The following is a 57,671-nucleotide window of genomic DNA, read 5'->3' as shown; positions in this document are numbered from 1 at the left end:
AAGATTTATTCACCATATTGGTGGTCTTCCTGATTTCTCTGCACTTAAATTCACAAAATATAATCAGTATGAATCATTAATTCTTCCTATGCTAAAATATCTTGAAAGTCATGGGGTTAGCCTCCAATATGATACAAAGGTAACAAATGTTATTTTTGACATTCAGGAAGATAAAAAAGTTGCTACAAAAATTATTTGTGAGCATAACGGAAAAGAAGAATCTATAGGTCTTACAGAAAATGATTTAGTATTTGTTACAAACGGAAGCTGTACAGAAAATTCAACTCTTGGTGATGACAATCATGCTCCAGTATTTAACGATTCTGTAGGCGGCTGCTGGGAGCTTTGGAGAAATATCGCAAAGCAGGATCCATCTTTTGGTCATCCTGATAAGTTCTGCACAGATAAGAAAGCAACAACTTGGGAATCTGCTACAGTTACTACCCTTGATGGCAGAATCCCTCCATATATAGAGAAAGTATGCAAGAGAGATCCATTCAGCGGCAATGTAGTAACAGGTGGTATCATTACCGTTAAGGATTCAAATTGGCTTATGAGTTATACATTAAATCGTCAGCCTCATTTTAAGAGTCAGCCTAAGGATCAGCTTGTAGTTTGGGTATACGGTTTATTTTCAGATGTTCCAGGAAACTATATTAAGAAGCCAATGAAAGAATGTACAGGAATTGAGATTACTGAAGAATGGCTTTACCATTTAGGAGTGCCTGAAGCAGAAATACATGATATGGCAACTAAATCAGCTCACTGCATCCCATGTATGATGCCTTATATAACTGCATTCTTTATGCCAAGAGCAAAAGGAGACAGGCCTAGCGTGGTTCCAGATGGAAGTGTAAACTTTGCATTTATCGGACAGTTTGCTGATACCGTACGTGACACAGTATTTACAACAGAGTATTCAGTTAGAACAGCAATGGAAGCAGTTTATACTTTACTTAACGTAGACCGTGGTGTACCGGAAGTATTTAATTCCTGCTATGACGTAAGAGTATTATTAGATTCAACTGCAAAAATGCTTGATGGCAAGAAACTTACAGATTTGAAGCTTCCGCTGTCTGCAAAAATATTTGAAAGCAAAGCTCTTAAAATGGCTTCTGATACTGTTATTCTAGATTTATTAAAACGTTACAATTTAATTTAGTCAAACTTATAATTGTAATTTAACAATTAAAACAAAGCCAGTCCATTGATTTTAACAATCTATGGGCTGGCTTTTGCATTGTATATATATAATATTTAAATTTAAAAGAAACTAGTCCTAGTCCACCCTTTTATCACCTACGAAGAAAAGTGCAACTGTTCCCTGCCCTGTATGTGATCCAACCACAGTTCCAACACTATTTATCATAACAGGGGCACTTAATAAAGGAAATTTTTCTTCAATAAGATCGGCAACCTTACGTGCATCCTCGTAACATGCAGAGTTTGAGATAAAACACTTTCCTGAATAATTAACTCCATCTTTCGCATGCATTTCCATCATATTCACAATTTGAGCAATAACCTGTTTCTTACCGCGAATCTTCCTTCTAGGAATAAGTTTTCCATCATAACTCATATTTAAAAGCGGACACATGTTAAGTAAAGTTCCCACTGCCGCAGCTGTTGCAGATATGCGACCGCCGCGTTTATAATGTGTAAGATCTGTAGAGAAAAACCAATGATGTATGTTTAGTTTATTTTCCTCTACCCATGCCTGCAGCTCTTCAATTGTTGCACCATTATCTCTCATATCAGCTGCCATATCCATAAGCAGGCCATATCCTGAGGATGCTCCTAAGGAATCAATAACAATGATTTTTCTATCCGGATATCTCGATAAAAGCTCTTCTCTGGCAATCAAAGCAGAGTTGTAAGCTCCTGATAAACCAGAAGAAAAAGAAATGTGCAGAATATCCTTTCCCTCTTTTAAAAAAGGTTCAAAGAATTCTATAAACTGCCCAACATTAACCTGTGAGGTTGTAGGCATTGAGCCAGCTGCAACTCTACGATAAAACTCTTCAAAAGTCATGCTTTGTCCCAAATCATCCGGATATTCTTTCCCATCCAAAACATAATGAAAGCAAACGTATGGAATATTTCTTTGCTTAAAATAGTCATATGGCATATCTGCTGTAGAGCAGCAAGTTAAAACATAATTACACATAATATAAGACTCCTTTATAACATGTATTTCACTGGATTGTCTAGAATTTCTTGAATGTTATTAAAAAACTGACCAATATGTACTCCATCAACCAAAGAATGATGTGCCTGGACAGAAATTGGAAGCTTCATTTTTTCATTTTCCTCAAAAAACTTCCCCCAGGATATTCTCGGTATGCTGTCTATAGGATTCATCTGAATCGGATGAGTAATATTAGTAAATGAAACCCAAGGAATACTTGTTACATATAAGAGATCATCACGCCCTGGTTCATCTTCTATACTAACATTATTTTTTGTTTCCTCTATTTGCTTAAGTGTATTAGATTTAAAAGTATTATAGTTATCAATGAAATCTACAGCGCAAAAACTAAATACTTCATCATTAGTCATTACAGTAAAGGAAGGACTCACAATTTCATGTTCAACTACCTTATCTTCTCTTATTCTAAATCTAAATTCTTTTATGCTATTTGTTGCTTTGGTAGAAGCATATAACATAGATGCAAAAAAGGGTAATTCATTTTCTTTAATATATCTATAAAAATTTGTAATATCAAGATTTCCGCAAATATTAAAATGCGGGTAATTAAACTGCTTAAAATAATTATAATGATCTTTTCTGTTCCAATTTTCTATGTCTATAAATTTCACATTATCCTCCTGATTATTTTGAATAATTTTGCAATCCCTGTAGTTTATAAAACAAATAATTTTAATATTCTCTTACTCTAATTATACCATATAATCCTTTTACTCACACAAATTTCACATATTGATTTGATAGTATTACCACATTTACATTATATAATTCTATTATAGAAGACAGGAGTGATTTAAATGAAAAAAATATTAACAATAATAATCTCATTACTACTAACTTTTTCACTAACAGCCTGCGGTTCACAAAACACTTCAACAAAAAGCAATACTGATACAACTGCAAGTGCAACGCAGCATAAATAATTAATTAGCCTACAAGATTTTATATAGAAATCATTGCTCATAATTTTAAATGATGTATACGCCCCCCTTGTCTATATCATTTAAAATTAATTGCAGTTATAATGTATTATAGTAGAAAACAGCCAGGACTAAGTAGAATAGATCCCGGCTGTTTTTATTTCTTTAATATTTAAGTGCTTTGAAAGCAAGATTTCAGATATACTTTATGGGAATATAGCAGTAGGATTCTTACATTCACAAGGTACTTTAGTCTGGCATAAACCACAGCCTGACCCTACTGCTGAATTTCCTCCATAGGCTTCAGCCAGTTTTCTTGACTCGTCTCCATAAACATATTTCCAGCATTTAATCTTGTCATGACCATCTTTTGATATAGCATTAACAGGACATCTTTTAATGCAAGCTCCACAAATACCATTTCTAAATAGCAAACAATTTTCTGTATGGCTTTCAGCTTTTCTAATATCCGGTATAAGCGTTAAGTTTGTTACAACGGAGGTTAACCTTATGGCAATTCCTTTTTCAGTAATAAAGCCATCATTTATTCCAAAAGTTCCAAGACCAGCAGCAAATGCTATATGCCGTTCTGACCAGTTAGAGCTTGGCCCTGAAAGCGTGCTATAGATCTTAAATTCTTCAAGATCTGCAGGTGCAACAGCTTTATAACCCTTTTGCTCTAAAAAATTCACCAAATGCTTGTTAAGTCCTATCCGAAATCCATCTGTAAATGCACGCAGCAGAGCCCATTCTTTAGATGCATTATCCTTTTTGGCGGCATTACTTTTTATAATCTTTTCATTTATAGGCAAAACTATACTTATAACAGTTCCACCTTCATAGCTATCTTTACCAAAAAAGCTTTCAAAGGCTTCCTTGGGAGTTAAGTGATCAATGTCAATTATCTTTTTATACTCTTCAAATAACGGGTCCTCTGAAGATGCAAATTTTACAATAGGTTCATCGAAGTAGCGGTCTTGGATTTCTTCCAACCAGTTTTCCTTGCTTTCCAATACATACTCTTTAATTTCATTTCTTATTAAGTCTCTCATTATTGTACCCCCATTATATTTATAGGCTAATTTGTCCTTTTATGTCAGTCAAGCCGGCCAGAATAGCTGCATTTACTAAGAAAGGTTATAACTGTTACTCACTGTAATATCAGCTTACTACAGACTTAGATAACATCTTTACACAATTCGTGTATATACACGTTTGTTATAAAAATATTAAGGCACAAGTGCCTCAATTTTAGAAAGTAATACAGTCAACGTCTCCATATAATCCTTGCCCAAATAATGCTCAATATAATCTTGAGCCTCACTCCAACGCTGTTCTGCCTTTTCAAAAGTTTCAAGCCCAGCATCCGTCAATTTTAGCTGGCGATTGCGTGCACCATTTGCCGAAATATCTATGATAAATCCTCTTTCCTCCATTGACTTAAGATTTCTAACAAGAGTAGTCCTGTCCAGTCTGATTTTCAAAGCTAAATCACTTACACTTACAGGTCCCATATACTTTATATGCTTAAGCAATGAATATTGGCTTATTTTAAGTCCACTAGGCTCAAGGAATTCATCGTATACCTGCGTAATTGACTGTGATGCCCGGCGTAGGTTGAGACAATTACATGCAGACGGCTTTTTCTTATAAATTTTTCTATCCATACTATCACCTTATTAATTTTTCGTGTACATACACTATTTTAAATAATATATTACAAGTATTTTTTTGTCAATATCTTATAAATATACTTTGTAATTATTCAACATGAAGAAAACCTTTAGTCATTTCTGCATTCTAACCTCTTCTAAAGTTTCTGTTCATTTTGATAATTTAATCCCCAATTATACATAGCTTGAATTATCGGAGTCATTGATATACCGAGTGGGGTTAACTCGTATTCAACACGAGGAGGAACCTCAGCATATACTGTTCGTTTTACAACTTTGTCTCTCTCAAGTTCACGTAATTGCAGTGTCAATGTTCGATGTGTAACAGTAGAAATCATTCTTTGTAATTCATTGAATCTTTTTTTGCCGCCTAATAATCTATATAAAATAATCCCTTTCCACTTACCACTAATTATATTTAAAGTTGTTTCTACTGGACACGGGCGGTTATCACAATCAGGATACATGGTTTGCTCTTTCATAATTCTACTCCTTTAGTATAAAAAAGATACTTAGGTACATTTATTTATATTATATATAAAAATTGTGCGTACTTCAATATAATATCTCATTATGATAGACTTATCCTATACTAAATTAAAAGGTGGTTTTAAGAATGAATAAAAAAAATCAAGAAATAATTGAGGCATTTCAATTTCGTCATGCCTGCAAAAAATTTGATTCTACAAAAGTTGTATCAGAGGAGGATTTTAATACAATATTAGAAGCTGGGCGTCTTTCTCCAAGTTCTTTTGGTTTTGAACCATGGAAATTTCTTGTGGTTCAAGATAAAAAGCTTAGAGAAAAGTTATTTCATGTATCATGGGGAGCACAAAATAGTTTCAATGGAGCTAGCCATTTTGTAATTATTCTTGCACGTAAAAAGATCGATACAGTTTATAATTCTGAATATATCACAAGAATTATGTCTGAGGTGCAAAATCTTCCTGCGGATGTATCAGATGGAAAGAGAGCTGCATATGAAAACTTTCAAAAAAATGACTTTAATTTACTCGAAAGTGATAGGACTCTTTTTGATTGGGCAAGCAAGCAAACTTACATTGCTCTAGGAAACATGCTGACTGCAGCAGCATTTTTGCAAATTGACTCTTGCCCAATTGAAGGCTTCAATATTGAAAAGGCAGAAGAGATTCTTAAAGAGGAAGGTATTCTAAATTCTGAACACTTTGGAGTTTCAGTTATGGCAAGCTTTGGATATCGCGCAAGTGAACCACATGAGAAAACAAGACAAAATTTAAATGATATCGTACAATGGATTTAGCAGTTTACATTCAAAGAAATAAATAAGATAAAAATGGCTTATGCCAGATAAATAGATATCCAAAACAAAAGTTAGATATATTTAAAAGTATGTATCTAGCTCTTGATTTAGATATCTATAATTACGTAAAACTAGACATTTGCATCTATGCCATTAGATGGTACATAGCAACAGGCATAATACTGATCTATTTGTATAACTTTAAGTTCTCGCCTTGACTTTCAATCCACATATCTAAAAGTTCTTTTAAATCTTCAACCTTTTCTTTATCAGTAGAGCCTTCAATAATTTTGAGTTTATCTACAACTTTGAACACAAAAGCACTTTCGCCATGAGTCTTCCAGTCCTCTTGCAGCTTCTTAATCTTAAACTTGCCTAAGTTTAATTGAAACTTGATTGATTCAAAGGGCTTCTATAAATTTGTACATATATCCACAAAAAAATATCCATTAGCAGTATTAAGTATTTGAATTATACCCATCTCTATTTCCTTCTGCTTATACATATTTTTAATTTCTTTTTTATTAATATTGCTCATCTTATTCTCCTTGCTATTTTTATAATATTGACTTCCATCATTATTTCTGCTTAAGTATCCATAGTCTACCAGGTATCGGCGTATTGTTTCATCATCTTCATAAATTGTTTTAATAATTTTTTTGACTTCGGCTTCCGTATAAGTCTTATCAGGCTCAAACAAATCAGCAAACCTTGGTAGTAGTGCTTTTCTTTTTTCTTCCCTGATAGGAAAAACATGAAGCCTTGGGTTTCTTATTTTTGGCATCTTTTCCTCTGCTAATTCCATAACCGCCAAAAAAGCCCTTGCCTGCCTTGCTCGTTCTCTTAATGCAAATCTCATATTTCTTACTGTTGATTCTGCACATGCAAGCTTTGCTGCTATTTCCTTATCATTATATTTATTTGATACCATATATAAAAACTCTTTTTGAATTTCGGTCAAGCCAGTATGCTTTTTATCCAGCGTTAGAAGCCTTTCAATAGGTGTTCCATGCTCAGCCATATGAATATTTACACTGTCATCATTTTCACCAATATATATTCCACATATCAAACAAATAAACTCAGCTTTTTGTCCATCCCATACATACCCTCTCTTAAAATCTTCTATAGATGCATTACGAATAAACTCATTCATATTTTTCTCCCGTCTATTGACTTCATAGACAGAGTGACATTTTTCTACTTCTATGTCAAATTCACTTTATTGTAAATACAATAAAAGAATCCTTATTGCAAAAGGATTCTCCTTGCTTATTGTTTATTAATTTTTAAAAAATGCAAACATTAATATGGAATACTAGTTTAAGATAAAGGAGTTATTACTTTGAAAAAACTATTGTACATTACCGTTAATTCAAAACCAGAAAACTTATCTGCAGCAAAACTGTTGGAAGAGCCCTTGTAAATAGATTTATGGAAAAGTATCCGGATTTTAAAGTAGAAGAACTCGACTTGTATAAAGAACATATACCTAGATTAGAATATCAATATTTTTGAAGCAGAAATTGCGTTGTAAATGAAGAAGCAGCAAATAGACTAGCAAAAAAGGACCAAGAGGAAGTTCATAAAATTGTAGAGTTGTGTAATCAATTTATAGAAGCAGATGTTTACGTAATAGCTGCACCTATGTGGAGTTTATCTTTCCCTGCACCATTAAAGGAATATATAGACTGTATAGTACAAGCTGATAAAACAATAACCTTTCCTAAGAAAGGCGAAAAACCTGAAGGGCTTCTTAATGATAAGCCAAGGACAGTAGTTTACATCCAATCCTCTGGGGAAAACATCCCATGGATGACGAGGCCAATGTTTAACAAAGGTCTGGATTACATTGAAGATATTATGAAGTTTATGGGAATAAGTAAATTTGAAAGACTGCTAGTAGATAGTACAGGCACTACTGAGCAAGAGAGGAAAGAGGCTATAGAAAGCGCTAAAGAAAAGATAGATACAATTATTGAGAAGGTAGATATAAGAGAAGCTGTGCTAACTTAGTTAGTCTATTTTGAATAATTGGGGACGGTTAACAATTTTACGTTATAATTTTTAGCCAAATAACTATTTGTTGATAACCGTCCCGGATACATTCATTAATAATAATTCATGTATAATTAAAGCATTCTTAGAATTCTTGATTTTTGGATTTTATTTATTTAAAAAATCAAGAGCAAATTGTACATGCAATGCAGTACCATATTTCATGTAATCTTCATCAATCTTGAATTTCTCATGATGCGGGAAGTATAAAGATTCCTTTTCTTCGTTTCTATATCCCATAAAGGCATAAACTCCTTTAGCATGCTGGAAATAGTATGGCATATCCTCTGAACCCATATATCTAGGTAAGGTTTTATTTTTACCCTCGCCAAGGACCTTTGTGATAGAATTGTCAGCTAATGCTGCTAGTTCATCATCGTTGTAAAGACTAAGTGCACTTTCTTCTATTCTTACATCTACCTTAAGTTCATAAGCATCTGCAATAGCCTTTGCATGTCTCTTTATTGCTTCGTGAGCTATTTCTCTAACCTGTGGATTAAAGTACCTCATAGAAATATCAATCTCTGTATATTTCGCAACAACATTTGCCTTTGTACCGCCATCAAACTTTCCTACTGAAATTACTATTGGATCCTGGGCATTTATATTTTTTGTAACTATCCCCTGAAGGTCTGTAACAAAAGTACATGCCGGATGAATTGTATCCTTAGCAAGGTGTGGAACTGAACCATGTCCTGATACTCCTTCAAACTTTACATAAATAGTATCACAGCCTGCCATTCTGTAACCTGGCTGAATATTCACGTATCCTGTTTCAAGTTCTGGCATTCCATGCATACCAAGGCAAGCATCAACTCCGTCCATTCCGCCTGCTTCTATTATTTTTTTTGCGCCTGTGAAGGTTTCTTCTCCTTCTTGGAAGAAAAATCTAACTTCACCTGCTATCTCATCCTTCATTTCAGATAAGATTTTTGCGGCACCAAGAAGCATAGATGCATGAGCATCGTGCCCGCAGGCATGCATTACTCCACTGTTTTTAGATGCGAATTCCACCCCTGACTGCTCTATTATAGGAAGTGCATCTATATCTCCTCTTAAGGCTACAGTTTTTCCTGGCTTATTTCCCCTTAATACACCTATCAAAGAAGCATTACCTGCCTTCTTATAGGATATTCCAAGCTTATCCAGCTCTTTCATAATCTTTTCCTGAGTCTTAAATTCCTGGCCGCTAAGTTCAGGATTTTCATGTAAATCTCTTCTAAAATTAATAATGTATTCTTCAATTTCTTTAGCTTTATCCAATATATTTGACATAAAAAACCTTCCTTTCTGAATTTTAATTATTATGCAGCCTTCTTCTTATTTTCTGCATTTTTATTTATTTTAGACACTAGTGCCAACACAGCCATTAATGATATAGTTCCTGCAATTACGCTGACTCCAAGTCCCCAGCCGGCAGCTAGATTCTGAGCTGATTTATTGCCTATAAGAATACCTGTTGATACAGCTCCGGAAATAGCAACTCCAAAGCTTCCTCCTAGAGAACTTGCCATTTTATAAATACCTGATGCAGAACCTGCTTTTTCCTAAGGAACATTTCCAACTGCAGTATTTGTAGATGGGGTAGCATAAAAACCAAAGCCGGTTCCCATAATTCCAAGACCAATTACAACAGCTGTAAAATATAAAATATTTGGCAGAAAAGTTAGTGTCATTGAGAAAATTCCCACTGCAGCCATTAGTGTTCCTATAGCCATAGGTATACGAGAACCTGTCTTTAGCATTACCTTTTCTCCAACACGAATTGTTGATACTATGGCAACAAGATAACTAATTGTTAATAATCCGCTTTGGAATGAGGTTAATCCTCGTGTTGTTTGAACATAAGGCATAAGAATAAATAAGCATCCTGCACACATATTAAGTAAGAAATTAGAAACTACCGCTGCATTGTAGCCTTTGCTTTTAAATAATGATAAATCAACTAATGGAGCATCTTTCTTGCGTTCTGCTGCTAAAAATACAGAAAATAGAACAATAAAACCTGCAATCAATGAAAGAATAGTAACACTTAACCATCCATACTGTCTGCCTCGGGTAACAACTAAATTTAAGGAAAGTAATGCTAAAGTTAAAGTAACAATTCCAAAATAATCAATACTTTGTTTCTTTTCACTTGTAATTTTGCTTTCTGGAGTACCCTTAACTAAATACATGCCAATCAATGCTGCCGGAACAGTAAGCCAGAATAACCAGCGCCAGCTTAAAGCTGATACTACAGCTCCGCCGAAAAAGTTAGCAACACTGCTGCTTCCCCAGGAAGCTAAAGACCAGAAGCTTAGAGCACGTGGTCGAGCCTCTCCTGGATAATAAGCATTAATAAGAGCTAAAGTAGCCGGCATAATTAATGCACCTGATAACCCTTGAATAGCACGTCCCACAATAAGAAGTGCCTGACCTTGTGTTATTGCACAAAGTATAGAACCAATAATACTTAATATAAATCCAACTTGCGTAATTTTAACTCTTCCTACTCTATCAGCAATACTTCCTGCAGCTACAATACTAACTCCGCAAATTAGCGCAGTAATACTTACTGCAGTACCAACAACAGAACTTGATATTCCCAAATCCTTAGTAAGTGGCAGTACACCTGCTGTTATAGAACTGGCAAATAACTAGTAAGTTGCAACGCCAATAATCATTCCCACTAACAAACGGTCATTACCTTTATAATTTGCCATATAATTTTCCCCCTAAAAACTAATGTTGAAATCTTTTCGCTTTCACAGGCTCAATATTATACCCATCATCAAAAAAATAAAATATTATTTCTTTGAACGACTTTACCTGCTCCCTGAATTCAAAATTTCGTTACGTTAGGGGATTATTTTTTGTTCCAAACGCAAACCTATAATACAGTGTCTTGATTTTCTATAACTTTGCTATTATTAGAAGAAAAATGTATATCTTGAACAAACATTCCTTCGCTTATAAAAGTATTTAAAACCATATTGTAATTTCTATCAGCTATAGATCTAAGATTATAAAGCCCCAGCCCCCTGCTTTCGCCCTTGCTGGAATACCCTTTTTCATAAATCTCATCCAGATTAATTTTTCTTTGCCTAAAAGTATTTGCCACAGTGATATTTAAATCATCATTAATTACCTCAACATAAATCTCCACTTTCTTATCATCATTTACCGAGGCCTCCTCTATGGCATTTTCCAGTATTATTCCCATAACTCTTGAAAAATCCACTTCAGATATATAAGATTCTTTTACCTTTCCTATAGTTATTAAACTTACTTCTATTTTTTCTTTAATACTTAACATAATGTAATAAGAAAGAATAGACTTTAATGGAATATAGCTTATATCCTTTAAATTCAAAAATGCATTATAGCTTTTATCTCCCACTATTTCATTGTTTAATTTATCTAACAAATTGCTCTCATTTAGGCCGCCTGCTCCAGCACCCAAAACTATGTTTTTATAGTCGTGCTTAAACTCTCTATATTTTTCAACTAATTCTTCTATAGTTCCAATGTAGAGGGTCAGCTCTTTAATTCTATTTTCTTTTTCCTTTATTTCTATCTCATCTTTCACTCTTTTAATATACAATTTATCATTTATAATATAAAAAATCAGAATAAAGAAATTTATGGAAACAAATGCTATTAACTTAATTCCGTAGTTCACCTTCAAATCATTTATTAATTTTATTAATATATTAATAGCCATAACAATATATATCCCATTAAAGTTTCTGTATCTTGAATCTTCATCTGAAAAGCTCATTGGAATATACTTTCTAAGCAGCCCGAAAGCAATCATGCCGCCCAAATAAATCAGTATAAAATATCCATTAACATTATAAAACAAAATGTTAAAGTTAAATATATCCTTTATGTTTATGCTGTAGCCTAAAATAAGCACAATGCCCGCACTCATGTAATAAGCCATAAGGGTTATAAGTTCAACAAAAAAGGAAAGTTCCAAATTACGTTTAAAGTTCTTCCCTATAGAAAAATAAGCTATGACATAATTGCAAAACCACACAAAAATAAAAGACAAAAAGTTGTCTTTTAAAAATGTCATAACAGGAGGTTTAACAATTATAACTAATATTACTGCAAAAATACTTTTAAAATTAATCTTTACTTTTTTATAAGCAAAAGCATATATAAGATAAGTTTGTACTAATGTAGTAGCTATAGTGTAATACATGCCTTTATCTCCTTTTCCCTTCTCTTTGACACAATCTCTTTTATCCCTCCAGTAAGGACAACATATAAATCTTCGTTAACATTTTCCATCTTTTTAATGTGCTCTTTGTTGACGATTATACTTCTATGAATTTGTATAAATTGGTTTGTAAGCTTTTCCTGAATTTCTTTCAAAGTAAGATTTACACTTATTTGTTCTTTAGTTGTATAAATAATAATCTTCTTTTTAGTCTTATCAGTTTCTATGCAGACAATATCTGAAGGCCTTATCATAAACACGTTCCCGCCAATTTTAAATACTAAGGATTTATTACGAACCTTATCCTGATAAATTTTAAGATATACCTTAAATGACTCCTTAAGATCATTTTCCATATTGTAACCTTTGTCTATAAAATCCAGTATTTTGAGCTTGTACTTAAATACACTGTGCATTTGATGAGTATAAGCAGTAACATATATCATTTCTCCTTTATATTCATCCATATTTCTTATCTCTCTCCCAAGCATTAATCCATTCTTATCCTGCTTCAAATCTATATCAAGAATATATAGGCAATCCTCATAGGAATGTAAAGATTTGATATAGTTTATTGTTTTCTCGAAATTATTAAACGCATTAATACTGTACTCAAAGCCTTTATCCTCAAAAAAGTCTTTTGCTATTCTTGAAATTTCTTTTATATTCTCTTGTTTATCCTCGCATATAATTATATTCAAATAAATCACCACTTTAAATTTTTATAACTTATATATAATTTTTACAGTAACATATTATAAAGCTAATATAAATAGTTTGCCATTTTTCAGTCATAATAATCAATATTATTTTATAAATTATACTTATCCATCCAAAAAATAAAAACAGGTCACATTTTTCAAACTTTTGATTTGACAAATGTGACTTGAAGTACTACACTAACCAAAAATCCATTTCCATCCATTAGTACGACTTTTCATAGTATATACAATGCAAATAAAATATCTATATTATTTCCTTAATTGCATTTTGCTTAATAAAGTTTTCATAGTTTCTTCCTCTAATGTCGCTATATCCATGAGTATATCAGATGCCCTTTGCAGGTCTTGTTTACTGCTGTTTTGCCCTGCACTGCAAATCATCTTTGATACCTCTGTCCACATATGGGCAATAGTACAAAAATTCTTATAGGAACTATTAAGCTCTAAGTCTTTATATAATTCATCACATTCCTTAAGAAAATTTCTGTACATATTCCTAAATAAGGCCCCTCCTGTACCTGCCTTTTCCATTAACACTCCTGTTTGCGTAATTAATTCCGGAGTAATCCCAGGTTTTTCAAACCAATTTACAATAACCTTTGCTGTTTTTCTTATGCCTTTAAAAGATATGTTCTGAATTGGAGGATTTAAATATTCATATGCATTGTTATAAATAGCAGATATAATAATCTCCCTTAAATTAGGCAGCTCATTTTTCCCTGTAATTATAAATGACCTATTAGGAGAAGACATTGGTCCCTTTGCACTTCTAGCATCTGATAAACTTGATAAACTTGTCTTGACACTTGATCCCTGCTGAGCAGTATCTATTAAATAAGCAAACTTATCATCATATCCATAAATTGTTACATAATGTCCAGCAAAATGTATCTTATGTGTAAAATATTCAAGATAGTAACTATCCAGTTTTAATCCTACCGGAATTCCAGCATCAATCTTAGATTTTACATTTTCCCACGCCTTTGATTTTGAAGTTGTCTGGCACACTTCAATATTTAAATTAAGATTTTTAACTATTTTTTCTGTTAAAACATCTTGCTTACATCTTCCCCCTAGGAATGGAAACCCCATTTGCTTACTATCCCAATAAATAAAACTAATTCCCTCACCAATTCCAAAAAGCATTGGTTCAGATAATACTATACCATTATATTTTAATAGATTGCCAACAGCAGTCGTTTCACAATTTTCACCTTCATAAGGTTTAAAATTATTAATTATCACTTCGAATATTCTCCTCTCTCTAAAACAGCACGACTATTTTACCGCTCAAGTTAATATAACTATATCATTTATAATATGACAACTGTATGTCATATTATAAATACAAATTAGTAAAATCTATTAGCAATTTATTATTCAATAGTTTAGTATTTCTTTATAATTTTAAAGATATCATGTATCAGAATTATAATTTTTGTTTGGTTAAGGCAAGAGGAGCATTCTCCCTATCAACATAAACAATTTCACAGATCCTATAAGTTAACGCAAATAACCTTAGTTCTGCGTAAAGATACGACCCCATAAAGATAAATTCCCTCAAACTTATTAGTCTGAGGGAACATAAGACACACTATTAAATTTACCTAAAAATCTGTAAAGACTTTGATATCGGCCTATTTCCTCTCTATCATAACGACTGTCTCCACGTGCACCGTTTAAGGAAACATCTACGTCTTTAATCGATAACAACTTTTATTATGTTTTGTCATATGCCTTCTGAATTTACAATGCTGCCTCTTAAATTGCAAGAATTGTCTTCTGAAATAGAAATTTATCCTTAATCTTCAGCAAAACTATAATTACAATTTGCAATATTATATACAAACTCAAAAAACTTCTCTTTTGCCTCTTGATTAAATGTTTGAAAAAACATTACGTTTCTCCTATAAAAAGAAGTCATCTAAGTCTTTATTATCTTTCATTATCTTTGAATCATCAACACCGCAGGCTTTGGCAAGTGCCATAGAATGTTCAGCCTGCACCGCAGTGGAATTTTTGCTTGAAAAGGTTTCTTCAATCTCATGATATATAAGCTGATATTCCTGCTCAACTTGAATTGTAAACTCCCTTAATAATATTTCATGAGATACATCCAATTGCTGCAATCTATCATAAAACTGCTGTATATTGGCCCTTTCCTTCGGTGTTACTATGTAGAGTATTTCTTCTTCAAATTTCCTAAAAGCATCAGATATAACAGGACCAAATCTTATACGTAATTCTCTCAAAACTAACATAATTAGTCTTACCCATGCCACATAGTTCAGATGCAGGATAAATACCATAACATTACCGTCCTCAACTACACCACGCACTGCGGCATCCGTAACATCAATAAGGCATAATGTGCTGTTTCCTACAATTAACATAATGCGTAAATCCGCGTGTTGTTTTGTTGGAATGCACTCAGACCAGTTCTTATTTTCAAAGAATCTTTGACGAATAACCCATATTGCTTTAATCATCAATTCTTCAATCAATACTGGTATTGCCATAACGGCACCAAATCTTAAATCATATCCTTCTTGAAATACTCGTGTCATTACTTCCGCAAGTGTTTGCCTGTCCTTTCCGACCTGCAGTTTGCCAAAATCGGATAACTGAAATAATTCCATAAATGGAATAGAAACACCCGTTCCACGTCCGGTACTGCCGGGACCTCTATTACCAGAGCTTCCTGCCATATCCGACATAATGTGTCCCAGCCAGTTACAAAATCCAGAGAACAATTTTGCCGGCAAATTACTACCTTTTAATGGTGATTCCTTATCTGAGGAATCAATTCGAATCAATTGACCATCACTCAAAAAACTTGAAGTGTTCATAAACTGGTCTAATATTGAAAAAAATAATCCAATTATATCCGGAGAATGGGATAAAGACTTATAATGGTGATTCTTTGCTGCTATATTGAACAAACCGCCAACTTCGCTAGTACTCTTTTGATCATATATTTTCATTACTTTCTTCTACCCTTTTCAAAATTCTATACCATACTTTATTTGCTTCTTTCATTGTTGTTTGAGGAAAAACTACTAAAAATTCGTCTCCTCCCATTCTAATTACAAAATCAGTTTTTCTAATACTCTCTTTCAAAATTAAAGCTGTATTTATTAACAGTTTGTCTCCCTCTTCATGTCCAAAAGCATCATTTATATATTTCAATTTATCTACATCAACAAAGCAAACAACTATATTTGTATTATTAATTTTTGAAAATTTCAACTCTCTTTCTAACAATTCTAATCCTGATTTTCTGTTTAGTACTCTTGTCATTGCATCAATACTTGCCAGGTAATTTAATTTTTTATTTTTTAGCCGTAATTCTCGCAGTATTTTATCTTTCTCCATCAAAATCTGAATAAGTTTTTCTTTGTTCATCTCATTGTAATTCACTTATTGTCCCCATCCTTTATAAATAATCAAGAAACTTTAAGATTATTATAAATATCAAATATGACATAGACTGTCAGTTTAAAATACAAAAGCACTTATTTTAAAAAATAATTAGAATAAAAAAATACCCCACATAACCAGCTCGTCCTAAGCTAACTCAGTGGGTGTTATCTCTCAAGTTATATATTCCATTGATTTCAGGCTACTGTCTTTTCCTACCTCTACGCTTTTTAAAGTCACTTTCAATGCGGTCTTTCCTGTCTTCTGATATGATTAGTCACTTCCAAGTGTTCTCTAAGATCTTTACCATTACCTATTATCAAACCGTCTTTTAAATTGTATAGGAAGCACCAGATAACTAGTTAAATAGTTATCTAGTTATCTTGATTTCTAGTTGTTTTTTAAATACATAACTTGTCTTGTCAAATTCCATTTTTGACTCATAAAACTTATGCGCCTCTACTCGTTGTAATCATGATGATAATGCAACAACTTTATCCTCTGCATAAAGTGCAAACATTTTATAGCCTTCTTTTTTCATATCTTCAATTAAACTCAAATATGTTTCCTCATTTAAATGCGTTCGTAACTGTTTCATTATAGGAAACGCTGACAACAACTCTTCTTTACTTAATAATTCTCTAATATATGTAGCTTCTTCGACCAAACATGTTCCTCCCTGTTCATAATAATATTAATTAATGATAAAATTTTCAAAAACACAATGCTAGTTGCAGCTGGAGAAGCCTGGGATGTGTTATTTTGAGACACTCCTATCTTCTTTGTAAAATATTAGTGAGGATGCCTGTGGTGTATATCCGGAGCATGTGGATGCTCATGCTGCAGTTCTTCATGTTCATGTACATGAGAATGGTAACCATTAGGAGGCACTTGTCCAGGTAAGTGTGTATGATTGTGATGGCTATCATTATGGCTGTGCCTATGCTCATGTATCAGATGTTCATGCCTATGACTATGGCCATGATCTTCTTTTAACAGAAAAAACGTGCCTAACAGCATTACAGGTAATGCGGCAATAAGCATAGGACTTGAGATATCTTGATTTAATATAAATGCCAAGATTGCTCCTATAAACGGCGATGTCCCAAAAAATGCGCTTGTTCTGGCACTTCCTAGATTCCTCATAGCAAGAACAAATAGCACTATACTCAAACCGTAACTGAAGAATCCAAGTATCATAGCTGATAAAACCACTTTTATGTCAGGAATCTGCTGCTTTAATATTAGTGCTAAAATTAATGAAAATGTACCGGCAGCAAAACCTTTAATAATTACAATGGTATATGGGTTTTTTGCAGAAATGTTTCTTGTAAAATTATTATCAATTCCCCAGCAAACACAGGCACCTACTACACCTAGTGCTCCTAAAGAAACCCCCCATTGATTACTAAAATCCCATGAAAGCAAAACACTTGCAATTGTGATGCATGAAATTGCAATCCAAACCCTTTTACCTAAACTTTCTTTGAAAAAAAGCAAGGCAATCAGAGTTGTTGATACTCCCTCAAAATTAAGCAGTAATGCTGCTGTAGACGCAGGTGTAATCTTTAGACTTGACATCAAGATAATCGGTGCAATGACTCCACCAAATACTACAGCACCAAAAAGCCATGGAAAATCCTTCTTTGAAAGTGGTGCTTCTCCTTTTCCTTCCTTGCTAGTGAAATTGATTATAATCTGATATACCATGAGTCCAATGCCACTTCCTAGGTAAAGAAAAGAAGCAAGAGGAACGGGTTCTATATGACCCAGAAGCATTTTTGCCAGCGGTGCACTTGCACCAAACAGAAGTGCAGCAAGCACTGCCTGCATTATAGGAAAGATCTTTACTTTATTCATAATTTCCCTTCACCATCCTATTTAAAATACTTGTCTATAGTGTCATCATTATTGCTAATTGCATCTTTCACACAATGATTTATATGATCCTTTTATTTAATTATACACCATACTTTCATTTTCTTTTAGTGCTTCGTATACTGCTGGGCTCCCATTGCATAACCCATAATTTCGCTGTATTATTAACTATATATAATGCAGCAAAGTTCTTCATTAATGATGTCCCAAAATATCCAATCTTCAAGGATTTTTGGGACATCGTTAATGTATTAGAACTTTTGCATTGTATATATTACTTAGTCAAGAATGGAAAATTTATATAAGACAATGAGGAGAGCAGGAAATGTATCATAATCTAGAAGAATGTATCCTTGACCTAGAAAAGTCCGGCCAATTAGTCAGGATATTTGAGGAAGTAGATCCGTACCTTGAGATGGCTGCTATACATCTGAGAGTTAACTCAGCAAACGGACCTGCGTTATTGTTTGAAAATGTAAAAGGCTCAAAATTTAGAGCAGTATCAAATTTATTTGGGAATTTGGAGAGAAGCAGGTTTATCTTCAGGAATACTTTGCAAGCAACAAAAAATGTTATTGACCTGCGAAAAGACCCAATGAGTATATTAAAAAATCCCTTTAAGCACTTCGGCACCGGCCTTGCTGCTTCAAGAGCGCTCCCTATTAAAAAAGCAGGCAGTAAATTGGCTGACTTTGAGGAAGTACAAATTTCTGATCTTCCTTTAATTCATCACTGGCCTGACGATGGAGGGGCATTTATCACTTTGCCTCAGGTTTATACAGAAGACCCTGAAAAGCCCGGTGTTATGCACAGCAATTTAGGAATGTACCGTGTTCAGTTAACTGGTAATGATTATGCGATTAACAAGGAAGTTGGTTTGCACTATCAAATTCACAGGAGTATTGGCGTTCATCAATATAAAGCTAATAAAGCTGGTCTTCCCTTGAAAGTTAGTATTTTTATAGGTGGTCCTCCCAGTCATACTCTAGCTGCTATTATGCCGCTGCCGGAAGGAATGAGTGAACTCACAGTTGCCGGAATGCTTTCGGGACGCAATTTCCGCTATACTTATGTTGATGGTTATTGTATTAGCCTTGATGCTGACTTTGTTATTACAGGTGAAATTTATCCGGGTGAAACTAAGCCTGAAGGTCCTTTTGGTGATCATATAGGTTATTACAGTCAACTTCATGATTTTCCCCTAATGAGAGTCCACAAAGTATTTGCTAAGAGAAACGGAATCTGGCCTTTTACAGTTGTTGGTCGCCCTCCTCAGGAAGATACTGCTTTTGGAGAGCTAATACATGAGCTTACAGGAAAAGCCATAAGTCAAGAAATTCCCGGAGTGAAAGAAGTGCATGCCGTAGATGCAGCTGGAGTACACCCATTGTTATTTGCAATAGGAAGTGAACGGTATACACCTTATCAGAAAGCCAAACTGCCGGCTGAAATACTTACCCTTGCAAACAGAATTTTAGGAACAGGCCAGCTGAGCCTTGCTAAGTATTTATTTATTACTGCTGAAGACGGAGCACCTCTTGATACCCATAAGGAGATAGAATTCTTAACTTACATACTTGAGCGAATGGACCTACATCGTGATATTCACTTTCAAACTAATACTACTATTGATACCCTTGATTATTCGGGAACAGGTTTAAATACTGGCAGCAAGGTAGTATTTGCCGCATATGGCGATAAAAAAAGAAGCTTGTGTCAAGAAGTACCTGAACAATTAAAAAACTTCAGCAATTTTAGGAATCCATGCTTAGTTATGCCTGGGATTGTTGCTATAGAAGGGCCTGAGTTTTTAGATTATCAAGGGGCTCAATTGCAGTTAGAGGAGCTATTCACTGTTATTAAGGAGAGAGGAACTATATCCTCCTGCCCAATGATTATTCTTTGCGATGACAGTTCATTTATAGGCAGCTCCCTTCAAAACTTTTTATGGGCTGCATTTACGAGAAGCAACCCTTCTCACGATATTTACGGTGTTAACAGTAATTATGAAAACAAGCACTGGGCTTGCGACAATATGATTATCGATGCCCGCACTAAACCGCATCATGCGCCGCAGCTAATTCCTGATAAAGCTGTTGAAAAAAACATTGAGCGTTTGTTTTCAAAAGGCGGTAGTCTATATAATATTTATTAATATAAAAACAGACCTTAGTAGCGATACGGTTCACCGTAACCTTACTAAGGTCTGTTTTATAATTACCTTTGCTTAAGCTTTCCACTTACAAATAGTTTCTTCCAGCAAGTCTATTAAAACAAACAAGATAAAGCCTAGAAGGCTTAGTATAATTATTCCTTCATACATTCTTATGTAATCAATACTGCTCCAGGCATCCAGAATATAATAACCTATGCCGTACTGAGTTCCATAAGCTTCAGAGAAAAATAAAATAGATAATGCAGTTCCAATGGATAATCTTAAGGTAGTTAAGAGTTCAGGCAAAATAGCCGGAATTGTTATGTGCCTAAAAATTTGAAGCCTCGAAGCTCCAAGGCTTCTTATGTGATTATAGGTTTCCTGTGAAATATTAAGCACTGAATCTCTAACTGCAACAATAATCTGAAATACCAATATTAAAACCAGTATTATAATCTTTGAAGTATCTCCAAGTCCAAACAGCAGCATAACAATAGGCAGCATTGCAGTTTTGGGTATAGGATATGTAAAGTAAACTAATGGATTTAATATTTTGTTCCAGGTTTTCGAGTAGGCCATCAAAATTCCTGCAGTAATTCCTAATATAAGTGAGATGCCAAGTCCGGCAGCTACTCTGTATAAGCTTATTAAAACATGTATATATAGCTTATCGTCATAGAAATTGCTCATATGTAAGTAAACAGCTGCAGGTTTTGGAAGCACTTTTGTATTAAGCAGAACTGCAAAAAGATACCATAATATATTAAATGTAATAAACCCTTGTACAAACAGCGTGATTTTTCTTTTTACCTTCATATTTTCCATCCTCTTTTTATGATGCTCCTAATGCTTTCAGAAAGCTTAAGGTAATCCTCGTTCTGTCTTAAATTCTCAGTATTAAATAAAGGATTATCAATTATTTTAACTATGGTACCTGGACAGTGTGATAATATTACTATTTTCTTTCCCATATAAATAGCTTCTTCAATATTGTGGGTCACTAGTATTGTAGTAGTCTTGTACTGATTCCAAATATCTATGAAAAGCTCCTGGGCTTCTTCCCTTGTAAGAGCATCAAGAGCTGAAAAAGGCTCGTCCATTAACAGCAAATCGGGATTCATTATAAAAGTTCTTGCTATGGCAGCCCTTTGTTTTTGACCGCCGCTTAATTCCCTTGGATATCTGTTTTTCAGATCTCCGATGTTTAATTTATTTAAAATATACTCAGCTCTTTCCTTAACTGCACTATCGATAGGTTGTTCCTTTATCTTTAGAGGCAGCATACAGTTTTTATAAACATTTTTCCAAGGAAGCAGACCAAAGTTTTGCGGTATGAATCCAATGTTGTGCTTCTTTGGACTTAGGTCTTCGCCTTTAAGCAGCACCTTTCCCTCAAAATCTTTAATAATCCCGCATAATACATTAAGCAAAGTGGACTTGCCGCATCCTGAAGGACCAATTACGGCATAAATATCTCCTGATGAAATTTGCATGTTCAAAGGCCCTAGAGCATGAACTGACTTTTTTTCAGAATTATAACTTACAGAAAGGTTATCTATTTCAAGCATATAGTGCCTCCTGCAGCTTATTTAACACCTACATCACTCATTACGTCCTTAGGAGTTAATGTCTTTTTAACAATACCATTCTTTACAGTCCAATCTATAGCTGACTTAACTTCATCTTCTGATGGAAGAGCATTTTTCTTAAATTCAGGCAATTTAATTTTACCTTTCATGTCATCAGGGTATCCAACAGTTTTTATTATTGTAGCTTCATACTCAGAAATTGAAGTACTGTTAATATATTCTACAGCATCATTATAAGCCTTATAAAATGCCTTGATTTCGCTCGTTTTGCTGTCTATTGCCTTTTGTGAAAAAGCTGTTACTGAAGGATAGTGTGCCATTTTGGTTGCCGTTCCAAGAAGTATTCCTCCATCTTTTATAGCAGCTGTAGAAAATGGTTCAGGAAGCAGTGCCGCATCAACCTTATTGTTCCTTAACATTTCAAGTCTTGTTGGTACAGCAGGAACTATAGATTTTTTAACATCTGCAGGCTGCATTGAACTTTTCTCCAGCATTTTGTCTAAAACATATTCAATAGAAGTTTTTTGTGATATAGCCACACTTTTACCTTTGATATCATTTATGGACTTTATTCCTGACTGTGGGTTTGCAATAAGCATAAAGTCTCCATTTGTAATTCCTGTTATCTTTACATCAAAATCTGAATTTTGATAAAGAGCTATTGCTATTTCATCACAAATAACCCCGTCCAGATTACCTGCCTGAAAAGCTGTATCTCTGTCTTGAGAACTTTTAAAAGGCTGAAATTTAACATCAATGCCTTCTTTTTTGAAAAATCCTTTTTCATTGGCAATTACTATTGGAACTACGTCCACAGAATTTATTGCTCCTATATTTAAGGTAGCCTTAGCAGCTGAATCTGATGAGGTCGTCTTTGAAGAATTATTTGCTTGTGAACAAGCAGTTAAGGATACTGCAATAAAAGAAGCAGTAACAGTAGTTAATAATTTTTTTAGTCTAGTCATTTTTAGTCCCCCTATGTATATAAAATTTTTTATATTAATGCATCAATAACACCAAAGATCAGAAAAGCAATGCTTATTATCTGATTTACACCATATGAAGCTATTTTTACATTATTTAAATTATCAGGTGAAACCATCCTGTGCTCTATAAGAAATAAAATTGAAATTATAAAAAGTCCAATAAAATAAAGAATTCCCAGCTCGCTGCTTAATAGGCCTACTGCTATTAAGAAGATAATTGTCATAAAGTGAAAAAGTGAAGAAATGCGCAGAGCATTTTTTACGCCAAATCTTTGAGGTATTGAGTGTATTCCATTTGCAGTATCAAAGTCATAGTCCTGTGAGCCATAGATAATATCAAATCCTGCAACCCAAAGAGTATTAGCCGCACCCATAAAGAGAGGCAGCCAAGAAATTTTTCCGGTTACTGCTATCCAAGCTCCAACTGGAGCAGCAGCGGAGGTTATGCCTAAAACCAGGTGGCAGGCCCAGGTAAAGCGCTTTGTATATGAATAAATAATCATTAAAAATAATGCTATAGGTGAAAGCAGCACACATAATGGATTAAGCATTGCTGCTGCAACAAGCATTACTAAAAAACACAAAATAGAAAACACTATAACTTCCTTTTTCTTTAAGAGGCCTTGAGGAAGCTGTCTCACAGCAGTTCTTGGATTTTTACCGTCAATCTCGGCATCTATCGCTCTGTTTATAGCATTTGCTCCTGTTCTTGCGCCCATAAAGGCAATAAGTATCCAAAACAGCTTATAAAAAGACGGGGCTCCATTGCTTGCTAAAAGCATTGAAATAAGCGCAAAGGATAGAGAAAAGATTGTATGTGAAAACATAACAAGTACTCCATAGTCATGGACTTTTTTTACAGCTTTAGTTAATAGCATATTCATTTAATCGCTCCTATTGGTATAATATTGTAAGTATACATGCTACAAATAATAATACTACAGAGTAGGAACATATTTCAACAAAGCAGGTAATATTTCTAAAAATCAGCCAAGGCTATCCATATAAGCTTTATATGCTATAATTAAACTATATTTAAATAAGCTAAGTGAGGATAGATACATGGAAGATATGATAGAAATTAAACGAACAAAAGGAAGAGTAAGTTTAAAGCTTAATGCCATACATCTAGGTGAAGATATGTGCATTATTATTACAGGTGGGGATAAGCCTCATTTGGGAGCTGTCACTGTAGGCTCAAAAGACGTGGAATCATCGACCTTTTGCTTTCCTAATCATAAAGAAGACCACATTACAAGAGTACTTTACGATCTTTTTACCGCTTCCTTTGACAAAAACGTCGTGCTGTGCTGCGGTATCCATGTAGACAAGATTACCAAATCTGAAATAGATACCATTAGTGCCCTGTGTATTGAAATGATAGAGGAACTTAAGAGTAAAATTAATGTATAACTTACTACAAGGAGATTACAAAATGGAAATAATAGTTGGAATTACTGGGGCTACAGGTACAATATATGCTGTAAGATTACTTGAAGCCATTAAAAAATTTGAGCATGTAAATGTTCATTTAATAATGAGTAAGTGGGCTCAGCAGACCCTTATTACGGAAACAAAATATGATTTAGAATACATAAATTCTTTGTCATATGCAGTATATGATAATTTTAATATGGGAGCCAAGATATCAAGTGGGTCATTCCTAACCGATGCAATGCTTATTGTGCCCTGCAGCATGAAAACACTAAGTTCTATAGCAAATGGCTACTGTGACAATCTTATTGCACGTGCTGCAGATGTAACACTTAAAGAAGGCAGAAAACTTATTTTATCTCCTAGAGAAACTCCATTAAGCGCTATACACCTGCAGAATATGCTAAAGCTATCACAGTTAGGAGTTAAAATTGTTCCGCCAATGCCCGCTTTCTATAATAAACCAGAAACTGTTGAAGATATTGTGAATCATCAAGTAATGAAACTTTTAGATCAACTAGGCTTAAGTTTCCCTGAGGGAAAAAGGTGGCATGGTTAATGGGTGATTACATATGTTTTGGCAAGAGAAACTTCAGTTCCTGATAAATCAGCCCGTGAGAGTATCTCTCGTCAATGGTCAAGGTGTTTCAGGTATACTTTGTGCCGTTTCAAGCGGCGAAATATACTTGTTTGAGTATCTATACCATTCTCAATTTGTATCGAAACATTACTCCTTTAACCAAATCCAGGAATTATTGTATCCAGCATATTTCCACAAATACCAGCTATTCATACAAAAAAGAACGTAAGTAGATTTGAATCTACTCAAATCTATTTACGTTCCATGTACCTAGCTGTAACAATTATTTAGTTACCATCCACTTCCTACAGCATTATGGACAAAAGCAGCAATTCTATCTACTGGTATATCAACTATTGCACCAAGTGTTCTGCCGTTACAGTCAAATCTGTCTCTGTCTCTGTTTCTATTTCTGTCTCTATCCATTTCGAATTCAATTCCCATTTCTCTTCCACTATTTCTGTCACAATCACAATGATCATGTCTATCATCACAGCAGCTTCCTAGTGCGCATCCAGGTGCGGAACCAATTTGAACTATTAATCTTACAAATCTGTTATTAACAGATGCAAGAATGCCAGTAAAACCTCTTCCAGATTCTCCACCGCTAGTTGTAAATATGGTAACAGTTTGTCCAATATGGCGTGCTAAATCATTTACAATACCAAATCCATCAGGCATATTAATTATCTCCTTTTTGGTATATATTTTTGTCGGATATCTTGTCCTGCTACATACTATGACATTGGACTTATTTTGCTACTACTTTAATTAATATATCTAATGTTTTTGAAAATTTAATTGAACATGTTAAGTTCGAGTAAAATAATCAGTACCAGAAAATTATACTCAAATTTAAACACACTTTTTAAACAAGGGAATAATCTGATGCTCTCAGACAATTATATTTTATGAGTGACTTATATAACTGAAGAGCATTATCATTTTATGAAAGATAGAACCAATGTTGCCTGACTATTTTAATAAGATGTTCTTCATAATCCTATAAGAATAGCGGGTCCCATACAACTTATGAGACCCATCCCGCTAAAATATATTGGGATCTTTTTTATTTGGACCTTCACCTACATGCTTTAATGGGTTAAATGCAGGGCCCTCAATATTTTCACCATCATAGCTAAATCTAGATCCATGACAAGGACAATCCCACGTTGTTTCTGCCTCGTTCCAAACTAGTTCACAACCTAAATGGGTACAAGTTATATCAACCATATGTAAAATACCTTTTTCATCTCGATAAGCTCCAATCTTTTCACCATTCACATTAATTACCTTAGCCTCGCCATTATTAATATTTACGTCCTTAGGCGCCGGAGTTATTTTACCGCCTATTAGTGTTTCTGCTACATTTAAATTTTCCGATGCTAGTTTAGCTCCTGAAGCTATTATATCGAATCTAGATGGGTTATAAATGGGTGCCCATGGACTGTCTCCATCTGTAATCAAATCAGTCAATATCTTTGCAGCTGCTGTACTATTGGTCATCCCCCACTTCCCAAAGCCTGTAGCTACTAATATACTAGAGGTTCTAGAATTAACATAACCTACATAAGGAACACCATCTACAGTCATACAGTCCTGCGTAGACCACCTATATAATATTTGTTGCAAGTTAAATGTTTCTTTTGCAAAGTTGCTTATGTTTTCATAATGTATATTAGTATGCTTTTCACTTCCTGTCTTATGATGTTCTCCACCAACTATGACAATTTCACCATCCTCATATTTTTGAGAGCGAAGTGTACGACCTGGATCTTCAGCGGTTATGAACATACCTTCTGGAAATTTTTCTTTAATTTTAACTCCAAGTAAATATGACTTTTCCGCATACATCCTTGCGAAATACATTCCGAGTCCATCATAACAAGGAAAATGAGATGCAATAATGACTTTAGATGCGGTAACTTTGTTTCCATTACTGGTTATTACTGAACTAGATTCTCCATCTTCAATATCCACTACCTTAGTAAATTCAAAAATATTACTTCCATCTCCTGGTATTTCCTTAGCTATTGAAAGCAGATATTTTAATGGATGAAATTGGGCCTGATTTTCAAATTTCACAGCAGCCTTTATATGAAAAGGAAGTTGAATATTATCTTCAAAGGATGCCTTTATACCTAATTTTGAAGCTGCCTTCACCTCTTTTTCAATCTTTTCTATATAATCATCAGATTGGGTATATACATAGGCAGGACGAAAGCAAAAATCACAATCAATGTTTTTTTCCTCCACTAAATTTGCAATAAAATGAATAGCTGATTCATTAGCCTCTGCATACTGCTTTGCCTTTTCTTCTCCGAATTTAGATATAATCTTGTTATAAATTAAACCATGCTGTGAAGTTATCTTGGCAGTTGTATGGCCTGTGGTTCCATGAGCAATCCTATTGGCTTCTAACACAGCTACTTTTAACCCTTTATCTTTTAAAAGCAATGCGGAAGTTATTCCTACCATCCCTCCACCCACTATAGCAACATCAACACTTATATCCTCTTTTAAAGCAGTATAATCTGTTTTATTTGCAGATGCTATCCAATATGGCTCACGAATACTAGTAAAAACATCTAAGTTATATGACTTTGAATCTTCCATCTTTATGCCTCCAAATTTATATTATATTAATTACAATATTAATAAGTACATTTTATGTTTTACCACTTTCATGAAAGTATGTATAAGTTCTTTTTATTTTCACAGAAAACATCAATGTTGAATATGATAATAATGAGGTAACTAATAAACTTAGGAGTATAAAATGATCTCAAAACAAAAAAATATTAAAAGGATTATATGACTTATTTGTTAATCACATAATCCTTTTTCTTCATAAATTGTTAATTAAACTTTATCTATTATTAAATTTCAGCCATACTGAGAATGTTTTATCAAAAGTTAAAACTATTTCAGTTTTTCAACTTCAGAAAGTGTGTTATCTAATGAATCTATTGCTGAAGTTAAAGTTTTTGTGTCAAGTGGCTTAATCTTTATTGCAGTATTTATTATTCCAAGAGGAGTCTCTACTTTCTCGTAAAGGTCTTTATTCTTTTCTTTTACACTATCTTCAATTGGTTTCCAATTTTCTTCTAACTTAGATGATTCTTTGATTGCACCATCTTCATTTTTTGCAGCAAGCATATCTTTCATATTTTTTAATGCACTACGCATATTTTTTGCTCCATCTTCAATAGTAAGTGCTTTCTTACTTTCAGAGGATTGAGGCTGGTCAAGCTTTAATACCTGTTCAAGCTGCTCTTTTAATTCATCAATTTGCTTAGTAAGTGCTTTAGCATCCAAAGGCTTAATTTTAATTGCTGCATTTACAGCATCTAATGGCTCTTCTACCTTACTGTATATCTCTTTGTTTTTATCTTTTACGGCATCCTCAATTGGTTTCCAATTTTCTTCCAACTTTGATCCTTCTGCGATTACTGTAACCTCATCTTTAGCTCCAAGACTTTCTTTCATTTTATTTAATGCATCTATCATATTTTGAGTTCCTTGACTTATGGTAAGAGTTTTTTGAGTCTCTTCAACCTTAGGTTGCTCCTTTACTGGTGTACTTTGCTGCTCAGCTTTCTTAGAAGCACACCCTGTAAGCGAAAGTATTGTTACTAATGCTGTTACTGCAATGAAACCTCTTAATTTTATCATTATTTTTCCTCCAATTTCTTTGAATTAATATTATTTTTAACCACCATAACTATAGCTCCCAAAACTAAAACTATCTGTGGCACAACACTTTGCCATGATGGATAAACTGCTAGCCATGCTATAGTAGGTAAATTGTCACTAGAAGTTGCTGGAAGAACGCCTGCATTTTGTAAGCCGTTAATTCCCATTCCTGTAAACTTTAATCCCAAGTAGAAAACAAGAAGGCTTGAGATTAGGAAAAAAGGCCTCATTGGAATACGCAATCCTACCTTTAGCATTAGGAAAGCTACGATAACTAATATTGCAACTCCTATGGCTATTCCTGATAACAATACAGGTAAACCAACTGAAGATGCCATTCCTATATAGAATAATACGGTTTCTGTTCCTTCTCTAAACACTGCTAAAAAAGCTAGAAATCCTAATGATAACAAACTCCCTGTAGCTATTGCTTTTGAGCTTTTTTCACTTATATAATTCTGCCACTCATTTGCACTTGATTTACTGTGAAGCCAATAGCTTACATATATTAGCATTACAGCTGCAAAAACGCCAGTCCATCCAGAAATTAAAAAATTGTTATTTCCAAAGGTTCCTGAGCTGAATAAAACCTTAACTAGAATTGCAATGATAAAACTTACAGCTAGCCCTATACCTACACCACCAAAGATCCATCCTTTCTTATCCTCATTCCCGGATTTCTTTAAAAATCCAAGAAGCGCCACAACCACTAATAGAGCTTCTAAGCCTTCACGAAGGATTATTGTGATAACATCTACGATACTGTATGTATTGTCACCTGAAACCTGAGACATATAACCAATCATTCTTTCTATAACCTTCAGAGCTTTATCTGGTTGTTTTGGATCAACAGACAAGTATGCCTTAGAAGCAACCATATCTTTTTCAGCATCATTATATATTTTTTGAGATTTTGTTAAAATAACGCCTTCCACATCCAGCCACTTAGAAGTGAAATCTTGCATAGATTTTAAGGCAGCGTTATTATCTCCATTTTTAATTTGATTCTTTGCATTTTCTAAAATTATAATTAAATCTTTAACTTGAACTTTATTATTATTCTTTTCAGTAGTTGAAGCATTATATTTTCCTTGAATAAAACTTTCATTAGTTTGCATTAGTTCTTTTAGTGCATCCTGCAATTTATCCTTTTGAACTGGTTCCTGAGAAAAAAGAAACTGTACCATACCCATTTTTTCTTCAATATCTCCATAAGCCTCTTTTGATTGTGTTTTAATCTCGTCTTCATAATCTACCCAAGACTTGTTATATGTAGAGTAAGTTTCTTTTGCAGCATTTACCTCTCCAGATTCAACAAAATTATATACTTTCTGTAGTATCTTATTTGCATCCGTTAGAGAAGCATTTGCATCTGAAGCCAGTACTGGTGTTGTTAGAATCAACATAGAAAGCATTGAAAATAATAAGAAGTAAGCAACGTTTTTTAACATAATTTATAGACCCCTTACGATTTTATTTTTAGTATTTCATTATTCTCCTTATAAATATGTACTCTTTTCGCTAATAGTTATTCACAATAGTTAATGATATTCATTATCAGTACATATTGATAATATGATATCCGACTAAAGTTGTCAAGTAGAATATTATTACCAAGAACTCGAGCCCTTAACCCTATTAACTCCTGAAATCTTATTTATGCTTTGAGTTAAATTATGAAAACCACGATTCCTACAAAACTTTCTATAGGTTTTGTATTATTTATTATTCCAATAAACTTCTTTGCCTTAAATTTCTGAAGCAAGTTATCAGTTTTTAAATGCTGCTCTCATACCATTTTGCTTTTCATTTACAACAAGGTTCCCTTCTTCATCTTTATTGTAACCCATAAATTTAGTATGATTAACCGCCACCTTGCCTTGCTCGAATCTTCTTCGAATACCCCATGTTCTGTTTTCGGGTATCGCTCTACTTTCGTCCTGTCTAGTATGAGGAAGCATAAATATCTACTAAAAGTCTATTGGTTTTCAGTTGAAGCAAGTTTAGAAATATAATCGAATGCAATTTAAGGACTTCAAGCTAGAAAAGCTAGAAGTCCTTTTTGAACATAAAAATATACTTAACGCCGTAGGACATTAATTTGCCCACAATTAGTTACTAACTATAAACTCCACAGCCTTCAAAGTTTTTTCAGCTAAATCTTTAGGATACTCATGGCCAATACCTTTATTGATATAGTATTCATGGGCAAGTCCACCTTCCTTAAATATCTTTAAAAGATGCTGTACAACTGGGTCAGTGTCCTGATCTCCTTCAAGGATAACTATTCTTGTTTTTCTTTCTGCTAATTTCGTTGTTTCTTTAAGTTCTAAGTTACCTAAGTAATCACCAGGGCATAATGCAATAACTCCTTTTATTGGAATAGTGCTATGAAAAGCCATATCAATAGAAGTAGTTGCACCACCAGAGAAACCTCCAATTATTACACAAGTTTCATCAATGGAATAGTCAAATAGTAATTGTTCATAGCAATCTTTCAGTTCTTTTCTTGATAGAACTGGATCACTAAGCCAGCCAAAGCTGTTATTAAAATAGATTTGTGATGATTGAGTATATACAACTATGTATCCTTTTTCTAAAAGCACATCAGCCTTCCAATTCCAGCTAGTATTTTTTATGTTGCAGCCAAATCCATCACCATGCAAACAAAAGAATAACGGATGTTTTTTTGCTCTATCATAAGATTTTGGAAGGTGAACTTCATATTTGAACTTAGAATTTTCTTTAGCCTGCTGAAGATGTTTTCTATTCAAATTACTAAGTGCCTCATATTCAGGGTGTTCCCTTAAGAGATTAAAGCTTGCCCAGTGTAATGGAAGTGAATAACCTTTTTCAAGTGATTTTTTTATAACCGAAATGCATCCTTCACAATTATTTGTCTGAGCATATATCATAGCTTCATAAAGCATAAGTTCAAATAGACTTTTCTCATATTCATACTTTGGTAAAAGTTCATTTGCATGATGGAGTAGATTTAAAACCTCATCATACTTTTTTTCAGAGTAAGGTTGAGAGTTAAAATTGGCTCATAAGTTAAGTGCTAGCTATAAGCTAAATCATAGCAAGTCTTAATTTATGAACCTCAATATTGGAATCAATTACTAGTAGATTACCATTGCGAATCAACATAATAAAAATGTGAAATAATTAGTTATAAATAATATCTTCACCTTTTTCCATCAATATTTATTTCAGTCACTAATTCTTGCAGAAGCCTTGCTCTATCTATTCCTATACTCCCTTGGAGTCCCGCCAGTAACCTTCTTAAAGGCCTTACAAAAATGACTGGAATCATGAAAGCCTAGGAGTTCAGAAACTTCCATGATGCTTTGGGTGGTAGTTGCCAAAAGAGTTTTTGCTCTGTTAATCTTTAAGTTTGTTATATAATCCATCACCGTTACACCCATGTGTTCTTTAAACACTAAACTTATGTAAGGTCTAGATAAGTTTAGTTCTTCACTGATGGTCTGTAGAGAAATATAGCTTTCAATATTAATGTGGATATGTTTTAAAATTCTGTTCAGAGTATAATTATCCGTAACCTCAGAATAGTAGATGACAAAATCCGAGTACACCGAGAATATTTCCTTTTCCAAGGCCTGCAGTTCCTTTAGGTTTCTGCAGGCTTTGATCCTCTGGTAAAATTTATTGTAGGTTTCATGCATTATAGTGTTCATAACCATATTTTTAGCCTGTGATATTTTGCGCACCAGTATCCCCTGCCATATAAATAAATCTATCTTTTTATCTTCGACATTCTTTTCAACCTCCTGCTCATACTTATGTTTATTCTCTATGAGCCGGTTTATTTCCTCTATATCATTCATATCGAGAAGTGCATCAAATTCAGGTATAAAGATAGAGTAGTCTGTAATAAATCCTTCTATCATATTCATTCTCCTAAAACTACATTAATATAGTACAATTTAATATAATTATATACCATTTTTCTTTTCAATATAATTCTATAATTATCATATGACAATATGAATGGAGGAAGGAAAATGAAGAAAGGAACAATTCATGTTATAGAGAACTTTTATATGCCAGAGCTGAATAGATACAGAACCATAAGAATTTATTTACCGCCGGATTACAATGAAGCAGACAGGCACTATCCGGTAATATACATGCATGATGCTCAGAACCTTTTCACCGTAGAGACCTCTGCTTTCGGCACCATTTGGGATATAGCCGCAACCCTTGATAGCATATACAATGAGAACCATGAGAAGGCTTATATCGTTATTGGAATTGATAATGGCTGCAATTACAGATATTCAGAGTACTGTCCCTGGTACAGCGAGGTCGGAGGTGAATACTTGCCCCACGCCAGGACTACCGGATTTCTTGGCGGAGAAGGTTTTAAATATATTGATTTTATAGTAAACACCTTGAAACCCTTTATTGATACTACCTATAAAACCTTAAAGGACAGGGAGAACACTGCTGTCTGCGGAAGCTCCATGGGCGGGCTTATATCTATGTGTGCAGGATTAAAGTATCAGGATGTATTTTCAAAAATAGCTGCCTTTTCCTCTGCTATGTATTTTGCAGAAGAAGAAGTTAAAAGCTTTATTATAAGTGAAGGTAAAAGAGAAGCCATGAGAATATATATGGATGTTGGTACAGACGAAACAAGCAATCCGAATAATCCAGATTTTCCGCAAATATATTTGAGTTGTAACAGAAATGTTTATTTGACCTTAAAGGACGTTGGCTTTGCCTTTGAGGATGTAAAATATGAAATCGCCGAAGGAGATATTCACAATGAAGCCTGCTGGCGTAAAAGATTTCCCGGCATGATGAATTGGCTCTTCAGCTTATAAATTGGGAGGTGTTGAAATGGAAAAGTATATTCAATATTTAAAAGAAAATTTCTTAACTCCGGAGCAGTATATCATAAGCAAATTTGCGGAACATCAGATTATATTATTAGGGGAAGATCATGCTGTAAAAAGTAACCTTAACCTGGCTATTAACCTTATTCCCCTATTATATCAGGAGGGCATATACAACTTCGGAATGGAGTTTGGCGCCAGCGAAGACCAGGCGGACTTAGACAGGCTTATTACCGGTGAGGAATATGACGAGGTGGAAGAAAGACGCCTGATGTTTAACTACAACGTTAAATGGGCTTATAAGGAATACACCGACATATATAAAGCTGCTTGGAAATTTAACAGGTCCCTGCCAAAGGACGCAAATAAGTTCAGGATTTTGAACCTTAGCTATATTTATAACTGGGAAGGTTTTTCTGGTATGAGAACCCCCTTAAACTTTAAAAAAATATTTCACAAAGGAAATATCGAGGCCTTCAGAGCAAAGCTTGTTGAAAGAGAAATTTTGTCCAAAGGTGAAAAGCTCCTTATATTAACTGGGACTCCCCATGCCTTCACCAAATTCAAAAATCCAATCTTTGAGGGTAATGCAGACCAGTTCTTCATTCTCCAGGGTGGCTGGCTCGGCAACAGATTATACGAAAAATTCGGTTCAAAGATATTTAACATTATACTACATCAACCTGCAATGAACATAAACACTTTGCTTCCTGATACCACAATGGGAATAAAAAATATCGAAACTGTTATGGAGAGCTTGAACAACAAACCTGTTGGCTTTGATTTAGTGAACACGGTAATGGGCGACATCCCCGATGACAGCTACAACTCCATCCCCTATAAAAACTTCACCCTCAAAGAAATGTTTGACGGCTACATCTTTATAAAGCCAATAAGAGAACAGCAGGGCTGCACAGTAGATTATGAATACTTAAATGGTAAAGACTTCGAGAAGGTCCAAAACAATTGGCCGGATAAAGATTGGACTCCTATTCCTAAAAATGAAGAGGAGTATTGGAATGAAATTGAAGGGTATGTAGATTTGAGGAAGAGGTACCTGATTTAGCAACCATCTCTAAGTGAACGATATTTAAATTTATTACCACCAAAGTAGCACGTATTAACTTGGTTTTTACCTTGATCTTTCTTGCCCTGTCGGTCTTTTCTTATAGCCATATGCTCGGCAGGGCAAACAAAAATTCCAGCATCTTTGTTAAATTGGAATTCATCCTCTTTCTTACGAGTTCCACACGAAACCATTGGATTAAGTTTTGAAGTATATAATAGTCCGTTCTTAAGATTACAGCATTCACAGCTATTTAACACCTGCGAGTCAATTAGACTGCTGGAAGCACCTTCAAAGCCCATTCCAAAAATAGTAGACGCAATTACAAACTTATCGTACTTTTCTCTACCCTAATTTTTGACTCGCCTATCTATGACATCACATACAATATTTTCTGCATAGCCTATAATATAATAAACATCCGCCTAAAATTGTATATTTATATAATATAGAAAAAATATTTTAAATTTCTATTAGGAGATGACAAGTATATAAAAAAGAAAAGCCATGATAAAGAGGAATCATGCCAGCTGTAGATGGAGAGTTCTATGCAATTAAACGATGTTACAAATTCAGGGCTTCAAGTATAAGAAAACTTAACGAATTAAAGGCTAACCACTCTGATTAAAAGCTTATATTAATACATTTATGATGAAGTCATTTCTTATAACTACGACTATGTTTTTAAAAAAAGTCCAACTAGTTAACTTGATTTCTAGTTGTCTATATTTATTGATAACTAGTCAGCCGCCTTCAAGTCGCCCCTTATTTTAACATCAATAAACTGTTAAAAGGAGGTGATTACATATGTTTAGGCAAGAAAAACTTCAGTTCTTGATATACCAGTCCGTGGGGGTATCTCTCATCAATGGTCAATGTGTTTCAGGTATACTTTGTGCCGTTTCCAACGGCGAAATGTACTTACTTGAGTATCTATATCATACTCCAAAAGTCATGCCATTAAGGTACAAATAATTAAAGCCTTTTTCATACGTTCCCCTCATTAAGAATATTGTTTGATATACCATATTTTACAGAAGCGACACTGCATGCTACTAAAAAGAAGTAAACAAATTTCTGCTTAAATATTAAGGCATTCAATCAATTTTTAAGAAAACTGTGTCTTAATTAAGATTTTACATATTATCTTGTGCACTTTTAATATCCTATTTCCTCTGCAATTTTAGCAAGTACTTTGCAATTGTTCTTATCATTTGGATTTAGACTTATATAATTCAGGCACTTATATATATCGATTTCTTTTTCGTTAAAGGCCCTCAATCTGTTAGTAGATTGAGGCGTACTATGTAGTGAAATGGATAAATAAAGTCTAGACAGTGCGTCTTCCAAATCTTGATTTTTGTTATTAACATTTTTATAAGAAGTAAATGGTAATATATACATAGCAGTATGTAGATTGGAAGCTGCTTTCATATAGTAATATATTTTATCTTCCTCATCAAATTTAGAATAATCTACAGCAAAGCAAGAAGCTGCTTCACTTAAACTCTGCTTAAATGCTTCATTTGCAGTTTGTTTTTTCCCATTTTGAATTAAAAAGTTATAAGTTCCAAATATAATTATTAGAGATATAATTAGAACATAACATTTTTTCAATATTGTTCCCCCACTTTCATGCAAATTTTATTCTTATCATAGTTCATGATATTTTACAATGATTCCCCAATCTATGTATTGAACTAGCGAATCAAATAAGAAAATTTCGAACTAATTACTTTGCCAACCTCCACCAGTAACATTCATCATCTTCCATATATTTAACCATCCCAATCTTTTGCAATACTCTATGTGAAGGTATGTTGTTTTTTAGTGTATCCGCAAGTATAATTTTAACTTCTGGATTTGAAAACATCCATTTTGTTAAGCTTTTTAATGCTTCAGTCATAAAGTCATTACACCTATAATCGCTTTCTATCGAGTAACCAATAACAACTTCACCGTTTTCACTAGGAAAGTTTTTTATCATGATCGATCCAATGAACCTATTTTCTTTTTTCAATGCTATTATCCAGACCGTATACCACATATAGTTGATAGGATTATCCTCTACATTCTTTAGCCTTATTTCGTAAACATTCTTTTCCCTGTCACTAAGCTCTTTATCAGTAATAGTTAAACCTAACGCTCTCTCCAACTTATTAAAATTGGAAATACAAAGTTCAAGATGAGATTGGTTTAAAGGCAATATATTTAGTCTTTCGGTATCGATTACTAGCATTATAGATAATCTCTCCTATCATACATTTGTAGCTTATTGCACCATAATCTACTATTGCGTCTTAATAAAAGAAGCTAAAACCTTTTAAACTATCACTCGGTTAATCTAAAATTGCATCTAACGTTTCGCATTTCCGACGCCGAGACACTTAGCAAGACTTGGCTTGGTGTCACAGGTGTAGCTTGGCTGTTTTCTGAAGCTAAGCCGGACGGAAATTTTTTGTTATACTCTGCTTTAGCCTCTAAACTTTAAGATGAATCCATTCAAAAAATTAAACTTGCTTCATAAAATAAGAATTAAGTGAATGAACTTAACACATTACTAGGCTCATTTTCTACAAACACAATGAAGTATCGGACCATCTTCCTCTTTATAAACTATACCTCTTTTGCACTCTACAACTGAGAAGCCTGTCATTTGTGCCAAATCTTTCATTTCATTAGTGGTAAAGGCCACCCAATAGCAATCTGTATTGGCATAAGCAAAGAATTTCTTACCATCAAGATATTGTGGATATTTTACTTCCAAAAATTCTTTATCATGACCAGAAAAGCTAAGTATTCCATTACTTTTCAAAACCCGGTAACACTCTTTCAGAATATGTATTTTATTCTCTTCCTCGTAAAAAAGACCGAAAGTCTGTGACCACATTATTACAACATCAAAAGTATTGCTTTCAAAAGGTAATTCTAATCCATTCGTTATCAAAAATTCGATATCTCGGTTACTTTCTAATGCAAATTGCTTTGCAGGTTCTATAACCTTTTCAGATATGTCAATAGCCGTAATTCTAAATCCTTTATCATATAAGCAGAACGCTTCTCTGCCCATGCCACAACCTATATCAAGAATCCATGACTTAATAGGAAAATGAGAAACTATTTCGCTTTCCCAAACTTTCAATTTTTTATTAGTATAATCTCTCATATCTCTTATTGCAGGTTCCTCAGAGTATAATTTTTTTACAATTTCTATATTGTTACTCATGCACATACCTCCAATGATATTCATAACCTTTAATGAGCAATATACTACAATTCCTCATCAATAAACTTAAGTCAAAAAACTATTATTATCTGCTTTCTATCAACAAAGTTGCGTATAACGTTCTCGGGTTGCTGACGTTTTGAAAACTTAGATAACTCTTATCTTAGTTTTGAAAATGAGCCTTGGCGATGATACGCTACTAACTATATATTGATTATAAACCATATATTTACATAATGCCATATAAGAAAAGTCCACCAGCCAAGGCGGACAGCAGCATTTTGTTAGGTGTAGTTTTACCCAATACACCTTAAACTAAATCTAGTCTATTAAAGATTAAATCAATTTACGATAAAATAAAGCTTAGAATTAACAATGCAATATACTGTTCTACTTAATATTTATAGGTATAGACCTCTTTAGTTTTTTTGCATTAACATCTATGTAATCTGATAATCTGTCCTCTATACTACATCCATCTAATGAATACCAAGTTATCTCCCCAATAACATCGCATAAACTTTTACCATGAAATACTTTAGCGTTTAAAATATCTTCTAGTTTAGCATAATCATATGCTTGTGAGCCATCTGGCACTAGTCCATACCAATATATTTCTTTACCACGGTTATCCCTATCTGGCATTTTTCCAAGCCAACAATCTTCATATTCTGTATCATTATCAATACAAAAATTCATTTCGATACATGAATTATATTTAACCACATCACTATCTAATATTGTTATTAAGTCTTGCAATTTAATCTTTGCCAATGATCTCACATCCCTATATTTGTATTTATCATAAAACCAAGTATCGTACTAATCTTTAATTATTAACGGAAGTATTTTGTTAGATGACGGTTCCACTGAAAATCAACTTTACTTTTTGTTCTTTTTAATTAGACCAAATATTACTCTATCCTCATATTCATCTGTTCTCAGGTTATACGCAGCCTCCTTTATTAGACCTTCTCTCTGAAATCCTAACTTCTCACTTAACTTAATTGAAGCTATATTATCTGGATGAATTAATGCTTCTATCCTATTTAGCCCAATTATTTCAAATGCAAATCTAATAATTTCCTTCGCCACCTCACCCATAATATTTTGTCTCCAATATCTTTTGTTAAGCATAAATCCTATCTCTGCATGAGAGTTAGATATATTAAAATCATGAAGCGTAATTAACCCAATAACCCTATCACTTTCTTTTTCAGCTATACACCATCGTATAAATTTTCTATTTCTAAATCCTCGCAAAAAAGCTTGTACTGCTTTCTGTGCTTGTTCTATTGTTTGCATAGCTCCTGTCTGCTGATATTTTACTGCGTCTTCATCTGAATATATTTCATATAATGATAAATAATCATGTTCCTTTACTTCCCTTAAATTAAATCTTTTACTCTCAAGTTGAGGAAACTTGTCAAATTCTAAATTAATATTACTCACTATCTTCTCCCCCCACTAGTAATATATTTTCTATAATCAGCTCGTGATCACTGTCGTCTAACGTTTCTTGCTGCCGACGTTTCTGAACCTTAGCGCGACGCGCTTGGTAAAGGAATGTGCCTTGGGTCTCATTTGACAATTAACTATATATTGATTATAAACCACAAATTTACACAATACTACTAAAAAAGCTACCCTCCAACGCGGACGGCAGCATTTTGTTATATGTAGTTTTAACAACTACACTATTATTAAAGTCTTTTTGATAAAGTTTAAATTAATTTCGTTGTATACAAGAACGGGAACTATATATTTAAACCTTATTAAATTACACCTATATTTGCAATAATTTTATCTGGTAAAAAGGGCTTTGTAATGTATCCTGATGCCCCTAATTTTATTGCAGAATCAATTATTCCCTTGTCTGTTACTGCTGAACACATAATTACCTTAATATCAGGATAGTCTCTCATAACATTTGTTAATGCTGTCATACCATCCATCCCAGGCATATTTATATCAAGAATTATAAAATCTGTCTTTTCCTTCTTTAAAATATTCAATAGTTCATATCCTTCTGTAGCTTCGCCAATAACTTCACATCCATTTTCAGATAGTATCTTTTTTAGGGAATCCCTAACAAATTCCACATCATCTACAATTATAACCTTCTTTTTGTTTTTAGTCCTTCCAAGTAATTCATCGGTTGATATATTAAAAAAATCAGCAATTGAACATAACATAAAAATATCTGGCACGGAATTCCCAGTTTCCCATTTTGATACCGCTGCTACTGATACCCCCATTTCAGATGCTAACTTTTCCTGCGTCATATTCTTATTTTTTCTTAATTCATATATCTTTTTACCAACTTCAATATTCATATATACCTCCATTTAATATTACAATGCTTATGATTAATTTATTAAAGTAAATATTTACTAATTTAAGAGTATCATTATAACCTCATATATTCAAACGAAGTATAGTAGAATAACTTAACTGTTAGTTAATATAAGTAACTTTCTGCATTTTAAGTCACACTCTTTTATAAAATAATTAAAACCTTTAGCTGTCACTCTCTTTAAAAGAAATTACATATAACGTTTTTAATTTCCGACACCGAGAGCCTTAGATAGCTCCTATCTAAGGGGTGCAGGTGTGCCTTGGCTGTCTTCTCAAGCCAAGGCACACGGCAATTTTTTGTTAGATGAAGTCTCCGCTTGTACTACACCTTAAATTTTAAATATAAAATTCTTACGTTTACAAATCATTAATTTTTAAATAGACATTAGATAAAAGTACCTTTATAAAATGCCATAAAGCTTTATCAATTACGAATTAAACTCTTTAAGAATTATTTTTTTAAATTCATTAGATTTTTTAATTGGATGCTCATGTCCAGCATTCTCTATATATTGAATGTTACAATTTTTATTTAATTTCTTCATATATAAAACAGTACTCTTAATCACATTTGGTTCTTTAGAACCACAAATACATAGCACAGGAAATGAGATATCCTTAAATTGAGGATATTTTTCAAATGTTAACCGATCCATATAATAATTCTTCCATGTATTCATGCTGATTTTTGTCCAATAACTTATAAAAAAGTCAGCTCTTTTTTTATCGTCAATACCAATAAACCTTACATATAATTTTCCTACTAATTTTGATCTAATCAACCGATATGCAAGACCTACGATGATTGCTTTTTGCTTTGCAATTTTATCTGACTTATCTACCATTGGACTGCTAATAATAGCCCCACTAAAAAAATTAGGACATTGAGAAATAACTGAAAATGCTAAGTTTGCACCTTCTGAGTGACCTATAATGTACACCTTTTCTTTTTTAAGACGATCAACAATTTCAATAATAGCATTTTTATTTTCTTCGAAATTAAAATCTCTTTTAACCTCATTTCCACTTCCATATAAATGAGGAATAATAAGATGGAATTGGTTTGAGAGAGAATATAGTTTTAGGTACGTTTCTGTAATGCCAGCACAATGCAGAAAAACTAATGTCGGATTATTATTATCTCCATATTCTTCATAGTACATGTTCTTAGTTCCTTTCAATTGAATAGATCAAAAATCAATTTTATTAAAGTAATTATATGATTTTATTTAAAACTTCGGTATGGCACTCACTTAAACAGGATTTCATCTAACATTGCTAATTCCCAACTCCGAGAAGTTTAGCGAGACTTCGCTTTGCTTCGCAGGTGTAGCTTGGCTATCTTTTTAAGGCAAGCTATACGGAAATTTTTTGTTATATGTAGTTTTGCAGTTATACTTTGATTAAAGGCTTTCGTTGCTAATGTTTGCAAAATAACTTTTCAATCTATTTGCATATTCAATACGTCCTTCTGGTTTAGATGCCCCTCTGTCAGTTAAATACAAATTATCATCTTTATATCTCGGAAACACATGTAGGTGATAATGCCAAACATCCTGATTTCCACAAGGTTCATTATGCTGCCTAGAAGATACACCGTCACACTTGTAAACCTCTTTAAGTGCAATAGCAATTCTCCTTTCTAATTTATGAATTCTTGCAGAGATTGCATCTGGCAAATCATAAATATTCTCAAAATGACTATTAGGAATAATAATTACATTACCCTTATTATTTTTATACTGGCCTGCACTAATGAATGCAGTTATGTACTCATCCTTATAAAAAATGTCTGCTTGTTTAGTCTGCACATGTTCGTTTTCAACACCATCAACAACTAAACAAAATGGACAGATATAATCTTTTGGTTCATGATTATACATTTTTATCCCCCCATGTATACAATTCATAATATTTTACAATCGGATCTCACAAAGTAAATTTTAAAAAACATAAGCAATAACTTTGCTTCATCAAAATTACAAATAACGTTCAGCATTCAAGACGTTTCTGAACTGAACCATAAAGGAATACCTCTTGGATGCTCTTGCGCCAGTGAAGAAATGCGCTTTGGCTGTCTTGTCAAGCCAAAGCGAACTTGGATACATTGTTATACGTTGCTTTAGCCACTACACTTTAGGTTGAACTATTCAGCCATTCCTCGTATAATATCGCATATTGAAACCTATCACACCATTCATCAGCAAAGATGCTATTCACTCGCTGAGCCTTTATAAAATGAGCCTCTCTACGCATTCCTATCTTTTCCATTATTCGATATGAGGCTGTATTATTCGAATTACACCCTGCAATAATGCGCCGAAGACCAAGCGTTTGAAATCCAAATTTCAAGAGTTCCTTTGCTATTTCTGTACCGAATCCCTGTCTCCAGTAATTTCTATGTATAGTCCATCCTAATTCTGGCTCGTCATCTAATCCAAAAAGTGAAGCAGCACCAATCAGAGTCCCGGTTTCCTTGAGCACTGTCGCAAATTCAAAATTTCTACATTCTTCTTCATTAGCATTTGATATAGCCCATTCCAAGTATTTATGTGCTTCTTCTTCGCTCAATGTCATTTTTCTATATTTCATATTTTCACTATTGCCAAGCCAATCATAGACAATCGAAAAATCGGTTTCACAAAATTTGCGTAATATTAATCGTTCTGTCTCAAGTCCAGTAAACCTCATCTTTAGCCCTCCATTGCATTTATTAAATTTATATTAAACTACTAACTCTATAAATAATATCACTTCGCGATTAGTTATAATTTCATCGCTAAAAAATTATACGCTGCTTTAGCCACTAAACTTTGAGCTAGATCCGTTGAAAAACTCGATTTTGCTTTATATAAAATGAAGATTTCGTATTAGTTTTGGTACCGAAAATGCTTATACTGTTCGCATAATACCAAATTCAGTTAATAAATTCTGAAACCTACATTTTTCATGTTCCATCACAGGAAAAAGCGGATTGTATAAACAATGTTGTAAAACATCTGCATCTTTTAATACTTCATCAAATGCAGAATGAGTAGTCGCCTTTGAACTGTGGTTGCTGATAGCTGAACATAATAAATCTGTTTCATTATCAGTTGTCAATGACAACTCCTCAAGAATTTGACGTGCCAAAACTGCACCGTGCTCAGCATGATTTTCAGTATTCATGGCCTTGTAAGAATATAAATCATGTAACATACCAGCCATGGTCGCCAATTCAACATCTTGATTTCTTTTTAGGGCAATCATGGCACATGCTTGCGAAACTCCATAAAGATGTAGATACCCACACCTTCTTTCTTGAGTGTCCTTCATATTTAATAGAATATCATCAATATACTTTCGAAGTCTTTCAATGCGATTTTCCATATCTTCAGCACGTCCATTATGTAAATACTTTTCAATTTTTTCAATATGTTTTTCCATGTCTTCCTCCGTCCACTATATAAATTTTCTAACTTCACAGTTTAATCTGAAGTTCACAATAGTTTACCAGTCCGTATTATTTTAATATATTAATTATATAACTTATAGCAATTAATTTCCAACAAAAAAGCCTGTAACCATTATGATCACAGACTACTTAACAATCGGTTATATGGATAATGTGGAGTTCTGTTATACTCAAAAAACCTCACGTTACCTATTATACGTTCCACCGTACCGAATTAATTACAGTTTTATAGATAATTATCTACAATTACTGGATAATTCCGGTTCCTGGCACCTATCTTTATGCCTTGAAGGCATATGATGCTGTTAATCCCTCTAAACTCGACCCTCCAATTACATTGCTTTCCGGTATATCCAATATATTATAGTTCCTTTTTACCATGGAATCACTTCCTTTATTATAAAATGGGCAAAATCTTCATTACATTTTAATTCAGTATCTCTATCATCCACTGTCTCAATAAATATCGCTGCTATAGGCAGAATCTTTCCTTCATAGATTAAATTAACCAAGACCGATTTCACGCCCATATCCAAATATTCTTTTCCATCATCCCCCATTATTTTTTCAACTAATGGTGCCCATTTCTCTTTAATTTCTTTCCAGAAACTATTCAATACATCATAATTCCAATCTCAATTTGTTTCTCTATATCAGTAATCCTTTCACTCTTATTTTCTTTATTCATTTTTACCATCTCCTATTTAATATCTCTATTAATAATATTTTCAGCGGACTACGTTACTATATAAATACATATCTGTTTTACAGAAAGAATAATTTTATATTCCTTAACAGATAAGGATATATCGGGTTAGACCCCTTACTTTTGTTAAAAGAGTTACTTATAAAATTACTTAAACTGACACAAATATATATAGATATATATGGAAGTATATAAATATTTATTGGGATAATGCGCCTTGAGAAGGCTCTCGCGTTTTATAAAGAGTTTTTAAAGTTGTAATCTACATATAATTTTTTGTTGTCTATAATACGATATTTGTTGTACGTTAAAGCTTCCATGGAAACCGTCATTACTTGTGATAGCCGGGTAGGTAAAGGCCTCACGAACTTTCCCCCTCACAGATTCCGTACGCGCCCAATTAGAGCATACGGCTCTTCATATTATTTTACAAGAATTGCTATCTATACACATTTACATAAATTTTAGGCTTAGGTAATGGATTATATTTCATATAAATTTTGAATTTGTCTAAGTAAAAACTTCGTCTTTGACTTCTCGGTTTAACCACTTAAACAGTGCCTTCTTTATTTCAAGACAGAACTGACTTATTATATGGTAATAATATGTAATCTCCTTCCCTCCGTTGGCATTACCCTACTTCATCGGTACTAGTTACCTATTTATCACCATCAAATAAAGGACTAAAGTTAATCCCTAACTTTAATCCTTTATTAATTTTAAGCAAAATAAAATTTCATCACTATGCTGATCCCTCAGAAGTCTTACAGCTTGAATTTCTGTACCATATCAGTTAATTTTTGAGCAAGTTCTGCCTGACTTTGTGCAGATTTTGCAACATCACTAATAGTAAGAGTTATTTCATTAACACTATTTGATATTTCTTCAGAGCTTGCTGCTGATTGTTCTGCAGTGGCAGATACATTTTGTATAGCAGCGCTTATTTGCTCAATAACTTCATTCATTTGTTTTGAAGAGGCTGAAATCTCTTCTGTAATATTATTCATAAATTCAGAATCCTTTTCATATTGAACACCTGTACTCTGAAGGAATTCATAGCTTGGCTTTACATTGTTATCCATAAAATTGAGTACATCTTGTCCACTTTGTGAAAGTTTAATAACTGCTTCTTGCACTTGCTCAACCATACTTTGGATATTTACAACCGCTTGCGAGGCTTGCTCTGCAAGTTTTCTTACTTCATCTGCAACTACTGCAAAACCTTTCCCCTGTTCTCCAGCTCTTGCCGCCTCTATTGCAGCATTTAAAGCTAATAAATTTGTCTGCTGTGCTATATTACCAATAGAATCGGCCATAATTTTAACTTCTTCTACAATTTTAGCTTCTTTAATAGCACTTAAAATATTAGAGCGATTTTGACTATATATTGCTGTACCTTCTTCTATATTTTTTGAGGCCTTAGCTTTTATGTCAAGAGCACGATTCTTTATCTCATTTACAGATACCTTTGAATCATTTGCTCTATTAGCAAGACTATTTGTGTTAGCACTTATTTCTTCTGTTGATGAGCTCACTTCCTCAGTAGTCGCACTCAAATCTTGTACTCCTCTAGATATTTGTTCTACTGATTCATTTACTATTTCCATTTTAGATGAAACCTCTTCAACAGTTGCTGATAATTCTTCGCTTGTTCCACTCATATCATTGGCACTATCAATTATTTCTTTTATTAGATCTTTCATATTTTCTCTAGACTGATTCAATGCTTTAGCAACATTTCCTATCTCATCCTTTGAATCAATATTAATTGTTGCTGTAAGATCTCCCTGACCTATAGCCTCAGAAAATAATAAAATTTCTCTTAATCGCTTTGATATTACAAGTGATATAAAAAGGCCTAAAAAAATTGCAATTGTAATAGCTATTGCTATTATACTAATAGATACTATTGTACTACTTTTGAAAATTGCATTACTACTGTTATAATCATCAGCGGCAAGTTTTGTATCTAAATCTATTTCTTTATCTAATACAACAAACATATCATCTCTAATTTTCGAAAGTTCAGGAAAAATAACATTAGCTCCATCATAATCCGAAGCTTTAACTTTATCTATAAGTTGGCCTCGAGAAGTTCTATATTCATTTAATAGTTTTTCAAACTGAGCAAACTGCTCCCTATCAGTAGTAGTAGTAATTGTAGTTTTATAATCCTCAGCTAAGTTCTTATCCATATCTTGTAATTTGTTTATATCATCAACTAAAGTAGAGACCTTGCTGTTATTTTTAGGATCTAAAATTTGCAAAACATCTGCTCTAATAGCCATAAGATTTGTTTTAAGCATATTTATATCCTTCACGCCTTTTAAATCAATATTATACAAATTCGAAACATTTGAATCGATTTTTTTCATATTGGATATACCTAGAAAACCAACAGTTCCAATTAATATAATCATTATTATAAAAGCTGTCATTAACTTATATAACATTTTTAGGTTGTTAAAAATTTGCATTATATCCCTCCTGATTTATAAAGTTTCTCTTTTGTTCTGAACAAAAAATAAAAACAATGTATATTTTAATAATACATCGTTTCCATTTGAAACTTAATGAAAAAAAAAGATATTATACCCCGAAAAAATTCAGTTTTTCAATAAATTACTTTATAAATTAAATTATTGTCCTAGAGTTTTTAAATCTTCTATATTCTATTGGGGAAACCCCTGAATACTTCTTGAACAACTTGCTAAAGTACTCTGGATCATTATACCCCAATTTATCTGCAATCTCATAACTTCTGTTTTCACTCTCTGCAAGCATCTTTTTAGCCCTTTCCATCTTAACTTTTGTTATATAATCTAAAAGTGAAATACCAGCCTTTTTTTTAAAGATTTCGCATATATAGTTTTTATTCATCTGAAGAAAGTTTGCGATCACAGGTAAGGTAACTTCATTTTCCACATTCTGCAGAACAAATATACTTATTTTATTTATTAAACTGCCATAGCTTTTACCCAAATATAAGCAATTTATCTCTGTTTCTAAATTATTAATACAAGAAATATAGATATCCCTTAATTCTTCTATAGAAGTTAAATCACGCAAATTTAAAATCTTAATGCAACTAACATCAGCAAATTTCATAAACCAAGGCATATTGTTGTTGGTTGCTTCTAATACTTCCTCGAGAAACTCTGTAATTAGGTAACGTATTTTTGCCTTATCCTCATATTCAGAAATTATCTTATCAAAAATAGCACAAGCTAAATCTTCTGCAGATCTACCACTTTGAATCAATTCTAATATTTGTTTAATATCTGCTAAAGGGGTATATGCCATTATTTTTTTCTCTTCTTGTTTCTTTTCAATGATGAATGATTTAACCCTTTCCAGTAACTTACTAATATCATTTGAATTTACTGGTTTAACAAGATAATCAAAAGCTCCTAGTACCAATCCTTGTCTGACATATTCAAATTCACTATATTCACTAAGAAGCACAACACAGTGCACCAGCTTTTTTTTCATTACCTTCTCAAGTAATTCTATGCCGTCTACCATGGGCATTCGAATATCAGTTATAATCAAATCAACTGGGTTAGCTTTCAGCTTCTCCAAAGCCTCATGCCCATTTCTTGCTTCTACTGTTATTTCAAAACCTGAGGTTTCTCCCCATACCTTCAGTCTTTTCAATTGTAATTTCACTATTTCCATATCATCAACTATCATTACCTTATACATTTAATCACCTTATTCCATAGGAAGCGTAAAATATATCTTAGTACCTTTATTTAGCTCACTTTCCATCCAAGTTCTTCCTCCATGTTTCTGAATTATTTTATATACAGTGGCTAACCCTATTCCACTTCCCTCATATTCTTCTTTATTATGGAGTCTTTGAAACATGGTAAAAAGCTTCTTGGAGTATTTCATATCAAAACCAGCCCCATTATCTTCTATCCGGAAGATATATTCTTTATAATTTTGCATACAGCTAACGCTGACAATGGAAACTTCCTTGTTTTTTGTAAATTTTATAGCATTGCTGAGTATATTATAAACTACCTGCCTAATAAGAATTTGATCTGCTGTAACAATTGGAATTGCTGTTTCTATACCAAATTCAATACTTCTTTCCGCATAGGTTGTCTTTAATTCATTAAATACGTTTATGAACATTTCTTCTATATCTACTCTTTCTTTTTGAACACTTGTTTTTGAGGTAGTTGAGTATTGCAGTACCCTGTCTATGAGACTTATCATATCACAACTCACTTTAGTAATATTAGTTATCATATCCACGACTTCTTTTTCAAGAGTTATTTCGTAATCTTCAAGAATTATCCTACTATATCCATCAATTGCCCTTAAAGGTGATTTCAAATCATGTGAAACTGTATAGGTGAAGGCTTCCAGTTCTGTTAAAGTGCTTCGCAGCTTCGCAGTACGTTCCTCTACAAGGTGCTCCAACTCCTGATTAATTTTTATAAGCTGCTGTTCAGCTTCTTTCCTTTTAGTAATATCTTTAACAAACACAGCTGTTCCGCAAATTTCTCCGTTGTGATATATGGGATTCAAGAATACTTCTGTGTATCTTTTCTCATATTTTATATGATACTGAAAACTATATCTACCATTATTCATTGCCTTGTCATAATAGAATTTCCACTCCTGTGCAATATCATCTGGCAAAAATTCCGATATACTCCGACCACTCTCGATTTCTAAGTCATAGCTTCGTTTCATATAATCATTTAATGATGAATTAAAATTTAAAATACGATAATTCCTATCTACTGAATATATCATATCATCAGTACTTTCAAAAACTGCTTCCAAATGCTCTGTCATTTCTCTCTTCTTTGCTTCTAGCTGCTTTAACTCAGAGATATCATGAAACATGATACCTACCTGTTTATTATTTACCTTAAAAGCATTTACTAATAAATGTCGATTAAATTTTGAATTGAAAGCCTCACATTGCAATGGAATATCAGTTTTTAATATATCATTAAGCCTCTTCAGATCTGATTTGTTTACTCCAAAGGATTTTACATATGTATTCTTAATAGCATCAGCAGCTTTCAATCCAAGATGTTTCTCAATTGCGGGATTTGCTTTGATTGCTATCGCATCTGCAGGTTCATTTGCTTCATCGTATATAAACTCATTAATAATCATTCCATCACTCATTTTATCAAAAATAAGCTTATATTCTTCTTGAACCTCAGCTTGTTTTCTCTTAGCTTCCATATAATCAGTCACATCTCTTGCAACGCTTATAATTTTCATTATTCCATCTTCAGTACTAACTAATCTAAAATTTATCAAGAGAGTGCATGATGTGCCATCCTTCTTTCTTCCCTCAAACTCTAGGTCATTAATACTTTTTTCCTTCAACAATTGTTCTATTACAGTTTCCCTAGACTCGGGATCACAGTATATATTTCCCATGTTTTTTCCTATAAGTTCATGTCGGTCATATCCTAAAATATTTTTGGAAGAAGGAGATATTTCAACTATTGTTCCATCAATTAACGTTTCACAATAAAGATTCATTATATTTTGAAAAATATCATGATATTTTTTCTCACTTTTTTTAACAAGTTCCTCTGCCTTTTGTTTTTTTTCAAGATAACGTATAGTAACTCCTGCTGTTGCCATACAAAACATTATAAGAATAATAAGATATATTACATCTCTGTCATCAAGAATTTGAGAAAATACCAGCGGATTATCTCTTAATGGTAATAAATACTCTATTAATATTGAGAGAAACCAAAAGCCTATGCAAATAGCTACAGCTCTCGCCAAAATAGCCCCATTGTTCATTGACTTACTTTCTATATCATATAAAAATAACTTTTTCATATTTGGCAATAATAGCATCACATCGCATACTATGAGGATAAAAAAGTTTTGGACTATAACTTTTATTAAGCATAAACGCAGAATCCCTATGCTAATCGCAGTAATAGTATATTTATACAAAAAATATGAATTATATTTTACTAACAATGGAAATAAAAAAAAGAAAAATACAGATGCTATTAGCAAACAAAATATCTCAATGAAAAAAATATTATAAATACACTTTTTTGATTGCTTCCTTTTCTCTGCGCCATACCCATGTAATGTAAACCAAACAACCATGTTACAAAAACCAACAACACATCCCCACCCTTCATTCAACCAAAGATAGAAGGGATAAAATGCACATAGCCCAAAAAATAAACTAACCAATCCATATTTTCTTCCCCATGCCTGAGTAACAAGCATGGGAAACGTCAAACTCCAAAGAAAGTCTAACCTAATTATTCCCACATTAATTTTCAAAGTAAAAAATGTTCCACCAAAGCCCAGTAACCCTAAACTAACTGCAACTAATGTTTTATACAAGTCCTGAGATAATATCTCATGCCTCAGCCTTACTTTCTTCTCTTTAATATTTATCATAAGCCACCCCAAATTGAATTCCTATATACTTAAAAAAATCCAAACTATACATCAATGTTTATACATTCAACCTGCAATATTAATTTTTCTACTCTTCTCTTCAGATAATTTTAAATGTATAATAAGCAAAACTGTGAAAGCAGTTAATATCTAGATATAGAATTTAAAGATTAATTTTACCTATATCAATATGTTAATTATAATTGCCTCATAATGTTTATGCAATAATTATAGGAGTGATAATGTTTGCAGCCTATTGACGCTGGTTGTATTACAGCTAATTGTAAACATAGCTCTCCCTCAATAACATTTATTCTAATTCATACCTTAGTTATTGTTGGCTATAAAAAAATACTACTTTGAAACATGTACCACAAATGGTAGAATTAAGCATATAAAACTTTAGGCAATTTACATTAGCACCAGCTTCGGTATGGGAGGAGAAAATATATGATAATTAAAACAAGCCTTAGCAAACCAATATATGATTTTTTAAATAAGAATAGGCTTATTAATCTTAACTTAATTGGTTTCTTAGAAAATGTACCTGATGCAGAGATATATGTTGATAATGAAGCTTATCCTACAGGAGTGGTAGCAAGAAAAGACTATTTCAGCAGCTTATACACTGAGAATGATGCCTTTCTTAATGAAGTTCTTGATACCTTGTATAAGGATGGTTTCTATGGATTCAGGGCAGTCTATAGGCCTATAGCAGAAAAAATAAGAAGCAGGTTTATCGTAAATTGGGAAAGCTTAAACGCACTTTATTATCTTCCTGTAAAAGAAGTTGATTTAAGCAGAATAAAAAATCCTGTAAAACCAATTGATATAAAGGATGCAGAAATTATAAACCATTACTACACTTACAAAGACGAGATAAGCCTTGACAAAATAAGGGATGATATAGAGAACAGACCCTCTTCTGCAATATATGTTGACGGTGATATTGCCTCCTGGGTGCTTATACATAACGATAACTCAATGGGTATTATGTATACTAAGGAGGAATATAGGGGAAGAGGATATGCAGAAGACGTTACCCTTGACCTTGCAAACAAGATATTAAAATCAGGCCGTGTACCATTCCTTACAATAGTTGATGGAAATAATATGTCACCAGGACTTGCAAAAAAATGCGGGTTTGTGCATGAAGGTGTTTTCACTGACTGGTTTGGAATTATTTCAGGAACTCCTAAAGAACTAATTGACTGGCATGATGACTGTGATAATAAATTTGAAAAGGCAATTGAAACAGTAAAGGAACAGTTGTCAACCAACGCAAGTAAGCTGGATTGCATGTATATTATTAACGGTAGGGCAAATGATTCAATGCCAATTCCAGAAAACTTCCAAATTGAAGTTGCTGAAACTATTGAAAGAAAGCTTATTTGGTGTACCACTCTCGCAGAAGGGCTACACATCAACAGTGACAAAAAAAGAGATTTCATTGAAAAGACCTTAAGCATTATAACAGATAAAGAATATGAATTTAAGCTGATTTTAGGAACTATTGATGGAAAGCCTATTTCTACTATAGCCTTTTTAAGGTTATTCGATGATCTTAGCGGCATATATATGAGTTCTGTAGCTGCAAACGCTGATAAGGATAAAATTCTTAGAGCAACCTTGGCTAAAGCATTAAAGAAGGTAGAAGAGTATAATATGTATTTGTCCTTTATAAATTCAGAAGAATCAGCACTGGATTTATACAAAGAAATAGGCTTTATTCACAGCCATTACAGGGAACTATAGCAGTTTTCGCATTAGAGGAGCTATTGTAATTTTTTGAGAACATAAAAACACATTGCGCGTACTCCAGCTTCACTGGACGCACCAAAAATAAAAAGCTGCTAAGTGGCATTGGTATACCTCTGAGCAGCTTTCTCATCTACTTATTTTTATTCTTATGCTCCAACAATTTTAGGAAAATCCTCAAAAACCGATATTCCATATAATGTATCGTCTGCAAAGTAAAACACTTAAATTAAAGAAGAAAGTTAAATATCATAAACCGAACATATAGGTTCTATGATTTTGTTTATTCTAAATCGAAGAAAGAAAAGCTAATGGCATATTACTGAGTGCCATCCTGTCAATTTGTTAATTTATTTTTCAAGTATTATCAAACAGACCAGAAGCATTGATACGTCTTGCTTCCGGACTGCTTTCACCGTATCATTACCAAGTGCTATTTTTTGTTTAAAAGATTAAGTTATAACTCAAGTACAGATTATACTTAACTATCAGAAGCTTCTACTTTGTAAAAACGCCACAAATAGTTTCTCCTGTATCTGAAAATTCCTTCCCCGCAATATCGCCATAAAATTCAAATGCATTGAAGCCAGCGGTTTGAATTTCTGATAACAGTGCTTCCTCAGTAAAAAAATGGTCCCATATATTATAGCAATTTACAGTTTCTTCGGTTAGCACAATAGACTGCCTTAATTCTGTACTATCTTCATCATCATATTGATAAACAGAGTCTAAGCAGACATGTGGCTTTTCACTAAAAAACCCACCCTTTTCATAGTATTTCCATGAACGATTTTCACCTTTCCTCATAAGAGGTGTAAATACATCAAAAATAAATTTACCGTTCGGCTTTAATGCTTGATATACTTTTCTCAATAAAATAAGCCTATCCGTAATTGATAACGCTGCATAATCACAATATATTAATGTTATTACATCGAACTGTTCATTATAATCAATTGTCAAGTAGTTTTGGTAATGGTACTCGATATTGCTTTTATTAAGTAATGTTTGTTCCTTTGCATACGCAATGGAGCGTTTAGAAAAATCCACTCCTTTAACAGAATATCCAGCACTACAAAATCGCTCTGCATATAATCCAGGGCCGCAGCCTAAATCCAATAATAGCTTATATTGAGACGATGGTGCAATTTCTGAAATCCACTTTACTGATTTATCAAGAAATTCAGGTTTGCGAGTTGCGGCATCCCAATTGGGATTTAGATGAGCAGCTAACATACCTTTAGAAATATGTTCATCATCCCAAAATTTATTTGTGCTTGGATCATATAATTTAGGTTTGGTTATATATTTTTTAAGTTCATTAAACATAGTCGCATCTCCTTATACAAATTTAGTTGCTTTAAATTGTAATTTAAAACTGTTTTCATCTTCGTTTTTTAATCAAATCCAATATCATATAATGCATCCTTTCTTTATTTAATAAATTATGTAATGGTATGATTAACGCAAAATAAAAAAGCCGTAGATTTACTCTACGACTTTACATTCAAAAGAAAATAGTAAAATACGTATGGAGAGTAACCATAAAATCAAAACTAATAAATTGGCAACACACAAAAACCGTCTTAACAAAAACAGCTTCGCCAAAATATTAAATTATGATTTTATCTTACTTCTCCGTGCACGCTTATGCATTATGATTATATTGCACTAAACTTGCCGAACGACATTCCACCCTTCATAATCAAACCATTACATGTATATATTACCACTATTACTATTTAGTGTAAATAACCATTTCTGATTTTTAGAAATTCAACTTTAACTTATTCTCCTGTAGATTATGCATTATGTTAACAGTATATAATAGACATTTTGCTCGTTATAATCTACAGTTCTCCATCAATAAACTTAAATCAAAAAAACTCCTACTAATTGCATTCTATCAGCAAAGTTGCGTATAACGTTTCTGATTAGCGATGTCTTTGACTGGACCTGCAGAGCTCTTCTTCGGATGCGATGCTCAGCACCCGGCGGAAAGATGTCCGCTAATCTTATGTTAGATGAAGTTCTTTCAGTTACTCTGAAGGAATACCCCAGTATACTTAACCATCATTAATTTCTAAAGCAATTATATTTTTTTTACCATACTATATGATTTATAGCCTCTTGGATCATTTTCTTTTACAAAAACTATCTTGTATCCTAATTTTTCATAGAATTTTTCTGCTTGAAACTCTACTGTACCTAAATTAATGCTATAGACATTTAGCTCTTTTGCTTTTTCCTCTATTTTACACATAAGATTTTTACCGATTCCATTTCCTTTATACTCTTCATCAACTACAAGCCAACCTATATACATTGAATCTTCAGTAATGCTCCCATGAACTCCTCCAACAAATTTATCATAATCTAATGCAACAAACATTATGTTTCTTTCTTCCATTGGATAAATATTATTGTCCCTATTAAATTTCTCTATTTGATTTAATAAAATAGAATTATATTTATCTATTTTTTCAGTCACAACTATAACTTCTGTCTGAGAATTACTTTTTATATCAAAATCAATACTCTTCAAATAGAAACATCTACTTGTTCTTGGTGTTCTTTCAGTAATTCCTCCAATATCAAAACTAATAGCCTTGAAATCTTCTACTCTAGATTCAACTTCTGTATATAATTTCATGCCTATTGCTTTATTTTTATAATAATGACTAACTTCTGAAATCAACTTTTTCAAAACATCAATATTCTCATAAAACATACTACCAATACTTACCCAATCCCAAGAGTAATTTGTATATACACTTCCAACCAGTTTTTCACCATCTATAGCATAAAAATATTCACTTGATGAATCTTTTTCACCAGTATGTTTTAAATTGTATGCTCTTAATTCTTTTATAAGTTCATCTTTATATTTAAAATTTTTATCCTCTATATACCTCATTTTATCCCCCAAAAGTTCATAAATTTTTTGTGTCATATAATTCAAATAATAATATGAAAATTGTCTCATATTTATAGAATAAAGCAAAGCTATTTATTATACGGTTCATCTTATCCAAAGTAATTAATTTAAAAAGAATTTCATCTAACGTTACTAATTCCCTACACCGAGAAAGCCACCAATTACGGTATCCTGTATATATAAAAGATTGTTGCAGATTATTTCCGTTATCATGGATTATAGTTGTTTTAATGTTTCCAACTTTTTTGCTTGCGCATACGCTTTTCTTAAAAATTCCTCTATCGATAAATCCTTATAACCCCAATTCATGGCCTCTATTGAAGTCGGCCCTGAGTAATCAGTTGCAGCAATTTTTTTCATGGCTACAGACCAATCAATTGTACCGTCAAAGGGCAATCGATGTATGGTATTTCCGTTATAATCATGTAAATGTAATCCCATCAAACGGGAACCGTACATGGATAATAAGTCACAATTCGGATAATAATGGTAGTGATGGCAGCAATCATAACATAATCCTATGCGCTGGGAATTCACTTGCTCCAACACATATGATAAATTGGTAAAGTTCCGTAAATTCTCCATCGCAACATTGACGCCAAGCTGTTCAGCTTTTTCAGTAATTTTCATAATTCTATTCAGTCCCAATGCATTATACGGCTTGTCATCATCCGGCAGATGCACCACCATGGTCGGAATCTCAAATTCCGCACAATCCTTGACGCATTGCAAATAGCAATCTATTGAGGCTTCACCATCCAGATTATCAAGCCAGATGTTATCTTGGACTTGAAATGGTGTGTGGATATTTTCTATAACAAGACCCGCTTCCAGAACAATTTGTGGACCGCTTCGATAATCGTTACGACCTAAGTATTCACTCCACCATAATAAAACACCATCAAACCCTGCTTCTTTTATCAGCCGATAACGTTCCTTTATTGGCAATTCATAGCCAAACCAATCATAAATAGTAATCATAATACATTCCCTTTCTTGCTTTTACGTTATAGCTTTATTTAATTCATATACTTCACCCAAGCAAAATTATGCCGAGATATTTTATACTTCATTGCGAATAAAAACATTGATAGTATTCAAGTCTATTTTATACCGCTAAGACGCTGAATATATAAATAATCTGTATCTCACATTTCTTTGCTATTATATCTTATTAAATAAATTAAAAAACCTTCAATTACATCTTTGCTTCATCAAAATTACAAATAAAGTCTCGTACTCCAGACGCCGAGAAGCTTAGAGAGCTCTTGTAACTCCCCCTCAAATGCATATATATTCCTATCCTTTAACGAATAAATCATATGGCATCCAATTTGCTCAATTATATCGTTTCCACTTACATTATTCAGGAACTACAAAATCTCATTACTTTCAGGTTACTAATACTCTCCATTGTATTCAACAAAACTTGTTAGCTTTACGCGGTCTACATGATGGGGTATGCAGACGTGTTTTGCTGTTAGTGATAGACTTTCTAAAAAATCAATTGCTGCGTTTACTAACTCATCTGTGGAAAATACATTCTCATCTAAGAAGCCACTTAATAATCCTGAATCCCCTTTAATCTTCAGAAGAAGATAACCATACCCCGGGTCGACTATGACAAGATTAACTATTTGATCTTCTTCTTGTTCTCTAGAGCTATCATAAAATCTCACCATAATATCATTGTCTCTGTAAAATATATCAACATCACATGAAAAACTTCCATATTTAAATTTCATTCTTCTGTTATCCTCCTTCTTTACACTTCGGTCCATCTTTCTTACAATTGCTTTTCACAAAATCCTATCTTAATTCTTCGTGTAATTACTCACTCTCTTCAAAGTTACGTATAACGTTACTTGTTCAAGACGCCGAGACACTTAGCCAGACTTGGCTTAGTGACGCAGGTGTAGCTTGGCTATCTTTTCAAGCCAAGCTGTACGGAAATTTTTTGTTCGTATAATAGGTTTATAACCAATTACTTCAATTGGGGTATAAACCTATCTTTATTTTAGATACTATATCCATCAAACTGGGTGAAAATCGTATTTTTTGTTGGGACTTA

General features: G+C 33.2%; 55 protein-coding genes and 2 pseudogenes (1 of these 57 running past the window's edge). 10 read left to right on the top strand and 47 right to left on the bottom strand.

Annotated elements, in window-relative coordinates:
• A protein-coding gene (locus JK636_RS03435) for an oleate hydratase (protein WP_202747453.1) crosses the window boundary here: on the top strand, nucleotides 1-1,162 show its 3' portion. Its footprint begins 608 nt before the window's first position; the window shows 1,162 of its 1,770 coding nt (coding positions 609-1,770); the start codon falls outside the window, past its left edge; its stop codon occupies nucleotides 1,160-1,162.
• 117 nt (nucleotides 1,163-1,279) lie between these two features.
• Here the strand turns inward: JK636_RS03435 and JK636_RS03430 are convergent, their stop codons facing one another.
• Both JK636_RS03430 and JK636_RS03425 read right to left on the bottom strand, forming a co-directional pair.
• The gene (locus JK636_RS03430) at nucleotides 1,280-2,167 is read right to left on the bottom strand and encodes a DegV family protein (protein WP_202747452.1); all 888 of its coding nucleotides are present in this window, start codon (nucleotides 2,165-2,167) and stop codon (nucleotides 1,280-1,282) included.
• Nucleotides 2,168-2,181: 14 nt separating this feature from the next.
• Nucleotides 2,182-2,820: a CatA-like O-acetyltransferase gene (locus JK636_RS03425; protein WP_202747451.1), complete on the bottom strand. Its 639-nt coding sequence runs from the start codon at nucleotides 2,818-2,820 to the stop codon at nucleotides 2,182-2,184.
• A 186-nt stretch (nucleotides 2,821-3,006) separates the two neighbouring features.
• Here JK636_RS03425 and JK636_RS23780 point away from each other — a divergent pair, with 186 nt between their 5' ends.
• Nucleotides 3,007-3,132, top strand: a complete 126-nt coding sequence (locus JK636_RS23780; RefSeq protein ID WP_274601589.1) for a hypothetical protein — start codon at nucleotides 3,007-3,009, stop codon at nucleotides 3,130-3,132.
• A 203-nt stretch (nucleotides 3,133-3,335) separates the two neighbouring features.
• Here the strand turns inward: JK636_RS23780 and JK636_RS03420 are convergent, their stop codons facing one another.
• The 3 genes from JK636_RS03420 to JK636_RS03410 all read right to left on the bottom strand — a co-directional run bounded on the left by JK636_RS03420 (nucleotide 3,336) and on the right by JK636_RS03410 (nucleotide 5,284).
• A complete protein-coding gene (locus JK636_RS03420) occupies nucleotides 3,336-4,181 on the bottom strand; it encodes an epoxyqueuosine reductase (protein ID WP_202747450.1) in 846 nt (281 codons plus the stop codon).
• 177 nt (nucleotides 4,182-4,358) lie between these two features.
• Entirely contained in the window at nucleotides 4,359-4,796 is a 438-nt protein-coding gene (locus JK636_RS03415) for a MarR family winged helix-turn-helix transcriptional regulator (RefSeq protein WP_202747449.1), read from the bottom strand.
• A gap of 143 nt (nucleotides 4,797-4,939) precedes the next feature.
• Nucleotides 4,940-5,284, bottom strand: coding sequence for a winged helix-turn-helix transcriptional regulator (locus JK636_RS03410; RefSeq protein WP_202747448.1), 345 nt, complete (start codon nucleotides 5,282-5,284; stop codon nucleotides 4,940-4,942).
• A gap of 134 nt (nucleotides 5,285-5,418) precedes the next feature.
• Here JK636_RS03410 and JK636_RS03405 point away from each other — a divergent pair, with 134 nt between their 5' ends.
• The gene (locus JK636_RS03405; protein ID WP_202747447.1) at nucleotides 5,419-6,084 is read left to right on the top strand and encodes an NAD(P)H-dependent oxidoreductase; all 666 of its coding nucleotides are present in this window, start codon (nucleotides 5,419-5,421) and stop codon (nucleotides 6,082-6,084) included.
• A 187-nt stretch (nucleotides 6,085-6,271) separates the two neighbouring features.
• Here the strand turns inward: JK636_RS03405 and JK636_RS23775 are convergent, their stop codons facing one another.
• Complete coding sequence (locus tag JK636_RS23775; protein WP_274601588.1) at nucleotides 6,272-6,400, bottom strand: hypothetical protein; 129 nt, start codon at nucleotides 6,398-6,400, stop codon at nucleotides 6,272-6,274.
• A 96-nt stretch (nucleotides 6,401-6,496) separates the two neighbouring features.
• Nucleotides 6,497-7,240, bottom strand: coding sequence for a DUF2087 domain-containing protein (locus JK636_RS03400; protein WP_243428113.1), 744 nt, complete (start codon nucleotides 7,238-7,240; stop codon nucleotides 6,497-6,499).
• Nucleotides 7,241-7,429: 189 nt separating this feature from the next.
• Here JK636_RS03400 and JK636_RS03395 point away from each other — a divergent pair.
• Nucleotides 7,430-8,100: pseudogene (locus JK636_RS03395) on the top strand (FMN-dependent NADH-azoreductase).
• 150 nt (nucleotides 8,101-8,250) lie between these two features.
• Here the strand turns inward: JK636_RS03395 and JK636_RS03390 are convergent.
• The 10 genes from JK636_RS03390 to JK636_RS03350 all read right to left on the bottom strand — a co-directional run bounded on the left by JK636_RS03390 (nucleotide 8,251) and on the right by JK636_RS03350 (nucleotide 18,354).
• Nucleotides 8,251-9,417 carry an amidohydrolase gene (locus JK636_RS03390; protein ID WP_202747446.1) on the bottom strand — a complete coding sequence of 389 codons (1,167 nt, stop codon included), beginning with the start codon at nucleotides 9,415-9,417 and terminating at the stop codon, nucleotides 8,251-8,253.
• A 29-nt stretch (nucleotides 9,418-9,446) separates the two neighbouring features.
• Nucleotides 9,447-9,656, bottom strand: coding sequence for a hypothetical protein (locus JK636_RS23540; protein WP_243428112.1), 210 nt, complete (start codon nucleotides 9,654-9,656; stop codon nucleotides 9,447-9,449).
• A gap of 33 nt (nucleotides 9,657-9,689) precedes the next feature.
• Entirely contained in the window at nucleotides 9,690-10,766 is a 1,077-nt protein-coding gene (locus JK636_RS03385; RefSeq protein ID WP_338025749.1) for an MFS transporter, read from the bottom strand.
• A gap of 248 nt (nucleotides 10,767-11,014) precedes the next feature.
• Complete coding sequence (locus JK636_RS03380) at nucleotides 11,015-12,334, bottom strand: GHKL domain-containing protein (RefSeq protein ID WP_202747445.1); 1,320 nt, start codon at nucleotides 12,332-12,334, stop codon at nucleotides 11,015-11,017.
• A complete protein-coding gene (locus tag JK636_RS03375) occupies nucleotides 12,319-13,062 on the bottom strand; it encodes a LytR/AlgR family response regulator transcription factor (RefSeq protein ID WP_338025748.1) in 744 nt (247 codons plus the stop codon). Before JK636_RS03375 ends, JK636_RS03380 begins: the two co-directional genes overlap by 16 nt.
• A 261-nt stretch (nucleotides 13,063-13,323) precedes the next feature.
• Nucleotides 13,324-14,319 carry a BtrH N-terminal domain-containing protein gene (locus tag JK636_RS23770; protein ID WP_202747443.1) on the bottom strand — a complete coding sequence of 332 codons (996 nt, stop codon included), beginning with the start codon at nucleotides 14,317-14,319 and terminating at the stop codon, nucleotides 13,324-13,326.
• A 662-nt stretch (nucleotides 14,320-14,981) separates the two neighbouring features.
• On the bottom strand, nucleotides 14,982-15,791 hold the full coding sequence (locus tag JK636_RS03365; protein ID WP_202747442.1) for a hypothetical protein: 810 nt from the start codon (nucleotides 15,789-15,791) through the stop codon (nucleotides 14,982-14,984).
• 253 nt (nucleotides 15,792-16,044) lie between these two features.
• Nucleotides 16,045-16,494 (bottom strand): diguanylate cyclase, encoded by a 450-nt coding sequence (locus JK636_RS03360; protein WP_202747441.1) that lies wholly within the window; start codon nucleotides 16,492-16,494, stop codon nucleotides 16,045-16,047.
• Nucleotides 16,495-16,966: 472 nt separating this feature from the next.
• Entirely contained in the window at nucleotides 16,967-17,161 is a 195-nt protein-coding gene (locus JK636_RS03355; protein ID WP_202747440.1) for a hypothetical protein, read from the bottom strand.
• A gap of 125 nt (nucleotides 17,162-17,286) precedes the next feature.
• A complete protein-coding gene (locus tag JK636_RS03350; protein WP_202747439.1) occupies nucleotides 17,287-18,354 on the bottom strand; it encodes a DMT family transporter in 1,068 nt (355 codons plus the stop codon).
• A gap of 343 nt (nucleotides 18,355-18,697) precedes the next feature.
• Here JK636_RS03350 and JK636_RS03345 point away from each other — a divergent pair, with 343 nt between their 5' ends.
• Nucleotides 18,698-20,527: a UbiD family decarboxylase gene (locus JK636_RS03345; protein ID WP_202747438.1), complete on the top strand. Its 1,830-nt coding sequence runs from the start codon at nucleotides 18,698-18,700 to the stop codon at nucleotides 20,525-20,527.
• 72 nt (nucleotides 20,528-20,599) lie between these two features.
• On the opposite strand, the gene JK636_RS03340 is transcribed toward JK636_RS03345, so the two are convergent.
• From JK636_RS03340 to JK636_RS03325, 4 genes are read right to left on the bottom strand one after another with little or no spacing between them, the layout of a single operon-like run.
• The gene (locus tag JK636_RS03340) at nucleotides 20,600-21,343 is read right to left on the bottom strand and encodes an ABC transporter permease (RefSeq protein WP_243428110.1); all 744 of its coding nucleotides are present in this window, start codon (nucleotides 21,341-21,343) and stop codon (nucleotides 20,600-20,602) included.
• Nucleotides 21,340-22,095: an ABC transporter ATP-binding protein gene (locus JK636_RS03335; RefSeq protein ID WP_202747436.1), complete on the bottom strand. Its 756-nt coding sequence runs from the start codon at nucleotides 22,093-22,095 to the stop codon at nucleotides 21,340-21,342. Before JK636_RS03335 ends, JK636_RS03340 begins: the two co-directional genes overlap by 4 nt.
• 17 nt (nucleotides 22,096-22,112) lie before the next feature.
• On the bottom strand, nucleotides 22,113-23,081 hold the full coding sequence (locus JK636_RS03330) for an ABC transporter substrate-binding protein (RefSeq protein WP_202747435.1): 969 nt from the start codon (nucleotides 23,079-23,081) through the stop codon (nucleotides 22,113-22,115).
• Nucleotides 23,082-23,110: 29 nt separating this feature from the next.
• On the bottom strand, nucleotides 23,111-23,986 hold the full coding sequence (locus tag JK636_RS03325; RefSeq protein ID WP_243428109.1) for a UbiA-like polyprenyltransferase: 876 nt from the start codon (nucleotides 23,984-23,986) through the stop codon (nucleotides 23,111-23,113).
• A gap of 178 nt (nucleotides 23,987-24,164) precedes the next feature.
• On the opposite strand from JK636_RS03325, the gene lpdD reads away from it, so the two are divergent.
• Together lpdD and JK636_RS03315 are read left to right on the top strand one after the other, a co-directional pair.
• Complete coding sequence (gene lpdD / locus JK636_RS03320) at nucleotides 24,165-24,515, top strand: prenylated flavin chaperone LpdD (RefSeq protein ID WP_202747434.1); 351 nt, start codon at nucleotides 24,165-24,167, stop codon at nucleotides 24,513-24,515.
• Nucleotides 24,516-24,537: 22 nt separating this feature from the next.
• Nucleotides 24,538-25,095, top strand: a complete 558-nt coding sequence (locus tag JK636_RS03315; RefSeq protein WP_202747433.1) for a UbiX family flavin prenyltransferase — start codon at nucleotides 24,538-24,540, stop codon at nucleotides 25,093-25,095.
• Nucleotides 25,096-25,407: 312 nt separating this feature from the next.
• Here the strand turns inward: JK636_RS03315 and JK636_RS03310 are convergent, their stop codons facing one another.
• The 7 genes from JK636_RS03310 to JK636_RS03280 all read right to left on the bottom strand — a co-directional run bounded on the left by JK636_RS03310 (nucleotide 25,408) and on the right by JK636_RS03280 (nucleotide 32,723).
• Nucleotides 25,408-25,797 carry an LSm family protein gene (locus tag JK636_RS03310; protein WP_202747432.1) on the bottom strand — a complete coding sequence of 130 codons (390 nt, stop codon included), beginning with the start codon at nucleotides 25,795-25,797 and terminating at the stop codon, nucleotides 25,408-25,410.
• Nucleotides 25,798-26,163: 366 nt separating this feature from the next.
• On the bottom strand, nucleotides 26,164-27,732 hold the full coding sequence (locus JK636_RS03305; RefSeq protein WP_202747431.1) for an FAD-dependent oxidoreductase: 1,569 nt from the start codon (nucleotides 27,730-27,732) through the stop codon (nucleotides 26,164-26,166).
• 306 nt (nucleotides 27,733-28,038) lie between these two features.
• Nucleotides 28,039-28,791, bottom strand: coding sequence for a hypothetical protein (locus tag JK636_RS03300; RefSeq protein WP_202747430.1), 753 nt, complete (start codon nucleotides 28,789-28,791; stop codon nucleotides 28,039-28,041).
• Complete coding sequence (locus JK636_RS03295; protein WP_243428108.1) at nucleotides 28,791-30,263, bottom strand: FTR1 family iron permease; 1,473 nt, start codon at nucleotides 30,261-30,263, stop codon at nucleotides 28,791-28,793. The genes JK636_RS03300 and JK636_RS03295 overlap by 1 nt, the downstream gene beginning before the upstream one ends.
• Nucleotides 30,264-30,581: 318 nt before the next feature.
• The gene (locus tag JK636_RS03290; RefSeq protein WP_202747429.1) at nucleotides 30,582-30,773 is read right to left on the bottom strand and encodes a recombinase; all 192 of its coding nucleotides are present in this window, start codon (nucleotides 30,771-30,773) and stop codon (nucleotides 30,582-30,584) included.
• 150 nt (nucleotides 30,774-30,923) lie between these two features.
• Nucleotides 30,924-31,586, bottom strand: a complete 663-nt coding sequence (locus JK636_RS03285; RefSeq protein WP_202747428.1) for an alpha/beta hydrolase — start codon at nucleotides 31,584-31,586, stop codon at nucleotides 30,924-30,926.
• 468 nt (nucleotides 31,587-32,054) lie between these two features.
• Nucleotides 32,055-32,723: a helix-turn-helix domain-containing protein gene (locus JK636_RS03280; protein ID WP_202747427.1), complete on the bottom strand. Its 669-nt coding sequence runs from the start codon at nucleotides 32,721-32,723 to the stop codon at nucleotides 32,055-32,057.
• A gap of 114 nt (nucleotides 32,724-32,837) precedes the next feature.
• On the opposite strand from JK636_RS03280, the gene JK636_RS03275 reads away from it, so the two are divergent.
• Together JK636_RS03275 and JK636_RS03270 are read left to right on the top strand one after the other, a co-directional pair.
• Nucleotides 32,838-33,662, top strand: a complete 825-nt coding sequence (locus JK636_RS03275; protein WP_202747426.1) for an alpha/beta hydrolase — start codon at nucleotides 32,838-32,840, stop codon at nucleotides 33,660-33,662.
• A gap of 16 nt (nucleotides 33,663-33,678) precedes the next feature.
• Nucleotides 33,679-34,740 (top strand): hypothetical protein, encoded by a 1,062-nt coding sequence (locus JK636_RS03270; protein ID WP_202747425.1) that lies wholly within the window; start codon nucleotides 33,679-33,681, stop codon nucleotides 34,738-34,740.
• On the opposite strand, the pseudogene JK636_RS03265 reads toward JK636_RS03270, so the two are convergent.
• From JK636_RS03265 to JK636_RS03195, 15 genes and pseudogenes are all read right to left on the bottom strand, one after another.
• Nucleotides 34,740-34,967: pseudogene (locus tag JK636_RS03265) on the bottom strand (IS5/IS1182 family transposase); the annotation flags it as partial. The gene JK636_RS03270 and the pseudogene JK636_RS03265 overlap by 1 nt on opposite strands.
• 931 nt (nucleotides 34,968-35,898) lie before the next feature.
• On the bottom strand, nucleotides 35,899-36,357 hold the full coding sequence (locus JK636_RS03260) for a hypothetical protein (RefSeq protein ID WP_202747424.1): 459 nt from the start codon (nucleotides 36,355-36,357) through the stop codon (nucleotides 35,899-35,901).
• 115 nt (nucleotides 36,358-36,472) lie between these two features.
• Entirely contained in the window at nucleotides 36,473-36,979 is a 507-nt protein-coding gene (locus JK636_RS03255) for a GNAT family N-acetyltransferase (protein WP_202747423.1), read from the bottom strand.
• A 327-nt stretch (nucleotides 36,980-37,306) separates the two neighbouring features.
• Nucleotides 37,307-37,966: a class I SAM-dependent methyltransferase gene (locus tag JK636_RS03250; protein ID WP_202747422.1), complete on the bottom strand. Its 660-nt coding sequence runs from the start codon at nucleotides 37,964-37,966 to the stop codon at nucleotides 37,307-37,309.
• 390 nt (nucleotides 37,967-38,356) lie between these two features.
• Nucleotides 38,357-38,740 (bottom strand): hypothetical protein, encoded by a 384-nt coding sequence (locus JK636_RS03245; RefSeq protein ID WP_202747421.1) that lies wholly within the window; start codon nucleotides 38,738-38,740, stop codon nucleotides 38,357-38,359.
• A gap of 108 nt (nucleotides 38,741-38,848) precedes the next feature.
• On the bottom strand, nucleotides 38,849-39,418 hold the full coding sequence (locus JK636_RS03240) for a GNAT family N-acetyltransferase (protein ID WP_202747420.1): 570 nt from the start codon (nucleotides 39,416-39,418) through the stop codon (nucleotides 38,849-38,851).
• Nucleotides 39,419-39,741: 323 nt separating this feature from the next.
• Entirely contained in the window at nucleotides 39,742-40,302 is a 561-nt protein-coding gene (locus JK636_RS03235; RefSeq protein WP_202747419.1) for a response regulator, read from the bottom strand.
• 450 nt (nucleotides 40,303-40,752) lie between these two features.
• Nucleotides 40,753-41,487: an alpha/beta fold hydrolase gene (locus tag JK636_RS03230; protein WP_202747418.1), complete on the bottom strand. Its 735-nt coding sequence runs from the start codon at nucleotides 41,485-41,487 to the stop codon at nucleotides 40,753-40,755.
• Nucleotides 41,488-41,727: 240 nt separating this feature from the next.
• On the bottom strand, nucleotides 41,728-42,207 hold the full coding sequence (locus tag JK636_RS03225; protein ID WP_202747417.1) for an HIT family protein: 480 nt from the start codon (nucleotides 42,205-42,207) through the stop codon (nucleotides 41,728-41,730).
• Nucleotides 42,208-42,460: 253 nt separating this feature from the next.
• Nucleotides 42,461-43,015 carry a GNAT family N-acetyltransferase gene (locus JK636_RS03220; protein WP_202747416.1) on the bottom strand — a complete coding sequence of 185 codons (555 nt, stop codon included), beginning with the start codon at nucleotides 43,013-43,015 and terminating at the stop codon, nucleotides 42,461-42,463.
• A gap of 201 nt (nucleotides 43,016-43,216) precedes the next feature.
• Complete coding sequence (locus JK636_RS03215) at nucleotides 43,217-43,750, bottom strand: HD domain-containing protein (protein ID WP_202747415.1); 534 nt, start codon at nucleotides 43,748-43,750, stop codon at nucleotides 43,217-43,219.
• Nucleotides 43,751-44,152: 402 nt separating this feature from the next.
• Nucleotides 44,153-44,395, bottom strand: coding sequence for a hypothetical protein (locus tag JK636_RS03210; RefSeq protein WP_202747414.1), 243 nt, complete (start codon nucleotides 44,393-44,395; stop codon nucleotides 44,153-44,155).
• Between the two features lie 853 nt (nucleotides 44,396-45,248).
• Nucleotides 45,249-46,961: a methyl-accepting chemotaxis protein gene (locus JK636_RS03205; RefSeq protein WP_202747413.1), complete on the bottom strand. Its 1,713-nt coding sequence runs from the start codon at nucleotides 46,959-46,961 to the stop codon at nucleotides 45,249-45,251.
• Between the two features lie 157 nt (nucleotides 46,962-47,118).
• Nucleotides 47,119-48,177: a response regulator transcription factor gene (locus tag JK636_RS03200; protein ID WP_202747412.1), complete on the bottom strand. Its 1,059-nt coding sequence runs from the start codon at nucleotides 48,175-48,177 to the stop codon at nucleotides 47,119-47,121.
• Between the two features lie 21 nt (nucleotides 48,178-48,198).
• Nucleotides 48,199-50,280 (bottom strand): PAS domain-containing sensor histidine kinase, encoded by a 2,082-nt coding sequence (locus tag JK636_RS03195; RefSeq protein ID WP_202747411.1) that lies wholly within the window; start codon nucleotides 50,278-50,280, stop codon nucleotides 48,199-48,201.
• A 1,074-nt stretch (nucleotides 50,281-51,354) separates the two neighbouring features.
• Here JK636_RS03195 and JK636_RS03190 point away from each other — a divergent pair.
• Nucleotides 51,355-52,659, top strand: a complete 1,305-nt coding sequence (locus JK636_RS03190) for a GNAT family N-acetyltransferase (RefSeq protein WP_202747410.1) — start codon at nucleotides 51,355-51,357, stop codon at nucleotides 52,657-52,659.
• A gap of 501 nt (nucleotides 52,660-53,160) precedes the next feature.
• Here the strand turns inward: JK636_RS03190 and JK636_RS03185 are convergent.
• From JK636_RS03185 to JK636_RS03170, 4 genes are all read right to left on the bottom strand, one after another.
• Nucleotides 53,161-53,991 carry a class I SAM-dependent methyltransferase gene (locus JK636_RS03185; protein WP_202747409.1) on the bottom strand — a complete coding sequence of 277 codons (831 nt, stop codon included), beginning with the start codon at nucleotides 53,989-53,991 and terminating at the stop codon, nucleotides 53,161-53,163.
• A gap of 763 nt (nucleotides 53,992-54,754) precedes the next feature.
• Nucleotides 54,755-55,579, bottom strand: coding sequence for a GNAT family N-acetyltransferase (locus JK636_RS03180; RefSeq protein WP_202747408.1), 825 nt, complete (start codon nucleotides 55,577-55,579; stop codon nucleotides 54,755-54,757).
• Between the two features lie 237 nt (nucleotides 55,580-55,816).
• The gene (locus tag JK636_RS03175) at nucleotides 55,817-56,581 is read right to left on the bottom strand and encodes a sugar phosphate isomerase/epimerase family protein (RefSeq protein ID WP_202747407.1); all 765 of its coding nucleotides are present in this window, start codon (nucleotides 56,579-56,581) and stop codon (nucleotides 55,817-55,819) included.
• A gap of 419 nt (nucleotides 56,582-57,000) precedes the next feature.
• Complete coding sequence (locus JK636_RS03170) at nucleotides 57,001-57,381, bottom strand: hypothetical protein (protein WP_202747406.1); 381 nt, start codon at nucleotides 57,379-57,381, stop codon at nucleotides 57,001-57,003.
• Nucleotides 57,382-57,671: the final 290 nt, after the last annotated feature.

The sequence above is a fragment of the Clostridium rhizosphaerae genome, from assembly GCF_016765585.1.
GTDB classification, from domain to species: Bacteria; Bacillota; Clostridia; order Clostridiales; family Clostridiaceae; genus Clostridium_AT; species Clostridium_AT rhizosphaerae.
Note: the sequence above shows the minus strand (reverse complement) of the source record. Positions and strands in the feature narration are given on the sequence as shown.

Excerpts from the sequence above, each read along its gene's own strand:
- JK636_RS03430 (WP_202747452.1), bottom strand. The coding sequence starts at position 2,167 with ATGTGTAATTATGTTTTAACTTGCTGCTCTACAGCAGATATGCCATAT.
- JK636_RS23780 (WP_274601589.1), top strand. The coding sequence starts at position 3,007 with ATGAAAAAAATATTAACAATAATAATCTCATTACTACTAACTTTTTCA.
- JK636_RS03420 (WP_202747450.1), bottom strand. The coding sequence starts at position 4,181 with ATGAGAGACTTAATAAGAAATGAAATTAAAGAGTATGTATTGGAAAGC.
- JK636_RS03415 (WP_202747449.1), bottom strand. The coding sequence starts at position 4,796 with ATGGATAGAAAAATTTATAAGAAAAAGCCGTCTGCATGTAATTGTCTC.
- JK636_RS03410 (WP_202747448.1), bottom strand. The coding sequence starts at position 5,284 with ATGAAAGAGCAAACCATGTATCCTGATTGTGATAACCGCCCGTGTCCA.
- JK636_RS03405 (WP_202747447.1), top strand. The coding sequence starts at position 5,419 with ATGAATAAAAAAAATCAAGAAATAATTGAGGCATTTCAATTTCGTCAT.
- JK636_RS03400 (WP_243428113.1), bottom strand. The coding sequence starts at position 7,240 with ATGAATGAGTTTATTCGTAATGCATCTATAGAAGATTTTAAGAGAGGG.
- JK636_RS03390 (WP_202747446.1), bottom strand. The coding sequence starts at position 9,417 with ATGTCAAATATATTGGATAAAGCTAAAGAAATTGAAGAATACATTATT.
- JK636_RS23540 (WP_243428112.1), bottom strand. The coding sequence starts at position 9,656 with ATGGCAAGTTCTCTAGGAGGAAGCTTTGGAGTTGCTATTTCCGGAGCT.
- JK636_RS03380 (WP_202747445.1), bottom strand. The coding sequence starts at position 12,334 with ATGTATTACACTATAGCTACTACATTAGTACAAACTTATCTTATATAT.
- JK636_RS03365 (WP_202747442.1), bottom strand. The coding sequence starts at position 15,791 with ATGTCGGATATGGCAGGAAGCTCTGGTAATAGAGGTCCCGGCAGTACC.
- JK636_RS03350 (WP_202747439.1), bottom strand. The coding sequence starts at position 18,354 with ATGAATAAAGTAAAGATCTTTCCTATAATGCAGGCAGTGCTTGCTGCA.
- JK636_RS03345 (WP_202747438.1), top strand. The coding sequence starts at position 18,698 with ATGTATCATAATCTAGAAGAATGTATCCTTGACCTAGAAAAGTCCGGC.
- JK636_RS03340 (WP_243428110.1), bottom strand. The coding sequence starts at position 21,343 with ATGAAGGTAAAAAGAAAAATCACGCTGTTTGTACAAGGGTTTATTACA.
- JK636_RS03335 (WP_202747436.1), bottom strand. The coding sequence starts at position 22,095 with ATGCTTGAAATAGATAACCTTTCTGTAAGTTATAATTCTGAAAAAAAG.
- JK636_RS03330 (WP_202747435.1), bottom strand. The coding sequence starts at position 23,081 with ATGACTAGACTAAAAAAATTATTAACTACTGTTACTGCTTCTTTTATT.
- JK636_RS03325 (WP_243428109.1), bottom strand. The coding sequence starts at position 23,986 with ATGAATATGCTATTAACTAAAGCTGTAAAAAAAGTCCATGACTATGGA.
- lpdD (WP_202747434.1), top strand. The coding sequence starts at position 24,165 with ATGGAAGATATGATAGAAATTAAACGAACAAAAGGAAGAGTAAGTTTA.
- JK636_RS03315 (WP_202747433.1), top strand. The coding sequence starts at position 24,538 with ATGGAAATAATAGTTGGAATTACTGGGGCTACAGGTACAATATATGCT.
- JK636_RS03310 (WP_202747432.1), bottom strand. The coding sequence starts at position 25,797 with ATGCCTGATGGATTTGGTATTGTAAATGATTTAGCACGCCATATTGGA.
- JK636_RS03305 (WP_202747431.1), bottom strand. The coding sequence starts at position 27,732 with ATGGAAGATTCAAAGTCATATAACTTAGATGTTTTTACTAGTATTCGT.
- JK636_RS03300 (WP_202747430.1), bottom strand. The coding sequence starts at position 28,791 with ATGATAAAATTAAGAGGTTTCATTGCAGTAACAGCATTAGTAACAATA.
- JK636_RS03295 (WP_243428108.1), bottom strand. The coding sequence starts at position 30,263 with ATGTTAAAAAACGTTGCTTACTTCTTATTATTTTCAATGCTTTCTATG.
- JK636_RS03290 (WP_202747429.1), bottom strand. The coding sequence starts at position 30,773 with ATGCTTCCTCATACTAGACAGGACGAAAGTAGAGCGATACCCGAAAAC.
- JK636_RS03280 (WP_202747427.1), bottom strand. The coding sequence starts at position 32,723 with ATGATAGAAGGATTTATTACAGACTACTCTATCTTTATACCTGAATTT.
- JK636_RS03275 (WP_202747426.1), top strand. The coding sequence starts at position 32,838 with ATGAAGAAAGGAACAATTCATGTTATAGAGAACTTTTATATGCCAGAG.
- JK636_RS03270 (WP_202747425.1), top strand. The coding sequence starts at position 33,679 with ATGGAAAAGTATATTCAATATTTAAAAGAAAATTTCTTAACTCCGGAG.
- JK636_RS03255 (WP_202747423.1), bottom strand. The coding sequence starts at position 36,979 with ATGCTAGTAATCGATACCGAAAGACTAAATATATTGCCTTTAAACCAA.
- JK636_RS03250 (WP_202747422.1), bottom strand. The coding sequence starts at position 37,966 with ATGAGTAACAATATAGAAATTGTAAAAAAATTATACTCTGAGGAACCT.
- JK636_RS03235 (WP_202747419.1), bottom strand. The coding sequence starts at position 40,302 with ATGAATATTGAAGTTGGTAAAAAGATATATGAATTAAGAAAAAATAAG.
- JK636_RS03230 (WP_202747418.1), bottom strand. The coding sequence starts at position 41,487 with ATGTACTATGAAGAATATGGAGATAATAATAATCCGACATTAGTTTTT.
- JK636_RS03225 (WP_202747417.1), bottom strand. The coding sequence starts at position 42,207 with ATGTATAATCATGAACCAAAAGATTATATCTGTCCATTTTGTTTAGTT.
- JK636_RS03220 (WP_202747416.1), bottom strand. The coding sequence starts at position 43,015 with ATGAGGTTTACTGGACTTGAGACAGAACGATTAATATTACGCAAATTT.
- JK636_RS03215 (WP_202747415.1), bottom strand. The coding sequence starts at position 43,750 with ATGGAAAAACATATTGAAAAAATTGAAAAGTATTTACATAATGGACGT.
- JK636_RS03205 (WP_202747413.1), bottom strand. The coding sequence starts at position 46,961 with ATGCAAATTTTTAACAACCTAAAAATGTTATATAAGTTAATGACAGCT.
- JK636_RS03200 (WP_202747412.1), bottom strand. The coding sequence starts at position 48,177 with ATGATAGTTGATGATATGGAAATAGTGAAATTACAATTGAAAAGACTG.
- JK636_RS03195 (WP_202747411.1), bottom strand. The coding sequence starts at position 50,280 with ATGAACAATGGGGCTATTTTGGCGAGAGCTGTAGCTATTTGCATAGGC.
- JK636_RS03190 (WP_202747410.1), top strand. The coding sequence starts at position 51,355 with ATGATAATTAAAACAAGCCTTAGCAAACCAATATATGATTTTTTAAAT.
- JK636_RS03185 (WP_202747409.1), bottom strand. The coding sequence starts at position 53,991 with ATGTTTAATGAACTTAAAAAATATATAACCAAACCTAAATTATATGAT.
- JK636_RS03180 (WP_202747408.1), bottom strand. The coding sequence starts at position 55,579 with ATGAGGTATATAGAGGATAAAAATTTTAAATATAAAGATGAACTTATA.
- JK636_RS03175 (WP_202747407.1), bottom strand. The coding sequence starts at position 56,581 with ATGATTACTATTTATGATTGGTTTGGCTATGAATTGCCAATAAAGGAA.
- JK636_RS03170 (WP_202747406.1), bottom strand. The coding sequence starts at position 57,381 with ATGGACCGAAGTGTAAAGAAGGAGGATAACAGAAGAATGAAATTTAAA.